Consider the following 56,326-nt stretch of genomic DNA (forward strand, 5'->3'; position numbering starts at 1 on the left):
CCGCACTGCCATCAAGCAGCGTCGGTGCAACGGCCCAACGTCGGACGATCCGCCCGGCGCGGTCAACCCGGCCACAAGCCAGGTCACACACTACAAAACAGCTACACAGGAGGAGTCCTCAGTGAAACGCATCACTCTTACGCTCGCCGCCGCAGGCCTGGGCCTGGCCGCGGGCGCCGCATCGGCGGAAACCAGCGTCACCCTGTACGGCATCGCCGACGTCAGCATCCGCTACCTGAGCACCAGCGCCGGCAGCGTGGGCGAAGACGGCAGCCGTGTGTCGATGGAAAACGGCGCCATCTCGAACAGCCGCTGGGGCCTGCGCGGCTCGGAAGACCTGGGCAACGGTAACCGTGCCTTCTTCCGCCTGGAAAACGGCTTCAACATGCAGAATGGCAATTCGTCGGCTACGGGCAAGACGTTCGGCCGCCTGGCCTACGTGGGCCTGGACGGCGGCAACATCGGCCAGCTGACGCTGGGTCTGCAAAACACGCCGATGTTCGATCTGCTGGCCGACTACTTCGATCCGCTGACCGTGGGTAACTACGATCAGAACGCCTGGTTGCCCGCCGCGATGTCGCGCGTGCGCACCAACAACATGACCAAGTATTCCAACACCATCGGCGACCTGTCGTTGGCGTTGTCGTGGGCCAACGGCGAAAGCTGGGAAGACCACAAGGCCGGCCAGCAATACGGCGCCAGCCTGCGCTACATGATCGGCAAGCTGGGTCTGGGCGCGGCCTACCAGCAGACCTACGACGGCCTGGATTCCGACCTGCGCCAGCGCGTGTGGAACCTGAACGCGTCCTACCAGTTTGAAACCACCAAGGTGTTCGCCGGCTACTTCAATGGCCGCGACGAAACGGGCTGGGTCAACGCCGTCATGGGCGGCACCACCACCGCCAGTCTGGACCGCAAGGACAACGGCTATTTCGTGGGCGCCACGTGGCAAGCCACGCCGCGCTGGGCCATTACCGGCGCGGGCTACTACGACCAAAGCAAGAACGTGGTCGAAGACGGCGACAAGGGCAAGCGTTACGCCCTGGTCGCGGTGGCCGAATATTCGCTGTCCAAGCGCTCGCAGGTGTACGGCACGGTGGACTGGAACAAGGTCAGCAGCGCCGCCAGCGACGAAATCGCCGGCAAGAACCACCAGATCGGCGCCGCCGTGGGCTTCCGCCACATTTTCTAAGCGGCACGCAGGTCGGGCGTTTTCGAAACGCCCGATGCACAAATCAGACCACAAACCCAAAAACCCCATCGCAGCACACAGGCTGCGATGGGGTTTTTGTTTACAGCATCGCCATCCGGCTGTTGACCAGATCGGTCACCAGCATGTGCCCCGGCGCGTGCGTGATGCAGAACTCCGGACGCACCGACGACACCACCGATTGCGGCGTGACGCCGCAGGCCCAGAACACGGGCATTTCGCCCGGCCGGATTTCGACCGCGTCGCCGTAGTCGGGCTGGTCGATGTCGGCAATGCCGATCAGCGCCGGGTCGCCAATATGCACGGGTGCGCCGTGCACCGACGGAAAGCGCGAGGTGACCTGGATGGCGCGGATGGCATCCGCCGCCTTCAAGGGGCGCATGGACACCACCAGCGGCCCGCTGAAGGCGCCAGCCGGATGCGTCGGGATGTTGGTGCGGTACATCGGCACGTTGCAGCCTTGCTCGATATGACGCACCGGCAAGCCGTTATCCAGCATGGCCTCTTCGAACGAAAACGAGCATCCAATCAGGAACGACACCAGATCGTCGCGCCAGATATCGCGCACGTCGGTGGGTTCGGCCACCAGCTCGCCGTTCTTCCAGACGCGGTAGCGCGGGATGTCGGTGCGGATATCGATGTCTGCACCCAGTTCCGGCAGCGCCGGGTTACCGGGTTCGGACATGGCCAGCAACGGGCAAGGCTTGGGGTTGCGTTGGCAGAAATGCAGGAAGTCCGCTGCCAGCGCGCGCGGCAGGATGGCCAGGTTGGCCTGGACGTGGCCCGGCGCCAGATTGGCCGTGGGGCCGGTCAGGCGCCCGCTGCGCGCGTCCAGACGCGCCTGGCGGGCCAGTTGGACACTATTGCGTACGACGTCGACGGGCGACATGAAAAATCCTCTTGATGCAGTTGTGAAGCACCGGGCGATCAGTGCCCGGCAAGCAGCGCCTCGATGGCCAGGCCGACGGCCAGGATGCGGCGGTCGGCACCGTTGCTGCCGGCGATCATCAAGCCCACGGGGGCCGTATCCGGCCCATGGCAAGGCAGCGACAGCGCGCAGCCATCCAGGAAGTTGATCAGCGTGGGGTTGCGCAGAATCAGGCCATTGGCCGCGTAATAGGCTTCGTCGGAAGCGACCAGGTCGGCCACCGCCGGCGCCACGATGGGCGTGGTCGGCATGATGAGCGCGTCGTAGCCGGCAATGCGGTGATCCACCGCCGCCACCCACGCTTCGCGCGCATCCAGCAAATCGATGTAATCCGCGGCGCTCATGTCCTGGCCACGCATGATGCGCGAGACCACGCGCGGGTCGTAGCGCTTGCCGGCGCGCGCGATCAGGTCGCGGTGCCAGGCCCAGGCTTCGGCCGCCGTGAAGCCGCCCTTGCTGTTGATGCCGCCAACTTCGGCGAACTCGGGAATGGCGATTTCGTCGACCAGCGCGCCGGCTTCCTTCAGCCGGGCCACGGCCGCGGCGAAACTGTCCGCCACGTGCTTGTCCATGGCGTCCAGCGCCAGCGTGGTGGGCACGGCCAGGCGCAGGCCGCGCAGCGCCATGGCCTCGGGCACGGGGCCGCCGTCGCCTGACAGAATGGCGTCCAGCTCGGCGCAGCAACGCACGCTGGCGGCGATGGGGCCGATGGAATCCAGGTTGGCCGACAAGGGCAGCACGCCCTGCATCGACACGCGCCAGGCGCTGGGCTTGAAGCCCGTCAGGCCGCACAGCGCGGCCGGAATGCGCACCGAGCCGCCGGTGTCGGAACCAATGCCGGCCACGGCCATGCCGTCGGCCACGGACACCGCCGCGCCCGAGGACGAGCCGCCCGGAATGCGGCCGGTGGCGCGGTCGTACGGGTTCAGCGGCGTGCCGTAGTGCGGGTTGATGCCCAGGCCCGAATACGCGAATTCGGTCATGTTGGTGCGGCCGATGATGACGGCGCCGGCCGCGATCAGGCGCTGCACGACGTCGGCGTTGGCGTCAGCCGCCGGCTCGCCTTCGCGCGCGACCGAGCCGGCCATGGTGGTTTCGCCTTCGATGTCGAACAGGTCCTTGATGCTGATCGGCAGCCCTTCCACCGCCGAACGAACGATGCCCGCCGCCCGCAGGGTGTCAGAGGCGCGCGCCTGCGCCAATGCCGACTCGGCATACAGCTTGGTGAAAACACGGGCGCCCTCGCCCGCCGCATCCTGCGCGCGCGCCAGCGCCAGTTCGGTCAGCGCGACCGAGCTGGTACGGCCCTCGTTCAGGGCCAAGGTCAGATCATTCAAGGTCGAAACCATCATTGTCCTCGTGCCGCCTAGCGGCGTAAAAGTGCCGACAGGCGCAGCCTGAATAGGCGCGCCCGGCGTTCAATGCCATGCAGAAACAGGAATCAGGCCACCACGGGCAGCGATTCGACATGATAGCGATGGCTGATCGTGCGTTGGCGGCGCGGATCGAACAATTCCATGGTGAAGTCCGCCGCGGCGCGGATGCCGCCGATGGCGCCCACGGTGCCGCAGGTCATGCCCGCGCCTTGCGGCAGCACGGCGGCGCCGCCGGTGTAGCCGGCAATCAGGTCCTGCGGCGTGCGCAGCGTGGACAGCGGGCCTTCCTGGTACAGCACCTTTTCACCGTTTTCGACGATGTACGAGCGGATGACCAATTCGTCCCAGTAGTCGGCCACGTCCGCCAGGCGCCAGGCTTCGCTTGCCACGGGCTTTACGCAGACCTGCTTGGACATGGCGACGCTGACGGTTTCCAGCTTGCGGTCGGTATGGTCCGACGCGATGCTGACGTACATCTCGCCGTCCACGGCGAACACGAACGTTTCCACTTCGCCCGACGAATCCTCGCCCACGGCCTGCACTTGCGTGGCCTGGGTCAGCTGGTTGTCGGCAATGCGGTAGTACAGCGGCACGCTGGTCGGGCGCGGCACGCCGATGGCGGCGAGCTCTTCGATGTGGTGCTCGATGGCGGCCATGTCGCGTCCGGCCCAGCCGGCCACGATCAGGGTGTTGAAGTCCACTTCCACCTGGCGGGGATTGGCGTCGTCGATCTTGAATACGGCTTTCATATCAGTCCTGCGGAAATAACGGGTGGGAAACGGTGCGGCCGCGGTGGGCCGCACCCGGTTCAAACAAAAAGTCTTTTCAATCAATCAATCAATCAATCAATCAATTGATCAATCCATCGATCAATTGATCAATCCATCAACCAAACGCGCGCGGCAACCACAGCGCGATGTCGGGCCAGAACGCCAGCAACCCCAGCATCACGAACATGGCGGCCACGAACGGCAGGCTGCCGATGATGACGGCGCTCATCGAGCCGCTCTTGCGCAGGCTTTGCACTACGAAAAGGTTCAGGCCCACGGGCGGCGTGATCAACGCGGCTTCAACCAGGATGATGATGACGATGCCCAGCCAGATCGGGTCGTAGCCCAGCGCGATCATGATGGGCGCCACGATGGGAATCGTCGTGATCATCATGGACAGCGTTTCCATGAAGCAGCCCAGCACCAGGTAGAAGATCACCACGATCAGCAGCATCCACCCCGGCGACAAGCCCAGGCCGGTGATCGACTTGGTCAGCGCATCCGTCAGGCCGGTGGCCGACATGATGAAGTTCAGGAAGCTGGCCGCGATGACGATCAGCATGATCATCGCCGTGGACCGCATCGTGCCTTCCATCACTTCGCGCAGCATCTTCCAGGACAGCCGGCGGAACCAGGCGGCCAGGATGAAGGCGCCCAGCACGCCCAGCGCGGCGGCTTCCGTCGGCGTGGCAAGGCCGGCGTAGATGGAACCGACCACCAGGAAGAAGATGCCCATGGGCGGCGCCAGGTGCACCAGGCTGGCAAGACGCTGGCCCCAGGTTGCATGGATCTTCTTGCCGCCCCAGGACGGCTTGGCCACGCAAGCCACGACCACCGTCAGCATGAACAACGCGGCCATCGCGAAGCCGGGGATGATGCCGGCCAGGTACAGCTTGGGCACGGACGAATTGGTCAGCACGCCATAGATGACCAGGTTGATGGACGGCGGAATCAAGATGCCCAACGTGCCGCCCGCGGCCAGGCTGCCCAGGAACAGCGGCTCGTTGTAGCCATACTTGCGGATCTGCGGAATGGCCACGGTGCCGACGGTGGCGGCGGTTGCCACGCTGGATCCCGAGGTTGCCGAGAACAAGGTGGACGCGCCGATGTTCGCGTGCATCAAGCCGCCCGGCAACCACGACAGCCACAGGCTCATCGCGCTGTACATGCGTTCGGCAAAGCCCGCGCGCAGCAGCACTTCGCCCAGCATGATGAACAGCGGAATCGCCACCAGCAGGAACTCGTTGTTCGAGCTCCAGGAAATTTCACCGATGGCGCGCGACAGCGGCAACATCGAAAAGAGCGGGTCCAGGATCAGACCCAACACGCCAAGCGCGGCGCCCACGGGAATGGACAGCCCGATCAGCACCAGCAACAACGTCAATGCGGTGGAAATCATGCTGCGTCTCCCTTGACCATGCGCTCGCCGGCGGCGGCTTCTTCTTCAGCTTCTTCTTGCGCGGAACGCACGCCGCAGATCTGCTTGACCAGTTCGATGTCGCCCGTGACCAGCGCGGCGGAGGCGCGCGCCAGCATCAAGGCCACCGTGATGCACATCCAGGCCAGGCCCAACAGCCACAAACCTTGGGGCACCCACAGCGGCGTGGCCAGCGGGGTGTTGGCGGCGGACTTCTGGGCCCATGAGGTCTGCACCACGTCGTAGGCGTAGTACGTCAGGAACACCATGAAGACGGCCAGCGACACCATGGAAATCCAGTCGAGCACGGCCGACAGGCGCACCGGCAGGTATTGATAAAGCACGTCGACACGCACGTTGGCGCGTTGCAACGTGGCGAACGCCAGCGCCCAGGACGTGCTGATGGCAAATGCGTAGCTGGACAACTCGTCGGCGCCACCGGTGGTGAAACCCAGGAATTTGCGGGCCAGCACGTCGAACGAGATCAGCAGCACGCTGGCCACCGTCAACGCGCCGCCGGCCCATACGGCCACGCGCGAAAAACTCTCGGCGCGCCGCAACAGGCCGCCCAGCAGGCGGAAGTGTTCGGTTTGGGTCATGGATAGAACCTCTGCGGGCTAGCGCCCGGTATGACTTGCGGAAAAGCGCGCCGCCGCGCGATGCGGCGGCGCTGTCCAGCGCTTACTTGCTGGCGGTCAGGCCCAGCGTCTTGCCGATGGTGGCGTTGAAGTCCTTCACGCACTGTGCCGAGCAACGGGCGGCCCACTTGGGCAACACGGCTTCTTGCGCAACCTTCTTGAGCAGCGCGCGGTCGGCATCCGACGGTTGCACCAGAACCATCTTGCCCTTGACCGGGAACGGGCAAGCGGCGGCGCCGGTGTTGCAGTCATAGCCTTCCTGCGTCTGGCGGGCAGCGGCTTCCCAGATGTTGTCCACCAGCGTCTTCACGTTGGCTTGCAGGAACGTGCGCACGGCGGGGTCCAGCTTGTCCCAGGCCTTTTGGTTGACGGCGTGAATCTGCTGGTTCCAGTTGATCGGCAGCGCCACCAGGTGGGTGGACACTTCGTACCACTTGGCCGAGTAGCCCGACAACGAACCGGTGATGGCGCAATCGACCACCTTGTTTTGCAGCGCCGGCACCACTTCACCGAAGGCCATCGTCACGCTGGAACCGCCCAGCGCTTCAACGAATTCGGCCGTGGTGCGGCTGCTGGTGCGAACCTTCTTGCCCTTGATGTCGGCCAGGCCCTTGATGTCCGCGTTGCAGAACAGCACCTGGGCGGGATAGGTCGAGATGCCCAGCAGCTTGACGTTGTTGCCTTCGCCGTAGAGCTTGGCGTAGACGGGCTCGAACGCGTCGGTCACGGCGCGCGCGGTCTTGACGTCGGGCGCCAGGCCGGCCAGGTCGATGGCTTCGTTGATGGGGTTATCGCTGGCGAAGTACGACAGCGTGGCGGTGCCGAATTCAATCACGCCTTGCGACATCAGGCGCAGCAACTCGGGGCCCTTCAGGCCCATTTCGTTGAAGCCCTTGATTTCCGCCGTGACCTGGCCCTTGGACAGCTCGGGAATGGTCTTCGTCCAGAACGGCTTTTCGTAGTCGTTATAGGCGGTCAGGTTGGACAGGCCTCCCACGACCTTCAACTGGGTTTTGGGCAGGTCCTGTGCGTGGACGGCGCCGGCAAGCATGCTGGCGGCGACGGCTGCAAAAACAAGAGACTTCTTCATGGACAAAACTCCTGGCTGGCGGGATGGTCTGTCGCGCGCGGGATCCCGTTACCCGTGTCGCGCGCGGTTTGGTTCAGGTAATCAGGCGCGAAGATCGCGTGCGAGGCGCGGCCGAGGGCTGGGCGCCAAGGTCCGGAATAGGCTCGAAAGATGGTTCATGCTTTTCCCCCGCACTGTGTATCCAGGCGTTGCATTTTTGCTGTTTCGCCATTGCATCGTCCGGGGCGGCAAGCGTCCAATCGTATGTTGCGATGTGGGGGTATAAATATTTCTTGGGTCTCGCCGAATCGTTGTCGGGCCGTTTACGCAAACGACGGCCTGGCGCGGCTTTTCAGGCGGTTGGGCAGGCGGGGACGGGTGTCCGGCTGCCCGGAACGCGGGATGGCTCCGTGCCCCCTCTGGGGGAAAACACCTAGGCGGGAATGCCGTCTCCGGCCTGCGCCGCGACCTTTTGCGCCATCTGCGCAATCACCCTGACCGCGTGGCTATCCGGCCCCTGCACCCAGGTTGCGGTAAAGCTCAGTTCAGGCAAGGGGTCGGCCTGCACACGCAGAATGCGCAGTTCGCCCCGCGCCAGTTCCTTGCCCAGGAACACCGGCGCGATCACGCTGGTGCCGATGCCGTCCTGCGTCATTCGGACCACCATGGACATGGACGCACTGCCATACATACGCGGCGAGGCCACGCCCGCGCGCGTCAGCATGTCGCGCACGACCCGGTACGGCGAGCTGTTGGACGGATACGTGATGATGGGCAGCTTGCCGATGCGTTCCAGCGTCAGCGGCTCGGGGCCGAGGTCCAGCGTGGGGCTGGCCACCCAGGCCAGCGGGTAGCTGCACAGCGGCAGGTTTTCGACACGGGCCTCAAGCACCGGCCCCATCAGGAACGCCAGGTCGATCTGGCGCGACATCAGGTGCGGGCGCAACACGTGGGTGGTATCCACCTCGATCTCGAGCACCAGCGCGGGATAGGTGGAATGGATCAGTTCGATCAGCGTGGGCAGCCACGTCTGCACGATGGTTTCCGCCACGCCGATACGCACCGTGCCGGTCATGACGTTCTGCTCGCGCGCCGCCTCGAACATATCGCGCCGCACTTGCAGCATGCGTTCGGCGTGCGACAGCAGTTCGTGCCCCTTGGCGGTCAGCTTGACGCCGCGCGCGTCACGCTCGAACAGCCGCACGCCCAGGTCTGCTTCCAGCGAGGCGATGCGCTGCGACACGGCAGGTTGCGTGGTGTTGAGCTTGTCGGACGCGGCGCGAAAGCTGCCCAGCGTGGCGACCCAAAAAAAAGTTTCGACGTTACGTAGTTCGATCATTGGCCTGTTCCCCCGGCGCGATGAGCGTATCATGGCAGCCGCCCATTTCCCCATCAGGAGCCCGTCCATGCCCCCGGCCGATCCAGGTCGCCCACAAGCCCCCGCGCCCGCCTCGCGCGGCCCGCTCGTCGGGATCTTGCTGCTGGTGCTATCGATGTGGACGCTGTCCTGTCTGGACGCCAGCGGAAAGTGGGTCATGAACGCGGGCGTGCCGCTGCTGGTGCTGTCGTGGTTCCGCTACGTGGTGCACCTGATCCTGGTGCTGGCGCTGGTGTTGCCGGCGCGCGGGCTGCGTGTGCTGCGCAGCAACAAGCCGCGCGAACAACTGATACGCGGCGGCTCCATGTTCCTGGCCACGCTGATGTTCTTCACGACGCTCAGCTACATTCCGCAGGCCGAGGCCACGGCCATCAACTTCCTGGCGCCCCTGCTGGTGCTGTCCCTGGCACCCTGGATTCTGAAAGAGCCCGCCCGCCTGTCGCGCTTCGTGGCGGCGGGCATCGCGTTTATCGGCGTCATCATCGTGATCCGCCCCGGCGGCGGGCTGCATCCCATCGGCACCATTTTTGGCCTGCTGACCGCGTGCTGCTTTGCCGCGCAGTTCATCGCCACGCGGCGCGTGGCGGGCGATGACCCGTTCACGTCCTTGATCTGGAGCGGCGCGGTGGGCACCGCCTGCCTCACGCTGACCCTGCCTTTCGTGTTGCCGGCTGCCCTGCCCGTTCTGCAATCACTATCCACATTCGATTGGTTCTTGCTGATCTCGACCGGCCTGACGGGCGGGGTTGGACATCTATTCCAGATCGCCGCCTACCGCCGCGCGCCGGCATCCACGCTTGCGCCCTTCATCTACCTGCAAATCATCAGCGCCACGTCGGTGGGTTGGCTGGTCTGGGGACACTTTCCCGACCCGCTTACGTGGTTGGGTATCGCGATCATCTGCGCCAGCGGCATCGGCATCGGCCTGATCGAATGGCGGCGCAGCATGGCGATCAGCGCCGCGGCGGCCCGCGCGGGCGCCCGCTAAGCGCGGGCCTTTCCTGCCCACCCGCCCCGCTCGCCAGCGCGCGCGAAGCCGCTCCCGTACAATGCTCGACGCTTTTTGCGCTTTGGCGCATCGGCTTTCCCGGCATCCGGCATTTCCCCGAACGAGGTCTTCATGATCATCAAGCCCCGCGTGCGCGGCTTTATCTGCGTTACCACCCACCCCGTTGGCTGCGAGGCCAACGTCAACAAGCAGATCGACTACGTCCGGGCGCAAGGACCCATCGCCGGGGGCCCCAAGCGCGTGCTGGTGCTGGGCGCGTCCACCGGCTATGGACTGGCGGCGCGCATCAGCGCGGCCTTCGGCTGTGGCGCGGAAACGCTGGGCGTTTTCTTCGAACGCCCGGCAGAGGCCGCCAAGGCTGGCACGCCGGGCTGGTACAACACCGCCGCATTCCACAAGGCGGCCCAGGCGCACGGCCTGGCGGCGCAAAGCATCAATGGCGACGCGTTCTCGGACGAGATCAAGCAAAAGACCATTGCCGCCATCAAGGCAGGCATGGGCCAGGTTGACCAGGTCATCTACAGCCTGGCCGCCCCGCGCCGCACGCACCCCAAGACGGGCCAGGTGTTCAACTCCACGCTCAAACCTATCGGCCACGCCGTGAACCTGCGCGGCCTGGACACCGACCGCGAAGTGGTCAAGGAGTCCGTGCTGGAGCCGGCCACGCAGGCCGAGATCGACGCCACCGTGGCCGTGATGGGCGGTGAAGACTGGCAGATGTGGATCGACGCACTGCTTGAAGCGGGCGCGCTGGCCGAAGGGGCCACGACCACCGCGTTCACCTACCTGGGCGAAAAGATCACCCACGACATCTATTGGAACGGCTCGATCGGCGCCGCCAAGAAAGACCTGGACGACAAGGTGCTGGATATCCGCGCCAAGCTGGCCGCGCGCGGCGGCGACGCCCGGGTGTCGGTGCTGAAAGCGGTGGTCACGCAGGCCAGCTCTGCCATCCCGATGATGCCGCTGTACCTGTCGCTGTTGTTCAAGACCATGAAAGAGCAAGACACGCACGAAGGCTGCATCGAACAGGTGTATGGCCTGTACCGCGACAGCCTGTGCAGCGACACGCCGATCCTGGACGCCCAGGGCCGCCTGCGCGCCGACTACAAGGAACTTGATCCGAAGGTTCAAGAAGCCGTGCAGGCGCTTTGGCACCAGGTCACCAGCGACAACATCTATCAGCTGACCGACTTTGCCGGCTACAAGCAGGAATTCCTGCGCCTGTTCGGTTTCGAGATCGATGGCGTGGACTACGAGGCCGACGTTGACCCCGCCGTGGAAATACGCGGCCTGATCTGATCAGGGGCGTTCAGTGCGCGCGCCGGCCGTGCTACGGCCGCGCGCATCGCATCACAGATACTCCAGCGTGACCAGCCGGTGCGGCACATCGCGCGCACCGCCCCTGCCAGGCAAGGGCTGCAATGCCTTCGTGCTGACCTTGACGACGCTGTCGGTCGCGGTGGCCGGGCGGCCGGCGGCAGCCGCACAGACGATGCGCGGCGTGGTCCGCGCAGCTTCGCGCGACGGGCTGGCCTGGCAACGGGTGGGTTCGACAATCATGCCGGAGAACCGGATGATGCCCCCCGCGGCGCTGACCGCCATGGGGGCAAGCATGGCGGCGACAAACACAACAAACGCTGAACAACGAATCATCATGGCGGCTCCAGGGCGTTGGCAACGTCTGGCAAGCGCGTTTGCCCGCCAGAGGGCACTCCCCAGACATCACCTTGGTATCCCCTTGGCATCGCGGCGCGTATCGCAATGCGCCGTTTTCAATTCCATGTCTCGGTTGTCAATCAGACTACTCTGAAGATTTTTTCGTATCAATTTGGATTAAGTCTAAAAACGCCGCTTACTTCGCCTTTTTCGTCAGGATCTCTAATAAGCGGTCCAATCCGCCCTCGTCGATGGCCACATTGACGACCTGGCGCAGGCGGCTTGGCCCGATAACCGACGGACAGCCCGGCGGTGCGCATCATCGGCGGGTCATTCGCGCCATCTCCCACCGCGATGGCGCGTTCCAGCCCTGCCCCGCGCTGCGCGCGCACGTCGTCCAACCCCAGCCGGGCGCGCAGCCGGTCGGTGAAACAGGTGAAGTCGCCGGTGACCGGGACCGCTGGGGCGCGTCAGTCGCCCTGCACCATCCGGCCGGCCGCCAACACCAGCTGGCGTGCGCAGCGCGCGGCCAATTGCGGGTCGTGCGTGACGAGCACCAGCGTGGTGCCGTGTTCGCGGTGCAGGTCAAACATCAAATCGATGACGGTGACGCCCGTGGCGGCGTCCAGGCTGCCGGTGGGCTCGTCGGCAAACAGCAGGTCGGGCTCGACCACGAAGGCGCGCGCCAGCGACACGCGCTGTTGTTCGCCGCCCGACAGCGTGCGCGGGTAATGGTGCAAGCGCGCACCCAGGCCCACGCGTTCCAGCATGGCCTGGGCCGGTTCGCGCGCGGGTTGGCCGGCCAACTCCAGCGGCAGCATCACGTTTTCCAGCGCCGTCAGGTTGGGCAACAGCTGGAATGACTGAAAGACAAAGCCCACATGGTTCGCCCGCAAGCGCGCGCGGCCGTCTTCGTCCAGCGCGAACAGGTCCTGGCCGGCCAGATGGACGCTGCCCACGCTGGGAACATCCAGCCCGGCCAACAGTCCCAGCAACGTAGACTTGCCCGAGCCGGAACTTCCGGTGATCGCCACGGCGCTGCCCGCCTGGACCGTAAAATCAATGCCTTCCAGGATAGAAAGCGTCCCGCCGGCATCGGCGACCCGCTTGCCCAGCCCTTTCACCTCGATCGAATTCTTGCTATCCATGCGCCTATTTTCCCTTCTGCGTCTTACGTCCGCCCTGAGTCTCGCCGTCATGGCGCTTCCCGCCCACGCTCAGACCGCCGTGTCGGCCCCGGGTTCCGCGCCTCGCACGGTACTGGTGGTGGGCGACAGCCTGGCTGCCGAATACGGTATCAAGCGCGGCACGGGCTGGGTGCCGCTGCTGGCGGCGCGGGTTTCCGAACAATACCCTAAGTACCAGGTCGTCAATGCCAGCATCAGCGGCGACACCACCAGCGGTGGCGTGGCGCGCTTGCCGGCACTGCTGCGCCAGCATGCGCCGGCCGTCGTGGTGCTGGAACTGGGGTCGAACGATGCGCTGCGTGGTTTGTCGCTGACGATGACTGAACAAAACCTGCGCACCATGGCGCAGGCTGCCAAGCAAGCCGAGGCCAAGGTCGTGATCGTGGGCATGCAGATCCCGCCGAACTACGGCCGGGACTACTCGCAACGCTTTGCGCAGTTGTTTTCCACGGTTGCCAAAAATGAAAACGCCCGGCTGGTGCCATTCCTGATGGAGGGAATGGCAACAAACCGGGCGATGTTCCAGGCTGACGGCATCCACCCTAACGAGGATGCCCAGGCCCAATTGCTGGACAACGTGTGGCCGACGTTACAGCCACTCTTGAACTAAAAACCTAAGGGCCGGGGCCTTACCGACAAGGCCCCGGGTGCTGACGGATCAGCCCGCTGCCTGCGGCTGATCGCCGCGAATGACGTCGGCGGCGCTGGGCAGCACCTGCACCTTGTACTGTTCGCGCAGCATCTTGAGCAGCGCTTCGATTTCGGCCTGACCCAGGCCGCCCGACAACTGCTGCGCCAGACGGTCCTTGGCGGTAGCGTCGACCGAACCGGCTTCAACCTTTTCCAGGCGAACCAGCGTGTAGTCAGCGCCCGATTGCACACCGGTGTAACCCGGCAGCGGCGTGGACGGCAGACGCATCGCGGCATCCACCACCGGCTGCGGCAAGTCCTTGGGGTCCTGACGCGAAATTGTCACGGCGGGCGAGAAGCCTTCCGGCGCGGCGGCCGGGTTGGCCTTGTCGGCCGCCAGCGCGGCTTCGCCGGCTTTCTTGGCGGCTTCGGCCGAACGCTCTTGCAGCAGGCGGGCGCGGATGGAATCGCTGACCTTGTCCAACACAGGCACGTGCGCCGGTTCGATGTTGGCCACGCGCACCGCCATCATGACGGCGGGCGACAGTTCGATCACACCCGAGTTCTGCTTTTCACGCAGCACTTCGGCCGAGAACAGCGCTTGGCGAACGCGCGGGTTGTCCAGCAGCTCGGCATCCGGGCTGTCCGCGGCGGAACCGGGGCCGGCCTTGTCGGCGGGCAGCAGGCCTTCGCGGGTGACGCCCGAGGCGGTGCGCAGCTTCAGGCCCACCGCGTCGGCGGCCGGTTGCAGGCTGTCGCGCTGGTCGTAGACCTGCTTGTTCAGCTGGCTGGCCATTTCCGAAAAGTGCACGGCGGCCAGTTGCTTGCGCACTTCGCCGGTGATCTGGTCCTTGACCTCGGCCAGCGGCTTGATGGCGGCGGGCTGGATCTCGGTGACCTTGACGATGTGCAGGCCGGCCGGGCTTTCAACCACGCCGGACACCTGGTCCTTGGTTTGGCTGAAAATGGCCTTTTCCAGCGGGCCGGACAACATGCCCGGCGCCAACCAGCCCAGGTCGCCGCCCTTGGCGGCAGAGCCCGCATCCTGCGAATTCTTGGTGGCCAGTTCGGCGAACTTGGCCGGATCGGCGGCGGCTTGCTTGGCCAGATCTTCGGCCTTGGCGCGCGCAGCCTTGCGAGCATCTTCCGAGGCGCCAGGAGCCAGCTCGATCATGATGTGGCTGGCGCGACGGCGTTCCGGCTGGCCGAAGCGGTTCTTGTTTTGCTCGTAATAGGCCGTCAGGTCTTCGTCCTTAACCTGGATGCCCTGCGTGGCGGCGGCTTCGTCCAGCACCAGATATTGCACCTGGACCTGTTCCGGAATTTGCAGCTGCTGCTTGTTGGCGTCGTACCAGGCCTGGATATCGGCCGGCGTCACGGTCACTTGCGAGCGATAGTCTTCGGCGGCGAAGCGGCGCAATTGCACGGTGCGCTGTTGCGTCAACGCCGATTCCAACGAGGCGACCACTTCGGCGGGAGCGCGGGCCGATTGGCCCACCGGGTCCAGCACGCGGCCCACGGCCAGATCGCGGCGCAGACCGGCTTCGAACGAGGTCGGCGACATGCCCTGCGCGGCCAGCACCTGGCGATAACGCTCGGGCGAGAAGCGGCCGTTGTCCTGGACTTCGGGAATCGCGGCGATGGTGTTGCGCAGCGTTTCGTCCGACACGTTAAAGCGGTTGTCCACGGCAACGTTGGCCAGCAAACGCTGATTGATCAGCTGGTTCAGCAGGCCTTCGCGCAAAGCGGGCGTGTCGGAGACGGCCGGGTCAAAGCGGGCGCCCTGACGCTGACGCATCTGCTCAAGCTGGTTGCGGTGCGCCTGATCAAACTCGGCGCGAGAAATCGGCTGGCCAGCGACCGTGGCAAGCTCCGGCTCTTTGCGCATGAAGCTGTCATAGCCTTGAATTCCGACCAGGAAGAAGGACGGCACAATCAGAAGCAGCAGGATGAGCTGCATCCAGCGCCGATGGCTGCGAATAAATTCGAACATGGAATCCCTGTTGCCGCGCTTCGGGGGTGTCCACCCAAAGCCGCACGAAAACGCAAAAGAAAACGCAAAAAAAAGGGCGAACTTGATTCGCCCTATTCCCATACCGGTTATTACCGGATCAGCGGGCGGATTTTAGCATTTCTCACTTGCATCGGGCCTTTAGATTCTCTTCAGGTTTATCCCGGCAGGGCGTGGACCGGCCGCTTCCCACCGAAGCGCCGCACCGTCAACCCGGGAAATTCCCGTTTCCGCCCCCCGTGGCCACCCGTATCTTGCCCCGTGGGGCCAGCCGATCACCGTGCCACGCCCCGACGCCGGCCGTTCGCCGACGCCCTTTCCTGTGCAACTTTATAAAGGGTTCCATCAATGCCGCTTACCTCTTTCCGCCAGCACGTCCTGCCCGCCTGCCTGGCTCTCGCCTTCCTGGGCGGGGCGCACGGGGCGCTGGCCGCGCCGGTGGCCGCCGTGCACGACGCTGCCAAAGCCCAGCAACAAGCCATGCTGGACACCATGCGCGACCTGGTCAACATTGAATCGGGCAGCAAAGACGTGGAAGGCGTCGAACGCATCGCCGAATTGATCCGCGACCGCCTGAAGGCGCTGGGCGGCACGGTAGAGATCATTCCCGCCACCGATGTGTTCCGCCTGGACGACACGCCGGAGAAGGTCGGCCCGATGGTGCATGCCGAGTTCAAGGGCAGCGGCACCAAGAAGATCATGCTGATCGCCCACATGGACACCGTCTACCGCAACGGCATGCTGAAAGACCAGCCGTTCCGCGTTGACGGCGACAAGGCCTACGGGCTGGGCATTGCCGACGACAAGCACGGCGTGGCGACGATCATCCACACGCTGACGATGCTGCAAAAGCTGGGATTTAAAGATTTCGGCACGCTGACCGTGCTGATCAACGGCGACGAAGAGATCAGCTCGCCTGGCGCGCGCAGCACCATCACGCGGCTGGGTGCGGACCAGGACGCGGTGTTTTCGTTTGAAGGCGGCGGCACCGAGCCCCGCCTGACCCTGGCCACCAGTGGTATCGGCGCGGCATACCTGACGGTGCAAGGCAAGACCTCGCACGCGGGCGCGCGGCCCGAGGGCGGCGTCAACGCGCTCTATGAATTGGCGCACCAACTGCTGCAACTGGACAAGCTGTCCAAACCCGAAGAAGGCTTGAAGCTGAATTGGACGGTGGCGCAGGCCGGCACCAATCGCAATGTGATCCCGGGCCAGGCCACCGCGCAGGCCGATGCGCGCGCCTTGCGCGTGTCCGACTTTGACGCCCTGGCGAAAACGCTGGAAGAACGCGTACAGAAAAAACTGCTGCCCGAATCGAAGGTCAGTGTGAAGTTCGAAGTACGCCGCCCGCCGCTGGAAGCCACCGACGCATCGCGCGCTTTGGCTCAGCATGGCGTCAAGGTCTACCAGGAACTGGACCTGCCTTTGAAGGTGGTGGACCGGGCCAGCGGCGGCGGCACGGACGCGGCGTTCGCGGCGTTGAAGGCGCGCGGCCCGGTCGTTGAAGGCATGGGCTTGAGCGGCTTCGGTGCGCACTCGAATGACGCGGAATACATTCAGATCAACAGCATCGTGCCGCGCCTGTACCTGGCCAGCCGGATGATCATGGATGTGTCCCAGGGCAAAGTGGCGTCCAAGTAAAACGGGGCCACCCCGCCGCAGCGCCTGGCTGGCGCCCAGCGGCGGGGCCCAGCGCCGAATCGCCCCCCAAGAAGGAGTATCCTTGCAACCCTGTCCCCAAGAACCCCAAGCATCACCAACATGACCGCAAATCTACCCTCCTGGCCCTATTCCCGTTACATCGCGCATCGCGGCGGCGGTCGTCTGGCGCCGGAGAACACCTTGGCCGCCATGCGCGTGGGCGCCGAGCACGGTTTCACGATGTTCGAATACGACGTCAAACTGAGCCGCGACAACGTGCTGGTGCTGATGCACGACGACGACGTCGACCGCACCTCGAACGGCACCGGCCCGGCCGCCGCCAAGACCTACAGCGAACTGGCGCAACTGGATTTCGGCAGCTGGCACTCGGCCGCTTACGCGGGCGAGCCCCTGCCCACCTTCGCCGCCGTGGCCCGCTACACCGTGGCCAACGGCATTGCCAGCAACGTTGAAATCAAACCGTGCCCGGGCCGCGAAGCCGAAACCGGCGCCGCCGTGGCACTGGCCTGCAAGCAGCTGTGGCAAGGCGCAAGCGTGCCCCCGCTGCTGTCTTCGTTCGCTGAAGAAGCACTGCAAGCGGCGCTGGAAGCCGCCCCCGAACTGCCGCGCGCCCTGCTGGTGGAAAAGGTGCCCGCCGACTGGCGCGAACGCCTTGCCAAATACAAGTGCGTTGCGCTGAACATCAACCAAAAAGACGCAACCCGCGAATTGATCGACGCCGTGCACGCCGCCGGCTATCGAATCGCGGCCTGGACCGTCAATGACCCCGAACGCGCCCGCTTGCTGCTGGACTGGGGCATCGACGGCATTTTCACCGACGAGCTGGCCGCGATCCGGCCGGCCGACTGAGGCAGAACGCCCCGTGTTCAGTTATCGCCACGCCTTTCACGCCGGCAACCACGCCGACGTGCTCAAGCACGCCATCCTGGTCCACACCCTGGACTACTTCAACAAAAAAGACGCGCCCTACTGGGTCGTGGACACCCACGCCGGCGCAGGCCTGTACAACCTGGAAAGCGACTGGGCAAACAAGACCTCGGAATTCGAGGAAGGCATTGGCCGCCTGTGGGAAGCCAAGGACCTGCCGCCGCTGCTGGCCGACTACGTCGCCCGCATTCGCGACTACAACACCAATGGCCGCTTGAAGCGCTATCCCGGCTCGCCGTGGCTGGCGCTGGATGTGATGCGCCCGTCCGACCGCCTGCGCCTGTTTGAAATGCACCCGACCGAAATCGACACGCTGGTCGTTAACCTGGAACACCAGGGCCGCACGGCGCAACGCCAGACCACGATTTATGGCGATGACGGCTTCGAAGGCGTAAAGGCCTTGCTGCCCCCGCCCACGCGGCGCGGCATGGTGCTGATCGACCCGTCGTACGAAGACAAGCACGACTATCGCCGCACCCTGATCACCGTGAAGGAATGCATCAAGCGCTTCGCCACCGGCACCATCGCTGTCTGGTACCCGCTGGTGCAGCGTCGCGAAGCCAGCGAGATGGCGCGCCACTTTGAAAACCTGAAGGTCAAGAGCTGGCTGCATGCCACGCTGACGGTCAAGAAGGCCACCATCGACGGCTATGGCCTGCATGGCAGCGGCATGTTCCTGATCAACCCGCCGTGGACGCTGCACGAAGGCCTGAAGCAAGCCATGCCCTACCTTGCCCGCGAACTGGGCCAGGACGAACGCGCGGGCTTCACCTTGCAGTACCGCGAAAACCCGTTCCCGGTGCCGAAGAAGCAATCGGACGACTAAGTCGACCAAGGCGACCAAGACCTAGTCGGCTACGTCGACCCGGTCTTTGGCGACCGGAAAAAAAAAAGGCCCGATCCTGATGGATCGGGCCTTTCTCATTCAGGGGCCGCCGCCCCTGCTTCGCACAGTCAAACCGTTTCTTGTTCCTGCGTTTCGCTGCACACGGACTCACGGGCGGCAGCCAGCTTGGCGGCCGCGTCGCGCAGCGCAGTGCGCAGGCCCTCTTCAATGACGGGGTGGTAGAACGGCATTTCCAGCATGCGCGCCACCGTCAATTCCTGCTGCACCGCCCAGGCAAGCAGGTGGCCAATGTGCTCGGCGCTGGGGCCGACCATTTCAGCGCCCAGGAAACGGCCCGTGGCGATGTCGGCGTACACGTGCAGCAGGCCCCTGTTCTTGAGCATGACGCGCGAACGGCCCTGGTCGCTGAAGTCCACCTCGCCGACCACGAACGTGCCGGGGATAAGACGGCCATAACCCTGCCCCGCCAACGCAATCTGCGGGTCCGAGAACACCACCGCCAGCGGCGCGCGGCGCAGCCCGTTTTGCAGATCGGGGAAGCGCGCGGCGTTTTCGCCAGCGATGCGGCCTTCGTCCGCGGCTTCGTGCAGCAACGGCGCGTCGGCGTTGGCGTCACCCGCGATGAAGATGGCGGAATCACCTGCCTGCATCGTTTCGCGGTTGAACACCGGCACGCCGTGCACGTTCAGTTCCAACGACGTGTTCTCCAGGCCCAGACCGTCCACGTTGGCGCGGCGGCCGGTAGCGACCAGCGCGTAGTCAAAGCGTTCGATGCGTTCGGCGTTATCCAGCGTGACGTAGCGCACTTCCACTTCGTCGCCCACCCGCGTGGTCTCCAGCACCCGGGCATCCGGGTCCAGATAGAACTCGCGTTGGAAGATCTTGCGGGCGCTTTGGCGGACCTGCGGATCGCTGATGCCACCCAGGCTGCCGCTGACACCGAACACGCGTACATCGACGCCCAGCCGCGCCAGCGCCTGGCCCAGTTCCAGCCCGATCACGCCGGGGCCAAACACCGCCACGCGGCGCGGCAGGTCGTCCCACGCAAAGACGTCGTCGTTCACCACCAGGCGGTCGCCCAGCGCGCGGAAAGGCGGCGGGACCGACGGCCGCGAACCCGTGGCGATCACCACGCGGGATGCATGCACCTCGGTGTGATCGTCGATCCGCAGCACGGTATCCGAGACAAAGCGGGCATAGCCACGCAGCTTGTCTTCAGCAGGAATGTTCTCGACGCCATCCAGCACAAAGCCCACGAAGCGGCCCCGTTCGCGTTTGACGCGATCCATGACTTCCGCGCCGTCCACCGTGATTTCACCGCCCACGTGCACGCCAAAGGCGTCGGTGTGCGCGGCGTTGTGCGCCGCTTCGGCGGCGGCGATCAACAGCTTGGAAGGCATGCAGCCCACGCGGGCGCAAGTCGTGCCGTAGGGGCCGCCTTCGATAAGCAGGGCGCGCTTGCCCGCCGCCTTTGCGGCGCGATAAGCGGCCAGACCAGCCGTGCCGGCCCCAATGATGGCGATATCGGTATGCAGAGTTTTCATGACTGTGGTTCCCTGTTGCGGGTAGCAAGGTTTCTAAAGGCGAGTTCCGCCTTGTTGCGCATCCTTGGGACGAACACCGTCCGGCGACGCCGCTTCGGGGTCGCAAAAGGAATGCAGTAAGGGTGCGTAAAAAGGGAAGCTCAGGCCGGTGCGGGCCAGGCGGTCTTTCGGCTACCGCCTGCCCTCACCGGCCGGGCACGGGGGGCTACCCCTGCCCGGCTGCTTTGGGCGGTTGCCCGAAGCCCTTAGGCGAAGTGCGCCTTCAGGTCTTCCAGGCCGCCGATCAGCGTGCCGTTGATGAACACCTGGGGCGCGGTGCCCTTGCCCGACACGGCGCCGATCACACGACCACGCACCTTGTTTTCCAGCGGGATTTCGATCGGGGCGTAGCCCTTTTCGTCCAGCAGTGCCTTGGCTTCCACGCAGAACGGGCAGCCCGGCTTGGAGAACACGACCACCTGGTCAGGCTTCTTGGCCGTCGGTGCAACGTGCGCCAGCATGGTGTCGGCGTCCGACACTTCAAACGGGTCGCCTTCCTTTTCCGGTTCGATGAACATCTTTTGCACGACGCCGTCCTTGACCAGCATCGAATAGCGCCAGCTGCGCTTGCCGAAGCCCAGGTCGCTCTTGTCGACCAGCATGCCCATGCCTTCGGTGAAAGCGCCGTTGCCGTCAGGCAGCAAGGTGATGTTGGCCGATTCCTGGTCCTTGGCCCATTCGTTCATCACGAAGGTGTCGTTGACCGACACGCACACAATACTGTCGACGCCGGCGTTGAAGAACGCGGGGGCCAGTTCGTTGTAGCGCGGCAAGTGGGTGGACGAGCAGGTCGGCGTGAAAGCGCCGGGAAGCGAGAAGACGACAACCGTCTTGTTCTTGAACAGATCGTCGGTCGTGACCTTCTTCCACGTGTTGTCCTCGCGGACGGGGAACGTTACGTTCGGGACACGTTGGCCTTCGCGGTTTTGCAGCATTCAAATCTCTCCTTGGGTAGCGGGTAGCGGGGTTTGTTTAACCACCATGGAAAGAATGATAAATGCCAGCTATCAATTAATCAAATTTAATAAACTTAATTGATCGATAGTTTTTTGCAATCAGACATTGAGAATCGAAAAGCGGTTTCTATCATAACCGCCCTTCGTTGGCTCAGTGGCTTAAACCCGGGCAGGCTCGTAGCCGGCGTCGCGGATGGCGGCTTCTACCTTGTCGGCCTCGTCCGTGCCGGACACCGTGACGCGGTGCGTCGGCAGGTCGACGGTAACGGTGGCCCCAGGTGCCGCTTGCGTCACCGCGCCGGTGATCGTCTTGACGCAGTGGCCGCAGCTCATATCCGGGACTTGGAATTCGATGCTCATGGTGGTTCTCCGTAAAGTCAGGGGCGGCGCGCAACAGATTTCGCACGCCATGCTTCGCAGCTTAAACATTCCCATCATGGCAAGGTCAAGCGTAAAATCCGCCTTGACCTTCCCACCATGGGAAGGATGAAACTGCAAGCTCCCCTCCCATCAGAGAACAGCCATGAGCGTTGCCAGCCCCTCCTCCACTCAGTTGGAACTTGCCATTGAAGGCATGACGTGCGCGTCGTGCGTCAAACGCGTGGAAAAGGCCCTGACCCAGGTGCCCGGCGTGGCCCAGGCGCAGGTCAACCTGGCCACCGAGCGCGCGCTGGTGTCGTTTGATGCCAATGCCGCGCAGCCGCAGGCGCTGGTGGATGCCGTTGTGAAGATGGGCTACGAAGCCCGGCCCATCGCCGCGCAGGACGACCATGCCGAACGCCAATCGCAAGCGCGCGATGCCGAAGCCCAGCGTCTGCAACGGGCATTCACCGTGGCGCTGGTGCTGACGTTGCCCGTCTTCCTGCTGGAAATGGGATCGCACCTGATTCCCGCCATGCACCATTGGGTGCTGGGCACGATCGGCCAGCAAAATAGCTGGCTGTTGCAGTTTGCGTTGACGACCGCCGTGCTGGTCTGGCCCGGCCGTCACTTCTTCACCAAGGGCTTTACGGCGCTGTGGCGGCGGGCGCCCGAGATGAATTCGCTGGTGGCGCTGGGCGCCGGCGCCGCGTGGGGCTATTCCGTGGTGGCAACGTTCGCGCCCGGCTGGCTGCCCGAGGCGGCACGCAACGTCTATTTCGAAGCGGCGGCGGTCATCGTCACGCTGATTCTGCTGGGCCGCATGCTGGAAGCGCGCGCCAAGGGCAAGACCGGCGCGGCCATCAAGCGCTTGATCGGCTTGCAGCCGCGCACGGCGCGTGTCATGCGTGACGGGCAGGCCTTTGATGTCGAGATCGAAAAGGTCAAGACGGGCGACGTCGTCATAGTGCGCCCCGGCGAAAAGATCCCGCTGGACGGCGACATCATCGAAGGCAATTCGTATGTGGATGAATCGATGCTGACGGGTGAGCCCGTCCCGGTCGAAAAGCAGCCAGGCATGCAAGCCACCGGCGGCACGTTGAACACGTCGGGCAGCTTCACGCTGCGCGTGACGCATACCGGCGCCGACACGATGCTGGCCCGCATCATCCGCATGGTTGAAGCCGCCCAGGGCGCGCGTCTGCCCATCCAGGCGTTGGTTGACCAGGTCACCGCGTGGTTCGTGCCGGCCGTGATGGCGGCCGCCCTGCTCACTTTCCTGACCTGGTTCTTCCTTGGCCCCACGCCCGCGCTGTCGCACGCGCTGGTCAACGCGGTGGCGGTGCTGATCATCGCCTGCCCCTGCGCGATGGGGCTGGCCACGCCCACGTCCATCATGGTGGGCACCGGGCGCGCGGCCGACATGGGCGTGCTGTTCCGCCAGGGCGACGCCTTGCAGACCCTGCGCGACGTCAACGTGGTGGCGTTTGACAAGACCGGCACGCTGACGCTGGGCAAGCCGACGATGACCGAATTGACGCCGGCCGCCGGATACGCCGAACACGACGTCCTGCAATGGGTGGCGTCGGTGCAGGCGCGTTCCGAGCATCCCATCGCGCTGGCCATTGTGGCGGCCGCCGAGGATCGCAAGATGGCGCTGCTGCCCGCCGATGGCTTTGCCGCCATTACCGGAGCAGGCGTGGAAGCTGCCGTGGCGGGCCACAAGATTTTGGCGGGCGCGGCGCGGCTGATGGCCGAACGCGGCGTGGATGTCAGCGTATTTGGCGCGCAGGCCGCCGATTGGGGTAACGAAGGCAAGACCCCGATCTACGTGGCGGTCGACGGCAAGGCCGCAGCCATGATGGCCGTGACCGACCCGATCAAGCCGTCCGCCGTGTCAGCCATTGCCGCGCTGCATGCGCAGGGCTTGAAGACCGCGATGATCACCGGCGACAACCGCTACACCGCGGCCGCCGTTGCGCGTCAACTGGGCATTGATGAGGTGCGCGCCGAAGTGCTGCCGGACGGCAAGGTGCAGGCGATTGAAACGCTGCGCGAAGGCGGCCGCAAGGTAGCCTTCGTGGGCGACGGCATCAACGACGCACCGGCCCTTGCCGCCGCCGATACCGGCATTGCCATCGGCACCGGCACGGACGTGGCCATCGAGGCGGCCTCGGTCGTGTTGATGGCCGACGACCTGCACGGCGTGCCCAACGCCATCGCGCTCAGCCGCGCCACGCTGGCCAATATCCGGCAGAACCTGTTCTGGGCGTTTGCGTACAACGCCGCGCTGATTCCGCTGGCTGCCGGCGCCTTGTACCCCGCCTTCGGCCTGTCGCTGTCGCCCATCTTTGCCGCCGGTGCCATGGCCCTGTCCAGCGTCTTCGTGCTGGGCAACGCGTTGCGCTTGAAGGCGTTCCGGCCGCGCACCGCTCACGTTTGATACCAGGAGCCTGACCATGAATATCGGCGAAGCCGCAAAAAGCTCGGGCATCTCGGCCAAGATGATCCGGTACTACGAAAGCATCGGGTTGATCGGGCCGGCGGTGCGCACGGATTCCGGCTACCGGGTCTACAGCGACCACGACCTGCACACGCTGCGCTTTGTGCGCCGCGCGCGTGACCTTGGCTTCTCTGTTGAGCAAATGAACGAGTTGCTGGCGCTATGGAAGGACCGCAGCCGCGCCAGCGCGGACGTCAAGCGCATTGCGCTGGAGCATGTGCAGGAGCTTGAGCGCAAGGCCGAAGCCCTGCACGACATGGCCGCCACGCTCAAGCATCTGGCGCAGAACTGCCACGGAGACGACCGGCCCGATTGCCCCATCCTGGAAACGCTAGGGCGCTCGCACTAGCAGCGCCGCCGCTACCCGCACTGGCGCCTATCAGTCTTTTACTGGCGCGACGGGTTCCGCGACGGTGTCGGCGTCGGCTTGCGCAACGTCGGCTTCGGAGGCTTGGCCGACAACGCCCGCTTCGGCAGCCTCGGCGGCAACGCGCGCGTGGTAGGCATCGGTTGCCGCTTGCTTGGCGGCCGCTTTTTCAGCGGCGGCAAGCGCCTTGGCCTCTTCTGCCGCGATGGCGTCGGCTTCGGCCTGGATGGCGCGCTGGCGTGCGCGTTCCTTGACCTCGGCCACGCCCTCGGCGTCCAACGATTCGAACACCGCAATCGATTCCACATGGCCCGTGTGCGGGAACATGTTGATGACGCCGGCGCTCTTCAATTCATAGCCCCCTTCGTGCACCAGAATGGCCGCGTCGCGCGCCAACGTGGCCGGGTTACAGGACACGTAGACGATGCGGCGCGGGCGCTCTTGCACGGACAATTCCGCCAGTGCCTGCGACACCGCGTGCGCGCCTTCGCGCGGCGGGTCGATCAGCATGCGGTCGAAATAGCCCAGGCTGCGCAGCCAGTGGGCGTCGACCTCGAACAGGTTCAAGGTGGCAAAGCTGGTGCGTTCGGCCAGGCCATGGCGCGCCGCCGCGTCAAATGCGCGGTCAGTCAGCGCCTTGCTGCCTTCCACGCCCACGGCTTCGCGGCCCTGGGTTGCCAGCGGCAAGGTGAAGTTGCCCAGGCCACAGAACAGGTCGGCGACGCGGTCGGTGGGCTGCACGTCCAGCAGCTTGAGCGCACGCGAGACCATCGCGCGGTTGATGGCGTGGTTGACCTGCGTGAAATCGGTGGGCCGATACGGCATGCGCAGCCCGAATTCGGGCATGGTGTACGACAGCGTGTCGGCATGCTCGCGCTCTAGCGGGTGCACCGTTTCCGGGCCCTTGGCCTGCAACCACCACTGCACGTCGTGCTTGGCGGCAAAGGCGCGCAGGATGGCGATATCGCCGTCGGTCAGGGGTAGCAGGTGGCGCAGCACCAGGGCCGTCACGCCTTCACCCAACGACACCTCGATTTGCGGCATGCGGTCAGGCGCCGACATTGAGCCGATCATCTCGCGCAGCGGCAACAGCAGGTCGCTGACGTGGCGCGGCAGCACATGGCATTCGCGCATGTCGGCCACATAGCTGCTTTTACGTTCGTGAAAGCCCACCAGCACCCCGCCCTTCTTGGGCACGACGCGCACCGACAGGCGCGCACGGTAGCGGTAGCCCCAGGTGGGGCCTTGCAGCGGCGGCAGGATAAGCGCGGGGCGCAGCTTGCCGACGTGCCAGAAGGTATCTTCCAGCGACCGTTGCTTGATGGCCACTTGCGTGCTGGGTTCCAGATGCTGCATGGCGCAGCCGCCACAGACCCCGAAGTGCGGGCAGCGCGGCTGGACGCGTTGCGACGACGGGCGCATGACCTCGTCCACGCGGGCGATTTCGTAGGATGGCTTGCGGCGCAGCGTTACGGTGGTGACCCGTTCACCCGGCAGCGCGCCTTCCACGAACACGACTTTGCCGTCGCGGCGGGCGATTCCCCTGGCTTCCAGATCCAGGGACTCAATACTCAAAACGTCTGACATCTCACGCAGTCCAGAATTACACGCAACCCATGATTGTAGAAGGACTGCGCCCATTCCCGGAAATGGTCTTTGACGGGGCCGGAAGGCCGGGGCGGAAGGCCGGAGCGGACGGCCCGGTGCACCAAGGTGCGCCGTCAAGCCGTCCGGGTGATGTCGGCGCATGTCGATTGCCACCACAACGCCGTCATGGCGGCCAATGCTGCCGCGGCTCCCGCCAGCGGCAACACGGGCAGTCCTGCCCAGGCGATGGTCAGGCTGCCCAGCCCGCCGCCCACAGCGGTGCCCAGGTTGAAAGAGGCGATGTTCAAGCCCGCAGCCACCGCCGTGAACGCCGGCACGTAATGCTGGGCCTGTTTGAGCAGTCGCAGCGTCAGCACGGTCACGATGCAAAAGAACACCAAGCCCAGCACCCCCGCCAGCGCCAGCACGGCCCAAGACGACGCGCGGAACTGGAACAGGGCCAGCATGGTTGCCACCAGGGCCGCCAACGCCAGCATGGCGGCGCGGTCGGGGTCCATGCGGTCCGCGAGATACCCGCCCAGCAGATTGCCGCCGATGGAAAACAGGCCGAACAGCAGCATGGCGGTGCTAAGTTGCCGCACACCGGCCCCGGTGACCTGCAACAGGTAGGGCGACACGTAGGTGAAAAAGCAGAACGTCGCCACGCTGACCAGCGCACCGACGCCGGCCGTCATCAACATGCGCGGGTGGGCAATGGCGCGCAAGCCTGCCGTCATGCCGGAGCCGGCTTGGGGTCGCGGCGGGACGCTGCCCCGTCGGCTTGGCCCCTGGCCTGCCAATTGCCCCGGCTGTGAGCCCGACTGTGCATCCGGCTGCGGCGGAGTCGACCGACCCGGCATGCAACACAGCAGCCCGCCCAGCCCAACCAAGGCCAACACACCAATCGCCAGGAACACCACGCGCCAGGACCACACGCTGCCCAGGAACGTGCCCAACGGCACGCCAAGCGCCAGCGCCACGGTCAGGCCGATCCACACGACGGCGACGGCGCGGCCCGCGCGTGCCGGCTCCACCAGCCGCGTCGCCGCGTCGGACGCCACGGCCATGAAGACGCCATGCGCCAAGCCGACGGCGAAACGCACGCCCAGCAAGACGGGCAGCGTCGCTGACACGCTCATCAAGCCGCTGCCCACTGCCAATGTCGCCATCGCGCAGGCCAGAATGCGGCGGTCTCGCCAGTGCGCCACCCACGCAGTCAGGAGCGGTGCGCCGATGGCAGCGCCAAAAGCGTAGGCCGCGATCGCCGTGCCCACAGCTTCAATGCGGGCGTGCAGGCTATCGGCCATCGCAGACACCAGGCCCGCGACAACAAACTCCGACAGGCCAAAAGCGAAGGTGCAAACAGAGAAGAGATAGACGGCGATGGGCATGAGGCTTCCGGGCTCGACAATGACAGTTGCCGAGCTTAGGGCGCCGCCCACTATTCGTAAAATATCTTATTCATGCACGAATAAGACTGTGTACGTCTTACCGATTTACTCGCGCTGCGCGTCTTGCGTAACTGAACGGACAACGTCCAGCAGGCGGTCCCGCACCGGAGAATCCCGCGCGGGATTCCACGCCATCAACAGTTCCACCTGCAACAAGGCAGCCGGCGCATCGGTCGCCAGTGGCCGAAACACCACGTCGGCGCGCCCCGCCTGAGCGACCGATGTGGGCAGCAACGCCACCCCGAAACCCGCCGCGACCAGCGCCGCCACGGTCTGCAACTGGCGCGCTTCCTGCGCCACCCGGGGAACAAAGCCGGCCGTCTGGCAAAGCTGGATCAACTGATCGTGAAACCCTTGGCCCAGCCGTCGGGGCGACGCCACAAAGTCCTCGTCTTTCAATGCAGCCAGCTCGACCACCGCGCGCGCTTGCAGGGGATGCCCGGCGGGCAAGGCCACTTGGATGGGTTCTTGCAGCAGCGATTCGAATCGCAGGCTGGGCGTCGTGGTACCGGGCGGCCGCATAAAGCCGATATCGGCGTGGCCGGCCTCAAGCGCCAGCACCTGCTCTTGCGTGGTGGCCTCTTGCAGCGTGAAGGCCACGGCGGGATGCGCGCCACGGAAGTCCCGCAACGCGCGCAATAACGCGGGATACGGCGCAATGTTGATGAACGTCAGCGTCAGGTGGCCGTCCATGCCTTGGGCGACGCGCCGCGCGTGGGCGACGCCGCCGTCCAGCGCGTCCAGAATGCTGCGTGCCGATTGCAGGAACGCCGCGCCGGCCGGGGTCAGCGCCACGCTGCGATTGGTACGTACAAACAGCGCCGCGCCGATCTCCGCTTCCAGCCTGCGGATAGCCTGACTGAGCGGCGGCTGCGCCATGTGCAGGCGCTGCGCCGCGCGATTGAAGTGCAGGGTTTCCGCCACGGCGACAAATTGCCGCAACAAACGGGTTTCGATCATCAAGACGCCCAGGATATTGTTCTGACGCCGTGAGTATATTTTTATCCTGGGCGCGGATCAGTCCAGCTCGGCGCGAGAAAACAGATCTTGAATCAGCTTTTTGTCTTCGCACGCAGCCTTGAACGCCAGGGCGAAGGCCTTAAGCGCTTCGCTATCGGACGAATAAGCGCAGAACGTATCGGCTTCCGGATCGAAATCGATCGACTCATCCAGGTCCGGCTGTTTCTCGGTCAGAAAAACGACCGCCAGCGAGGTCCAGTCGTAGCCCGTCCCCAGGAAACCCTCTACCCGTCTGCGGCGGAAAACTTCTTCCTTGTATTCCCCGACATTCAGGCTTACCGAGAAGTTGCCTTCGTATTCCATCCAGGAAAAAGGCTTGATTGCTTCTTCGAAATCGATAGTCACTGCGCTCAAAGCTCCTTGAATCGCCGGCCGCCAACAATAGCGGCCGGGCTGATGCGCGGAACGTGCCCGCCGCATCTTGTGCGCGCCCATTAGAGGCAATTATTGCGATGTGTGCAACGCGCCCGATTTTTGCCCCGACCTGGGGCGCGCGTGCCGGCCCGCCTGACAGCCCCGCTGCAACCGCTCAAAAGCGCGCAGGCCAATGATAAAAAAAGGGGGAATTGAAGGGGACTGCCCCATCAGGCAGTCTCCATCAATCCCCCCAAACGCCGGCGCCCATCAAAGCGCCGCCACGGATTACCGGTCAGAACGTACGTGCCACCGAGAACACCGCACCCAGTCGGCCGGACGGGTGGCCGTACTTGGTGGGCAGCCAGTTGTCCTTGGTGGCGCCCACGGCCGCCAGCCCCAGCACCCAACCCTTGATGTCCTTGGTGACGCCCAGCTTGTAGTCCACGTAGTGGCCGATGGAATCGCCATCCATGTTTGTTTGGTTCTTCAGCTTTTGATAGCCCAGGTGTCCCAGCAGGCCCCAGCCATCGCCAAGGTCGAACGTGGCGGTGCCGTCCAGGTACCACGTACCCTTGCTGTCGGGCGTGCTGAAAAAGTCGCTGGGCGTGTAGGAATACTTCAGCGAGTAGTTGCCGTAAGACGCGCCCAGGTAGAGGTCGGTGTTGTTGTAATTGCCGCCCTTGGGCGAGCTGGAGCCGGGGTAGTAGTAATGCAGCACGCCGGCGTCCACCGTGAAGCCGCCGCCCACGTCGCCCTTCCAGCCGCCGTAGAAATCCATTTCCAAGTTGCCGTCGGTAAACACGAAGTCGGAGACGTTGGAGTTCCAGTTGCCCAGGTAGAAGCCCGAACTATGGGTCAGATCGATGCCAACTTGCACGGCGGGCCGAAAGTCGGTCTGGGAATAGCCGCGGAAGCGATAGTCGCTGGCGATGGTGGCGTTACCGCTAAGAGAAAAACCGCCTCCAAGATCGGTGGGTTCGGCCTGGGCCGTCGAGGCGAAACAAGCGGCAAGCGCAAAAGGCAAGGCTAGCAACGTCTTCTTCATGGTGCGGAGTCCTGATCGGATTTAACGAGGAGGAGGACGGCCGTTGGCGCATCCGTCTGGCCGGCTTTGCTGCGGTAGGTGCCGGCTCTATTCCCTTCAAGCAATGTCCATGCCAGGTTTCATTCGGGTGACAAACCGCTGGCTGCAAGCTGATAGACAGGCTGGTGCGCCCGCCCGGGGCGTCCTGCACCGCCCGTCATGGTTCAAGATGGCGCGCTGCGTGCACTACAAGCGGGCAAGCGCCGACATGCCAACGGCGCGCCATGCATCAAGTTGGGGCGCGGGACGTAGCGTCGAAATCAAGCAGCGTCGAAATCAAGCAGCGTCGAAATCAAGCAGAGCCGATCCTGGCAGAGTCGAATCCAAGCCCAATAAAAAACCCCGGCACGCCGCGTGGCGTGTCGGGGTTGGTCTTGCCCGCGTCCACCCCACAAAGGCGGCGGACGGGACTGGCTTAGTTAGCCGAGGGCGCGGGCGGCGGAGGTGCATCCGCACCGGCCGCAGGAGGCGGCGGCATACCCGGCTTGCCCTTGCCGTGGCGCCCTTCCATCTTGGCGTGACGTTCCTGCATCTTGGCTTCGCGGTCCTTGACCATCTTGGTCACCTGGCCGCGCTGCGTGTCGTTCAGGCTGTCCCACACCGCCAGCCATTGGTCACGCACCTGCTTGGCTTGCGGGCCGAACGCGTCGTGCGACTGCTCGGACTGCGCCGCCAGCGCGCGCGGGTCCAGCTTGCCGCTGTCCAGTTGCGACTTCAGCAGGTCGTGGCGCTTGGCGCCGGCGGCGCGCATCGCCTCGTGCAGGCTGCGCTGGCCGTCCTGCGCGGTCTTGAACAGCGCTTGTTGCTTGTCGTCCAACTTCAGCTGGTCGACCTGCGCCTTGGAAACCGGACCCAGGCCCGGAATGAACAATCCGTCGCGCATGCCCTTGTGGAACTCGCCACCACGCGGGCCTTGGTGATGCATGGCGGCCGGGCCACCGTCGGCCGGCGCCGGGGGTGCAGCCATGGCGGAGCCAGCCACCAAACCGCCCGTCGCGGCGACAAAAGCAAGAGCGGCCAAATTGGAGCGAATAGCGAATCGGGACATGTGTGTCTCCTGAAAGTGAAGAAAGCGAGGCCATTGTGCTGTCGGCCCGGTTTCAACGGGGTTTCGCCGTCGCGTTCCATGTTTCAGTCGATTGCGTGCGTGCCAGACGTGAAAACGGAGCCTTGGAAGGCCCCGTTCTGATCCTGATCCACCACGCCGAAGCTCGCCTCGGGGCGGCGCCGGGTGGCGTCAGGTAGCGTCCCACGCCGCCATGTATTCCTTCCAGTGCGGTGCGTCGCTGGCGGACAGCGTATCGCGCACCAGGGCGATCTCGGCGTCATACGCCGTGCGGTCCAGCTCGCCACGCAGGAAGCGAAAGCGGCAGTACACCAGCCAGGTGTTGACGACGTCGGTTTCGCAATAGGCGCGGACCTCGTCGGCGCGGCCGGTGTGCCATGCTTCCCAGACCTTGCTGCCGTCCATGCCCAGCTTGCCGGGAAAGCCGCACAGCTTGGCCAGGTCGTCCAGCGGCGCGTTGGCGCGGCCGTTGTACTTGGCCAGCACGTCCATCAAATCCAGATGCCGCGTGTGATAACGGGCAATGTAGTTGTTGAACTTGAAATCGCGGTCTTCTTCGCCCATGTCCCAATAGCGGGGCGCGGGCACGCCCAGGATCAGGCTGCGGTAGTGCAGCACGGGCAGGTCGAAACCCGAGCCATTCCAGCTGATGAGCTTGGGCGTATAGCGTTCGATCGTCTTGAAGAAACCGGCCAGCAAGGCGGCTTCAGGGTCGTCCGCCTGGCCCAGCGTCTTGACGCGAAAGCCTTGGTCGTCGCGGAACACACAGCCCACCACCGCAACCTTGTGCAGATGCAGCGGCAGGAAATCGTGCCCGACGGCTTCGCGGCGCGCGGCCAGCGCGCGTTCCACCACTTCCAGGTCCGAGACCTCTTGGCCCCAGCCGTTGAGCTTGCGCAGCCCATCGGCATCGGGGATGGTTTCAAGGTCGAATACCAGGGTGGGCGTCATCGCGTGGGCAGGTACTGCATCGGGTCGACCGGCGTGCCTTGGCGACGGATTTCAAAGTGCAGGCGCGGCGACGTAGTGTCGCTTTGGCCAAGTTCGGCGATCTTGGCGCCGCGCTTGACGTTCTGGCCCGTCTTCACGAGCAGCGCGCGGTTGTGCGCGTAAGCGGTAATGAAGCCGTTCTGGTGTTCAACGATGATCAGGTTGCCCAAGCCGCGCACGCCGTTGCCGCTGTACTTAACCAGGCCATCCGCCGCGGCGGTGATCGGGTCGCCCAGCGCGCCGGAAATGTCGATGCCCTTGCTGCTGGCGTTGAAGGTCTGCACGATGGCGCCGCTGGCCGGCCATGCCCAGTTGATGACGCTGGCGTCCGCCGCGCGCGGGGCGGGCTTGACGTCGACCGGCGCGGGCGCGGGCGTTGCATCGGGCGGCGGCGTGGTCGTCGTGGCAGCGGGGGTTTCCGGCTGGTCAAGCGGACGCGGTTGCGGCTTGACGCTGGCGATCGGTGCGGGCTGCGCGCCCGTGCTGGAGCCGCCGGACATCTTCAGCACCTGGCCGACCGAGATCTGGTTGGGGTCGCTGAGGTTATTCCAGCGCTTGACGCTTTCGATATCCACGTTGTTGGCGCGGGCGATCTTGTAAAGCGTGTCGCCCGGCTTGACCACATAGCTGCCACCGGGCTGAGCCGTTGACGCTGGCTGTCCGGCGGTCATGTCGACCACCGGAGCGCGAGTTCCTTTTGATGCGCAGCCGGCCAAAATAGCCAGGCTGAGTGCCCCCACGATAAAGAGCGGGCGGCGCAGGCGCGTCATGGACGCGCCCATAGTCATATCGGTCAGTTGCGACTGCCCGTTGAGCATACGTTTCTCCTGTTTGCTCAAGATTGTATTCCGGCGCGTAGCGGCACAAAGCGCACGGCCTCTAATTCAGTGCGTTTCCAGCTGGCCGCGCCGGTGCGTTCGATCAGCACCAAGCGCTGGTTCGTGCCCCCTTCGGGAGCGATCAGGCGTCCGCCCGGCGCCAGCTGCGTAAGCAGCGCTTGCGGAATGGCCAGGCCAGCGGCAGCCACAACGATAGCATCGAACGGCGCCACGCCGGGCAGGCCCAGCGTGCCGTCGCCATAGATCAGGCGGATGCGCGTCGTCAGCCGCAAGGCGCGTAAATGCTCGCGCGCAAGCTCGTAAAGACCACGGATGCGTTCAATGGAATGGACCTCGCGCACGAACTGCGCAAGCACTGCCGCTTGATAGCCGCAACCCGCGCCCACTTCCAACACGCGGGTCGGCGCGCGGTCTTCGCAAGCCGCCGCGATCATGCGCGCGACCACCCACGGTTGCGAGATGGTTTGTGAATGGCCGATGGGCAACGCGGCGTCTTCGTACGCGCGGCTGGCCAGTGCTTCGTCGACAAACAGATGACGCGGCACGGCGGCCATGGCGTTCAAGACGCGCTCGTCGGTGATGCCCTGGCCCCGCAGGCGCTGCACCATCGCCTGGCGCAGTCGGTCCGAATTCAAGCCAAGATTGTTTCCCGCCGCAGGCGCCGGCGCCTGGGTCTGGCGGGGCAGCGTGGCGGCTGAAATACGGGTGTTGCTGTTGGTGGCCGTGACGCCGGGGCTGAGGCGACCCGAGTCGTAGCGGGCCGGGCTGGGCCGGCCGGGCACGGCCTGCGAGACATCGGGTTGGCTTACGCGTTTGCGCATAACGGCTCCGCCCAGGTTCTGATTTCGTCCAGCTGGCTGTGCTGGGTCAGGTCCAGCCGCAAGGGCGTGACCGATACCGTGCCCTGCTCCACCGCATGGAAATCGGTGCCGGGCGTGGCGTCGGCCGCCAGGCCGACCGGGCCGATCCAGTACACCGTGTCGCCATAAGGCGTGGTGGTGCGCACGACGGGCTGCGAGGGATGCCGCTTGCCCAAACGCGTAACCGCGAAGCCGTGCAGGTCTTCAAAGCGGCGGTTCGGGATATTGACGTTCAGCAGTACGGGCGCGGCCAGCGGTTGGGCCAGATGGCGTTCCACCACCTGGCGGGCCGCGCGCGCGGCTGACTCGATGTGTTCCCAGCCCTTTTCGGCCAACGAAAACGCAATGGCGGGAATGCCGAACAGATAGCCTTCGCTGGCGGCGGCCACCGTGCCGGAATACAAGGTGTCGTCGCCCATGTTGGCGCCGTTATTGATGCCGGACACGACCAGGTCGGGCCGGGTATCCATCAAGCCGGTCAGCGCCACGTGCACGCAATCGGACGGCGTGCCATTGACGGCGATGAAGCCGTTCGAGGCCGTGCGCACGGACAAGGGGCGGTTCAAGGTCAGGGAATTGGAAGCGCCGCTGTGGTTGGTCTCGGGCGCAACGACGGTGAGATCGCCCAGGCCTTGCAGCGCCGCTACCAGCGCTTCGAGCCCAGGGGCCGAATAACCATCATCGTTCGAAACCAGAATTCGCATTGTGCATCCGAAAGAAAATAAAACGCGGAAGGACGTGTCGGATTGTACCGTCCGCCGTCCCGCCCTGTATGACTGCGTGCAACCACGGGGCTTGGACGCCACGCTCGATAACCCGTAGCCAGGGGTGGCGCGCGGCGCGGTAGAATCCGCGCCATTGCGACAACAACGGACTCCCTTTCCATGGCGATTACCGAACCCTCCCTGGCGTTCACCGCCGCGCTCATCCTGCTGGCCTACCTGATCGGCTCCGTGCCGTTCGCCGTGGTCGTCAGCAAGCTGATGGGGCTGCAGGACCCTCGCAGCTACGGGTCCAAGAACCCGGGCGCGACCAATGTGCTGCGTACCGGCAACAAGACGGCCGCCGCGCTGACCTTGCTGGGCGACGCGGCCAAGGGTTGGTTCGCCATCTGGCTGGCCGAAAGACTGGCCCCCGGCATCGCGCCGGCCGGTCTGGCGCTGGTGGCGCTGGCCGCTTTCGTGGGCCACCTGTACCCGGTTTTTCTCGGTTTCAAGGGCGGCAAGGGCGTGGCTACGGCGCTGGGTGTGCTGGTCGCGATCCAGCCCTGGCTGGCCGTGGCCACCGCCGCCACCTGGCTGATCGTTGCCGTGTTCTTCCGGTATTCGTCGCTGGCTTCGCTGGTGGCGGCATTCTTCGCGCCGGTCTACTACGTGTTCGGCTCGGGCCTGGCCTGGTACGCGCAGCCGGCCATGGGCGTGGCGCTGGCGGTGATCGGCGTGCTGCTGTTCTATCGTCACCGCGCCAACATCACGCGCCTGGTCCAGGGCACCGAAAGCAAGATCGGCGGCAAGAAAAAGCCCGGTTGATCAGGCAATATCGGCAAGATCCCAGCGGGGTTTGACCGTGAAGCTGTGCGCATCGGCGTCCAGTTTCACCAGCCCGGCCTTGACCCTTTCAGCCGCCGCGAAGGCGATCATCGCGCCGTTATCGGTGCACAGCTCCAAGGGCGGAAAATACGCCTGGGCCCGCAAGGGCTTGAGCGCCGCGGCCAATTTGGCCCGCAGCAACTGGTTGGCACCCACGCCGCCGGCCACCACCAGACGGCGCAATCCCGTCTGCTTCAACGCCTTGATTGCCTTGGCGGCCAATACGTCCACGATCGCGCCTTGGGTAGCCGCCGCCAGGTCGGCCCGCGTCTGCTCGTCCAGCCCGCCCGCCTTTTCCGCCGCCTTCACGCGGGTCAGCACGGCGGTTTTCAAGCCGCTGAAACTGAAGTCCAGGTCACCGCTGTGCAACATGGGGCGCGGCAGGTCGAAACGGCTGGCATCGCCCTGCCCCGCCAGCTTTGCCAGCGCCGGGCCGCCGGGATAGCCCAGGCCCATCAGCTTGGCCGATTTGTCGAAGGCTTCGCCCGCGGCGTCGTCCAGCGTTTCGCCCAGCAGTTCGTAGCGTCCCACGCCGTCCACCCGCATCAGCTGCGTATGGCCGCCGGACACCAGCAACGCCACAAAAGGAAAGTCGGGGCGCGGGTCGGCCAACATGGGCGACAGCAGGTGGCCTTCCAGGTGATGGATGCCGATGGCCGGCAAATGCCGTGACCACGCGAAGGACTGCGCCACGCTGGCGCCTACCAGCAAGGCGCCGGCCAAGCCCGGCCCGGCCGTATAGGCCACCGCGCCGATATCCGACATTTGCAGGCCCGCGTCTTGCAGCACCTGGCGAGTCAAGGGAACCACGCGCCGGATATGGTCGCGCGAGGCAAGTTCGGGCACCACGCCACCATATTCCTGGTGCATGGCGATCTGGGTATGCAGCGCGTGCGCCAGCAGGCCGCGTTCCGTACAGACGGCTGCGACACCGGTTTCGTCGCAGGAGCTTTCAAAGCCGAGGATAATCATGGCGGCAGAGTTTACAACTGATGCGAAAATACGCGAGTTTTGAAATGGTGCGGCCCCTGTGGGGCGCCGCCTACAACAACCGACAAGCCTGCAAACACACTGGGGACTGGAATGCTGGAGAAGTTATTCAAGCTGCGTGAACACGGCACGAACGCGCGCACCGAGATCGTGGCCGGTCTGACGACGTTCCTGACGATGTCCTACATCATCTTCGTCAATCCGGACATCCTGTCGTCCACCGGCATGGACCGCGACGCTGTCTTCGTGGCCACCTGCCTGGCGGCCGCGCTGGGTTCGCTGGTGATGGCATTGATCGCCAACTGGCCGATCGGCATGGCGCCCGGCATGGGCCTGAACGCCTTCTTCGCGTTCACCGTCGTCAAAACCATGGGCTACACCTGGGAACAAGCGCTGGGCGCCGTGTTCATTTCGGGCGTGATCTTCTTGATCCTGACGATATCGGGCATCCGCGTCTGGCTGGTCAAAGGCATTCCGCATTCCCTGCGCAGCGCGATTGCGGCGGGCATCGGGCTGTTTTTGGCAATTATCGCGCTGTCCAGCGCCGGCATCGTGGTTGCCCACCCGGCCACCAAGGTTTCCCTGGGTAACTTGACCACGCACGGCCCGCTGTTCGCCATCCTGGGCTTTTTCATCATTGCGTCGCTGGATGCGTTGCGCGTGCGCGGCGCCATCCTGATCGGCATCATCGTAGTCACCGTGCTGTCGATGGCGCTGGGCTACAACGAATTCAAAGGCATCTTTTCGGCCCCGCCCAGCCTGGCACCCACCTTCCTGAAACTGGACGTCATGGGCGCGCTGCACAGCGGTTTCGTGCACGTAATCCTGGTGTTCGTGCTGGTTGAAGTGTTCGACGCCACCGGCACGCTGGTGGGCGTGGCCAAGCGCGCCGGCCTGGTCCCCGAAGGCCGGCCCAACCGCCTGGGCCGCGCTCTGTTCGCGGACAGCACCGCCATCGTCGCCGGCTCGGCCCTGGGCACCAGCAGCACCACGGCTTTCGTGGAAAGCGCATCGGGCGTGCAGGCAGGCGGCCGTACCGGCATGACCGCACTGGTCGTGGCGCTGCTGTTCCTGGCCGCCCTGTTCATCTCGCCGCTGGCCGGCGCCGTCCCCGCCTACGCCACCGCGCCCGCCCTGCTCTACGTGGCCGGCCTGATGATGCGCGAACTGATCGATATCGACTGGAACGAAGTCACCGAAGCGACCCCGGCCGCGCTGACCGCACTGGTCATGCCGTTCACGTACTCGATCGCCAACGGCATCGCCTTCGGCTTCATCAGCTATGTGGTCCTCAAAACCGCCACGGGCAAGGTCCGCGACGTGCACCCGGCCACGTGGCTGGTGGCCGTGCTGTTCGTGATCCGGTACGCGTTCTTTCCGGAATAGCGTGGTGCAATGGCGGGCATAGCGCCCGCCAATACAACCCGCCCGGCCGCAAGGTTGCTGCCTGCTTCGGTTGAATTCGTCGATACACTCCCCATGTATCTCGTATGGAGTTCACCTTGCGCCCTACCCGCTTTGTCCCCGTGTTGCCGTCCTGTCGTGCCGTTGCCTTGAACCAGGAGACGTCCGCATGAGCGCCCTTGCCCGCATCCCGTTTTCGGTCCTGGATTTGGCCCCGATAGTTCAGGGCCGCGATGCCGCGGACGCGTTTCGCAACACCGTGGCGGTGGCCCAGCACGTTGAGAAGCTGGGATACAACCGCTTCTGGCTGGCCGAGCACCACAACATCAACGGCATCGCTTCCAGCGCGACGGCCGTGCTGATCGGCCATGTGGCCGGTCACACGAGCACGCTGCGCGTTGGCTCCGGCGGCATCATGTTGCCCAACCACGCGCCCTTGATCATTGCCGAGCAGTTCGGCACCCTTGAAACGCTTTATCCCGGCCGCATTGACCTGGGCCTGGGTCGCGCGCCCGGTAGCGATGGCGCCACGCAGCACGCGCTGCGCCGTGGCCCCCGCAGCGGCCTGGAATTTCCGGCGCTGGTGGAAGAATTGCGCGGGTTCCTGGCGGCTTCCCGCCCTGGGCAGCCCGTGCGCGCCATTCCCGGCGAAGGGCTGGACATTCCGATCTGGCTGCTGGGTTCCAGCGATTTCAGCGCCCGCCTGGCTGCCGAATTGGGCTTGCCGTTTTCGTTTGCGGGGCATTTCTCGCCCGAAGGCATGGCGGCCATGCGCCTGTACCGGCACCTGTTCAAGCCGTCGGCCACGCTGTCGCGTCCGTACGCGATGATCGGCGTGCCGGTCGTGGCGGCTGAAACCGATGAAGCCGCCCGGCGCCAGGCGACCACGCAGCAGCTTAAATTCCTGTCTTTGGTACGCGGCCACCGCCTGCAATTGCAGCCGCCGGTCGACAACATGGATGGTTTGTGGAACGAATGGGAGCGTGAAGCGGTCAATCAAAGATTGGGCGCTTCCATCGTGGGCGGGCCGGACACCGTCAAGCGGCGGCTGGAGGCCCTGGTTGCCGAAACCGAAGCCGACGAGGTCATGATCGTGTCCGACTTCTTCGATATCGCGGATCGCCTGCGCTCTTTCGAGATCGTCGCGTCGTTGAAGAACGATGCCGGCGTCTCTACAAAAACCGCGGTCTAAGCACCGCTGACTGCGCTCTCCACAGCGCCAACCATTGCGACGCTGCCATCGCCGGCTCTACTATTACGCCAGAGCGCGTGGCACATAAAGCGTCGCCGAATCAGGCCGGGGCGGGCACACCCCGGATCTCGACACCGACTTTTTGCGCCGCGCTCCGCGGCAAGGATCCAAAATGAGTATTGTTGAACTCACCAAAGAAAGCTTCCAGGACGCCATCACGCCGGACGGTACCCTGATCGTCGACTTCTGGGCTCCGTGGTGCGGCCCGTGCCGTGGCTTTGCTCCCGTATTTGAGCAGGCCGCGACCGAGCACACCGATGTCACGTTCGCCAAGGTGAACACCGACGTCGAGCAGGAACTGGCTGGCGCCCTGGGAATCCGCTCGATTCCCACGCTGATGGTCTTCCGTGAGAAAGTTCTGCTGTTCTCGCAACCCGGCGCCTTGTCGGGCGGGCAGCTCAACGAGCTGCTGGCCAAGATCAAGGAGGTGGACATGGAAAAGGTCCACCAGGAAATCGCCGCGGCGCAAGACAGCCAGAACGCGTAAATGACAAAGGGGCCCCACAGCGGGCCCCTTTCCATTGTGGTGCGCGGTCTATTCGGCGGCTCAGGACACGAGCTCCCACGCCGAGCGTCCGCGCGTGATGTTGGCGACAGTGACTTCCAGGTCACCCAGCGCGCTGCGCGGCACGACGAAGCACAGCGACACGCCGTCCGGGTTGAAGTCTTCCTGTTGCACCACCGCCCCGGCTTGCGCCAGGCGCGACTTCAACAACGCCAATTCCGCGAAACCGCAGGTGCATGTCACCGTGGCAAGATCCACGATTTCGGTACGCTGCCCCAGGCGCAGGCAATTGGCGGCGCAACCGCCATAGGCCCGCACCAGCCCGCCCGCGCCCAGCTTGATGCCGCCATACCAGCGCACCACCAGCACCGCCACGCGGTCCATGTCCTGCCCTTCGATGGCTTGCAGGATGGGGCGGCCGGCCGTGCCGCCGGGCTCGCCATCGTCGTTGAACCGATATTCCTGCCCAATGCGATAGGCCCAGCAATTGTGGGTGGCCTCGGGATCACTGTGTTCGGCAAAGAAACGCATCGCCTCGTCCACGGAGGCAACCGGGGCGGCGTAGGCGACAAAGCGGCTTTTCTTGATGTCTTCCTGATACGAGCAGGAAGCGGTCAACGTGTGCGTCATGCCCGGCATTGTAAGTGCTGGGCCAAGGCCCGCCGCTAGCCGTGGCAGTCGGGCACTTCCTGGTCCAGATAGACGTCGAAGGCCACATCGCGCGCCCATTTCGCGGTCATCGCCTTCCAGGCGCCGGCCTGGCTCCAGGCGCGCATTTCGTTCGCCATCCAGGCCCGGCTGGCCGTGTCCGAGGCGGGCAGCAGCCACACCCGTTCACGGGTCTCGCCGTCGGCGGCCAGCGTTGACGAGAACTTCTTCCACTCTGGAAAGCGCACCAGCGGTTCCCAGACGGCGTCATCCACCAGCCCGACATCGCAAGCGCCTTCGCGCACCGCTACCAGCGCATCGGACGGCACGCGGTACGTGCGCACCGCCGCGCCCCAGCTTGCCGCCAGGGATCGCGCGTGGGTGTCCGCTTCGGCCATGCAGACGGTGTGCCCCTTTGCGTCGTCCGGCTTGCGCAGGCGGGTGTCGCTGCGTATCACCGCCTTGGGGCGCGCGCGGTAGCCCGTGGGTTGCACGGCGACGGTAGCCGGCGCGGGCTGGGCGTCGGCATCATCGGCCAGCACCACGTCCACTTTCCCGGCCGCCAGTGCCGCGTCGGCCTCATCCGCCTTCACCTGTTGCAAACGGACGGGCAGCTTCAGGCTGGCGCCCAGGCGTTCGGCCATGTTCGCGTCCAGCCCGTCGGGCGTGCGGATCTTGGCGCCGGCCACAGGCGGCGGCGCCAGATACGGCACGCCCACCACCAGTTCCCCGCGCGCATGGGCTGCGGTAAAGGGCGCCGGCTGGGCATGCGCCGCGCTTGTGCCGACCAGCAGCATGCATGCTGTGGTCAGGGCAAGGCGGCGCAAGAGTCGCGTGGGCTGGAACATGGGCTGGAACTTGAACTAAGACTGGGACTTTGGCTTTGGACTTGGGTTTGGACTTGGCTTTGGGCTTGGCTTTGGACTGGGGTTTGGACTGGGGTTTGGACTTGGGTTTGGACTGCCATGCTGGCTGATTGGCAACCTTGAATTCAGGCGCCAATACTCAGCCAATACCCAGCCAAAACTCAGTCAAACGTACTGATACCGAAGCAGACGGTGCTTCAGGTTTTCAAGCACAAACTGGTCGATCAGCGCGGCCAGGACGGCAATGACCAGGATGTTCGTCATCACGCCCGTCATGTCGGCGATTTCGCCCGAGTACGCCAGCGAACGTCCCAGGCCCTTGCCGAAACCGATCAGCATTTCAGCCGAGATCAGCGCGCGCCAGGCGTTGCCGAAGGCCAGCTGCGCGCCGGTGATCAGTTCGGGCATGACGGCGGGCAGGTACACCCGCTTGACCAGGCCCCAACGCGTCGCGCCCATCACGCGCGCGGCCGACACGTGCACACGCTGCACGGATTCGGTGGCGTTCATGACACTGAGCGCGGCGGGGAAAAACGCCGACAGCGCGACCACGACGATGATGGGCGTGTTGCCAAAGCCCATCACGATCAGGAACAGCGGCACCCAGGCGATAGACGGAATCGATTGCAGGATGACGATGGCGCTGCGCAGCACTTCGCGAAAGAAGAACAGCACGGCGGCCACCAGGCCGAAACCAATCCCTGCCACCAGCGCCAGTCCGTAGCCCGCGCCCAGCCGGCCCAGCGTGCCCATCAGGCTTTGATGGAACGACTGCTTGCCCAGATCCTCGAACAGGCGCTGGACCACGGCCGGCACGCCCGGCATCAGGAAATCAGGCAAGGCGAACGCCGCCAGCTGCCACAACAACAGAATGAACAGGACGCCCAAAACGCCCGCAAGATGCTTGCGGGCGCCGGTCACTCGGGTAGACGAGCTCAAAGTTTGCGCGCCTCTTGCCAGGACAGATCAACAATGCTGGACACGTCGTACGGTTTGCCGTCACGCGTTTTCAGCGACCCCTGGGCTTGCAGGATATCGGCGATTTCCTGCATGCGCGCCGTGTCCTTCTGCGTGAGCTTGGGCGTGAAGACCTGGGTGCTGATGGCCTCGGCGATCACCGTTTCGCGCGGCAGCTCGCCCCGCGACAGCGTCTTGAGCGTAGGCTCGGCAATGAAGTACGACGCGATCAGCTTGGACGCCTGCGCCGGCTCTTTCTGCAGCAGCGTAATGGCCTGGTTCTGCGCGTCCAGCGCCTTCCAGACATCGTCCTTGCGCTTGGCCAGCGTCTCACCGGAGGTGATCACCACCATGCACGGGAACGGCCAGGCCTGGCCCACTTCGTAGATCTGCTTGACCGGCGCCACCAGTTGCGCGATGCGGTCATAGGGCTCGAACAGGAAGGCCGCGTCCACGCGTTTGCCCACCAGCGACTGCACGGCAACGGCCGGGCTGACGCCCATGATGTTGACGTCGTCGGCGCTAAGGTTGCCCTGCTTGAGCACCACGCCCTTCAACACCACGTCGGCCGTGCTGCCTTCGGCTTGCGAGGCCAGCGTCTTGCCCTTCAGGCCGGCGATGTCCTTGATGCCGGAATCGTCGCGCACGATCAGCGAGTGATAGCCCTGCTGCGCGCCGCCCACCACTTTCAGGTCGGCGCCCTTGGAGGCCCACGCGACAGCGTTGGTGAAGCCCAGGACGCCGATATCCAGCTGACCGCCGACGATGGCCTTGATGAGATCGGTGCCGGACTTGAATTCGATCAGCTCGGAATCCAGCCCCGCGTTCTTATAAAAACCGCCCTCTTGCGCGACGATGGCTTGCGCGTCGTCCATGACGCGCAGATAGCCCACGCGGAATTTTTCGGCGGCCATCGCGGGGGCCGCGGCCAGCAGCGCGGCCGCTAGCGGCAGGGACAGCCATTGCTTCAATTTCATGGGTAAAGCTCCAGGGAATTCAAAGGTGGCGGCGCGAAAACGCCGCGACGGATAAGGGTGGGTTCAAGCCAGGATGGGGTCAGGCCAGGATGGGTCAGGCAGCCAGCGCCATGTCGGCATGGGCTTGCGAGCCGTCCACGGCGATGCCAAGCAGGCGCAGGATCTCGCGCTTTTCAGCGGCCAGGTCGGACAGGTCGTGCGTCTTGGCACGATGCGCCAGGTTGAATTCGCGCAACACACGCGCCGGACGCGGGCTGAAGACCACAATGCGGTCGGCCAGGAACAGCGCTTCGTCGACATCGTGCGTAACCAGCAGGACGGTAGGCTTTTCCTGGGCGATCAGCTGGCGCAGCACGTCTTGCAGGCTAAGGCGGGTCAGCGCGTCAAGCGCGCCGAACGGCTCGTCCATCAGCATGGTCTGGGGCTGGGCGATGAAGGCGCGCGCCAGTGCAGCGCGTTGCCGCATGCCGCCGGACACCTGATGCGGATAGTAGTGTTCGAAGCCGGCAAGGCTGACGCGCGCCAGCCATTGGCGAGCGCCTTCGCGGGCGCGCTTCTTGGGGATGTTTTGAAATTCCAACGCCAACGCCACGTTGTCTTCCAGCGTCAGCCACGGGTACAGCGCGTGTTCCTGGAATACCAGCGTGCGGCTGGGGTGCGGGCCGGACACGGGCTTGCCGTCGGCCAGGACGCGACCCTGCGTGGGCTGTTCCAGGCCCGCCGCCAGGTGCAGCAGCGTGGACTTGCCGCAGCCAGAGGGGCCGACCAGGGCGACGAGTTCACCGGGCTTGATGTCGCTGGTGAAGTCGTCCACCACGGGCAGGTCGCCGAAGTGCTTGTGGACGTGATCGAAGGTCAGGTTCATGGAACGAATCGTGGGCGCGCGTGAAGACGAAGCCTAAATCTAACAATTCGTTATATGAATTCAAACGATCAATATTGAATGTCTTTAAAGCTTCCCGTTATATGAATAAAGACCGGAAGGTCTAGCGGGTTGCGGTCTGGGCGACGGCTTGCCGGCTGGCGTGGCGTTGCAGCCCGTACGCAATCACAAATCCGATCACCACCGCCAGGGCGGCGGACAGGAAGATGGGCGGGTAGCCATAGCCGCTGGAGATATAGCCGGCGATGGGGCCAGTTACGCCCAGCGCCAGGTCCAGAAATGCCGAATAGGCGCCCAGCGCCGCGCCTCGGCTGCCCGCCGGCACGCGCGCCACGGCCTCGACGCCGATGGCAGGGAAAATCAACGCGAACCCGCATCCCGTCAACGCGGCGCCCAGCAGCGCGGCGGTGGGATTGGGCGCCAGCCACAGCAACAGCAGGCCCGCCGCTTCCACCAGGAAGGAAACCTGCGCCACGCGAAAACCGCCATAGCGCGTAATGGTGCCGGCGAACAGCAGCCGCACGCCGATGAACGCGCACCCGAAGGCGCTCAGCGCGTGCGCCGCGCCTTCCCAGGACATGCTGGTGTAGTAAAGCGCCACGAAGGCAGCCAGGGTGCCGAAGCCCACCGACCCTAGCCCCAGCGCCATGCCGTGCGGGAAGACGCGCAGCACCACGCTCTTGAAGGCCATCCGGTGGCCGCCGACGATAGACACCGCCGCGCGGCTGACGGCCAGCCCCAAGCCGGCCAGACCCAGCAGCAACACCGCCCCGCCCAGCGCGCCCATGCTCCATTCCCGCTCAAGCGTCACACCCAGCGGTGCGCCCAGCGCCAAGCCGCCATACGTGCAGATGCCGTTCCACGAGATGACGCGCGCCGTGTGCAGCGGCCCGACCCGCGCGATGGCCCACGTGGCCGACCCCGTGCCCACCCAGCTTTCCCCGAACCCCAACGCCAGCCGGCTGACGATGATTGCCGTCATGCTCAACCAGGCGCTACGTTCGAAGGCATAGGCCAGCAGCAGGAAAACGCCGCTTGCCGCGCAGGCAATCATGCCGATCACGACGGTTTGCTTCGGGCCCACCGTGTCCGCCATGCGCCCGGCGTGCGAGCGGCTAAGCAAGGTGGCCACGTACTGCACGCTGATCGCCAGCCCGGCCAGCACCGTGCCATAGCCCAGTTTGTCGTGCACATAGCCAGGCAACACCGCCAGCGGCAAGCCGATGGCCAGGTAGCAAATGAAGGTGAAGAAGGCGATAGCGACGATGCGAAACGTCAGCGCGTACGTGCTGATCGGCGCGCCGTCCGGCGTGCTGTGCGGTGTGGGGGACATTGGTCTGGGAAAAAAAATGCCTGGCCGAGCGGCTCAGGGTAAACCCGATGATAGCGCAATCAATATTGCAGCTTGCTGAACAGCGGCACGGCTGAAAACAACGCGGCGCGCCCCGAGAGGCGCGCCGTGATGGACGGGATGGGTGGCTGACACGTCGGCCACCGTCAGGCCGACATGCCTCCCAGCGGGCTCAGGCTTCGATGCCGCGCGATTCCAGATAGTCTTCGTAGCCGCCGCGGTAATCGATGATCTCGCCCGAGGGCAGGATTTCGATCACGCGGGTAGCCAGGCCGGATACGAATTCGCGGTCATGCGACACGAACACCAGCGTGCCCTCGTACTTTTCCAACGCGAACTGAAGCGATTCGATCGATTCCATGTCCAGGTGGTTGGTGGGCTCGTCCAGCAGCATGACGTTGTGCCGGCCCAGCATCAGGCGGCCGAAGGTCATGCGGTTCTTTTCGCCGCCGGACAGCACCTTGGGCGCCTTGGGCAGGTCGTCCGCCGAGAACAGCAGGCGGCCCAGCACCGAACGGATCGACTGGTCGTCGTCGCCCGGCTGGCGATGGTCACCCATCCAGTCCAGCAAATTGATGTCGGTTTGCAGGAATTGGTCGGAAACGTCCTGCGCCATGTAGCCCAGGTCGGCGTTATCGGACCATTTCACCGAGCCCGAATCCGGTTGCAGTTCCGTGGCCAGCAAGCGCAGCAAGGTGGTCTTGCCCACGCCGTTGGCGCCGATGATGGCGATTTTTTCGCCCGCGTCCACCATTGCCGAGAACTTGGTGATGACCGGCGCGTCGTAGGCCTTGGTCAGGTTTTCGACCGTGACCGCCAGGCGGTGCATGACCTTGTTCTGTTCAAAGCGAATGTACGGGTTCTGGCGCGACGACGGCTTGACCACGACCTGGTCCGCCTTGATGCGGTCGATCTGCTTCAAGCGCGAGGTGGCCTGGCGCGACTTGGACTTGTTGGCGGCAAAGCGGCGAACGAAGTCTTGCAATTCGGCAACGCGTTCCTTGGCCTTGGCGTTGTTGGACACCAGGCGCTCGCGGGCCTGCGTCGAAGCCAGCATGTAATCGTCGTAGTTGCCCGCGTAGATGCGGATTTCGCCATAGTCCACGTCGGCCATGTGCGTGCACACCTGGTTCAGGAAGTGGCGGTCGTGGCTGATGATGATCATCGTGCTCTGGTAACTGTTGAGCACGTTTTCCAACCAGCGGATGGTGTTGATATCCAGGTTGTTGGTGGGCTCGTCCAGCAGCAGGACGTCGGGGTTCGAGAACAGCGCCTGCGCCAGCAGCACGCGCAGCTTCCAGCCCGGGGCCACTTCGCGCATGGGCAGGTTGTGCTGGTCCACGGCGATTTCCAGGCCCAGCAGCAGTTCACCGGCGCGCGCTTCGGCGGTGTAGCCGTCGTACTCGGCGAACTTGGCTTCCAGGTCGGCCGCGCGCATGTAGTCGTCTTCGGTGGCTTCCGGGTTCGCGTAGATAGCGTCGCGCTCGGACATGGCGGCCCACATTTCGGTGTGGCCCATCATGACGACGTCCAGCACGCGCAGGTCTTCGAACGCGAACTGGTCCTGGCGCAGCTTGCCCAGGCGCACGCCCGGCTCCAGCGACACGTTGCCGCCGGACGCTTCGAGGTCGCCGCCGATGATCTTCATGAACGTCGACTTACCGGACCCATTGGCCCCGATCAGCCCGTACCGGTTGCCTTCCCCGAACTTGACGCTGACGTTCTCGAAAAGGGGCTTGGGACCGAACTGGATGGTGAGATTGGCTGTGGATATCACGGTATTTTGAGTCTGTAGGCGTCCGAAGACGCATGCGAGGAAACCCGATAGTGTAGCAAACGGGCGCTCGCCTGCCCGGATCAGTGGTGGTGTTCGTCCAGCACCAGATGGGCCAGGCCCTTCTCGGTGGCGATGCCGACCTTCTGGCCGATGGGCAGCGTGGCCTTGGTGGCCACATGGCCGTACGGCAGGCCCGTAATCACCGGCACCTTGACCGTCTTGCGCAGCCACGCCACCACTTCGTGCAGGTCGTAACCCTTGTCGTGCGGGGCCAGCTTGTAGTCGGTGAAACGGCCCAGCACGATGGCCTTTTGCTTGGCCAGCACACCGGCCTGCGCCAGCTGGATCAGCATGCGTTCAACGCGATACGGGTGTTCGGCCACGTCTTCCAGGAACAGGATGCCGCCGCGCACCTTCGGGAAATACGGGGTGCCGACCAAGGACGCCACCATGGCCAGGTTGCCGCCCCACAGGATGCCGCGGGCGTCCACCGGGTCGGCGTCCTGGGTTTCGAAGCTAAGGATTTCCAGCTCGCCTCGCATGACTTCGCCGAACAGGGCTTCGGTCAGGTCGTCCACCTTTTTGCCGCCAAAGTCCGCCACGGCGGTGGCGCCGCTGTAGCTGACGGCGCCCGTCTTGGCCAGCAGCGCCAGGTTGAAAGCCGTGAAGTCGCTCATCCCGACAAAGCGCTTGCCGCTGTCGGCCATGGCCGTCCAGTCGATCTGGTCCAGCAGGCGGCCCATGCCGTAGCCGCCGCGCGTGACCATGACGATGGGCAGCTTTTGCTTGGTGGCGCGCACCAGGCTGGCGGCGCGCTGCGCGTCGGTGCCCGCGAAACGCTGGTGCACGGCGTAGGCGCTGCGGTCCACCGCCGTCCTGAAGCCTTGCTGCTGCAAGCGTTCACGCGCCAATTCAACCGTGGCGGGGTCGCGCACGGCGGAGGACGGCGAGATCAGGTAGATGCCGCGGGCGTCCGGCAAGACTTGCCCGTCGGCATGATCGTGGCTGTGATCGTGACCGCAGTCCTCGCCGCAGGCGAGCCCATGGTCATGATCGTGGGCGGCGGCCGCCGAGGTAGCCGCCTTTTTGGAGGCGGATTTGGCGGGTTTGCGGGTGCTCATGCGATGGATTCCTTGGCGCGGCGTTCACGGAAAAACCGGCGCAGCAAATCGCCGCAAGGTTCCGCCAGCACGCCGCCGGTGACTGAAGTGTGATGGTTGAGTTTCGGCACGGCGCCCACGTCCAGCACGCTGCCGCAGGCGCCGGTCTTCGGGTCGTAGGCGCCGAAGACGACGCGAGCCAGTCGCGCGTGCAGCATGGCGCCGATGCACATGACGCACGGTTCCAGCGTGACGTAGACGGTGATGCCGGGCAAACGGTAATTTTCCAGGCGCCGCGCCGCGTTGCGCAGCGCCACGATTTCGGCGTGGGCGGTGGGGTCGTGGTCAATGATGGTGCGGTTATAGCCGCGCCCCAGGATCTCGCCTTGCGCGGAAACCACCAGCGCGCCCACGGGTACTTCGCCGATGTCATAGGCGGCCTGGGCTTCTTGCAGCGCCAGTTCGATGTAGCGCGCGTCTTCGGCCGTCCAGGCGGGCACTGCCGCCAGCGGGCCGGCCTCAACCACGGTACACCCGTGACTTCAGGGCGATGCGGCCGGCCAGGCTGGTCACGGCTTCTTCAAGCCATTGATACAGCTCGGCTTCTTCGTCGTAGCGGGCCTGGTTCAGGTTGGACACGCGGCCTTCTTCGATAAAGCCCCAGGCGCGGCTGCGTTTGTCGCGGTGCTTGGGGTCCCAGACGCCAAAGGCGAAGCCGCCCGCACGGCGGATCAGCGAAAAGCAAGGGATGTCGGTGTAGCCATCGCCCACGAACACCATCTGGTCGAACGGCACGCGCAGCCGGTCTTCGGGCACTTTGCGGTTGACCTCGAAGGGCTTGTTGCGAAAGTCGCGGCCGATGATGCCCTTCTGAATGTGGAACAGATAACGCGTCTTGTCGGTGAAGCTGACGATGCGGCGCGGGAAGGTGATGCCGCCATCGTCGCCGTAGACGAATTCGGAAGCCCAGATTTCGGTGAACTCGTGCGCGATGGGCGTCGAGCGGACCACGTCGCCGATGCCGCTTGAGATCAGGTAGAACTCCAGCTGAACCTGCGGCTGCTCGGCGCGCACCGCCGCGCGCAGCCTGGAAAACAAGGTGGGCACGCCATCATGCAGATCCAGCCTGGCGCCCCACTCTTTCAGGCGCTGCTGCGTGATCAGGCCGTGCTTGCCGGCCTGCGACAGCTGGATCATCTTGTAGAGATAGGCGGGCACCGGGTCCCAGTCTTGCTTGGACAGCAAGGGGTCGACCTCGTCCTTCCAGAACGAGGCCGTGTCCACGCCGATGCTTTCCAGGAAACCGGACGTGCTGTCCGAGGCCAGCGTGTCGTCGAAGTCGAAAATCAGGGCAATGACGTCGGACATGGGTGCGTGATGGGGGCAAGCGTAAAAGCGCGCAAGGCGCAACAGCCGCCATTTTGCCTGAATGTGGCGGCTGTTGCGCCTCGGCCGGGCCGATAGGCTTGCTGCGCGCGCTGATCAGCGCATCGGCGTACCCGGCGCCGCAGGCGGCGGCGCCATGCCGGGGGATGTAGCCGGCGGCATCGCACCGGTCGACGGCATGGTGCCGGCGGGCGGGACAGTGCTGGCGGGCGGGACCGTGCCGGCCGGCACCTGGATCACCGTTTCACGCAGGACGCCACCGCCCTGCACGCTGCCGCGCACGTTGGTGGGCGAAGTCATCTGGGTCAGGCAATCCTGGCGCGAGCCCGCGGGCAGGCGGTTGCAGCGATCCACCATGTTTTGCTGAAGCTGGTCGGACGAGCCGGCCTTCAGATTCTGGCGCAAGGCTTCATCCCGCGCCGCGCCGGCTTCGCGCATGCAGGTCGCGCGGTCCTGATTGGTATTGCCGTTTTTGCAGTTCGCCACGTCCTGCTCGTACTGGGACTGGATGGCAGCGCGGCCGATCGCATCTGCCGCGTGGACCGCCCCCGCAGCCAGCATCAAGCCTGCCGCGCAAAGGGATGCCGCAAGGCGTTTCGTATGCATGGGTCGTACGTTCATGGCCAGCTCCTTACTAGAATTGAACCGAGATTGAACCGAAAGCGGTGCCGTCTTCAGTACCGCTGCACCGCTTGTTGAAAACCACTATCCCACGACTGTGCGCCGGGCACATGACCAGCGACGTGATTTCGTAAGGTTACGTTTCAAGCGCGCTTCAAGCCCCCCCACTACCCCGCTGTTGCCGCACAAAGAAAAACAGGGGCGGTTGGCCCCTGTCAGTGATATTGCCGCGTTGCAGCACGATTTCCGGCGTTCACATGCCGTGTCGCTTGTTACAGCCTTAGCGCGCGTCCTGGTCCGCGTCGGCCTTCGTCAGGCGATGACGATAGGTGGCCGCACGCATCAGCAACATGGCGGTCACGGGCGACGAAACCACCAGCAGCAAGGTGATGATGACCTCGTGAAAAACCGGTCGCGCGGACCACGCCGAAAACACCAGGATGGAGGACAGCAGCACGCAGGCGCAGCCCAGCGTGTTGCCCAGCGTGGGCGCATGGATGCGCGCATAGAAGCTGCGAAAGCGCAGCAGCCCGGCCGAACCGGTCAGCGCCAACAGCCCGCCCAGCACCAGCAGCACGCAGGCGGGGATGCCGGCCCACAATGGAATGGCGGCGTTCATCATGGCTCGATGACCTCGCCGCGCAACAAGAAACGCGCCATCGCCGTGGACCCTACAAAACCGAACAGCGCAATCAGCAGCGCAATGTCGAAATAGAGCGAGGAGCCGGACCGGATGCCGAAGACCAGCATCATCAGCATGCCGTTGATATACAGGGTGTCCAGCGCCAGCACGCGGTCTTGCGCGGTGGGGCCGCGCAACAGGCGGATGGTGGCGCACACCATGCCCAGCGCAAAGCACACCAGGGCGAAGGATGCCGCCCAATACAGTGCGGTATTTATCGTCATTCAAACATCTCCATCAACGGGCGCTCGTAGCGCTGCTGCACCAGGTCGACCCAGTGCTGCTCGTTTTGCAGGTCCAGCACGTGTAGCTTCAGGCGGTGGTCGGCGGTCAGGTCCACCCAGACCGTGCCCGGCGTGTAGGTCACGATGCAAGCCAGCATCGCCAGCCCGTGCGGGTCGCGCATGGTCAGCGGAATCATGATGAAGCCGGGCGAAAATTCATTGCGCCGGGGGCTCAGGATCAGCTTGGCCACGGCGATGTTGGACCGGATGATGTCCGCCGTCACGTGCAGGAAAAGCGGCACGGCCTTCCACAGACGACGCGGGCGCGCGTGCAGCGGGCGCAGGCGCGAGGCCGCCCACGTGAACCACAAGGCCAGCGCGGCGCCCAGCGCAATCTGGCCGGCCGACAGGCTTTCATTCAGCACCAGCCACAAGACAAACAGGAAAACGGGCAGGAACAGGAAGTAAACGCGGCGCATCAGCTTCCCCCTTTCAGGCCGCGCACGGTTTGCGCGGACATGACGGCTTCGATGTAGGACTTGGGTTGGTCCAGCGAGCGCGCCGCGTCGTCAAGATAGGCCGACACCGGGCCCGCGCCCGCCGCCAGGCCCACGCACAACAGCAACAGCACGGCAACCGGCCCGGCTTCGATCAGGCGCAAGCGCGGCGTGCTGCGGTCGTCGCTGGCCCAGAAGACGCGAATGCCGGTGCGCCCCAGCCCCACCAGGCCCGCCAGCCCGGAGACGAGCACGGCGGCAACCAAAATCCATGCGTCCATCGGCGGCGCCGACTCCGTGGCGGCGGACACGGCGGCCGACAACAGCGAGAACTTGGCCACGAAGCCGGACAGGGGCGGCAGGCCGGTCACCAGCAAGGCGCAGCAGATGAACGCCAGCCCCAGAAAGGCCATGGCCGCCGGAATGGCCACGCCGACCACATCGTCGGACCGGTTGACCGACGTGGGGTCGTCCAGGTCGAACGCGTCCAGCGTCACGGCCAGCACGTTGGCGCCAAAGCTGCGGGTGCGTTCGATCAATTCGGCCAAGAGGAAGAACGCGCCGGTCGTCAGGACGGAACTAAGCAGGTAGAACAGCGCGGGGCCGGTCAGCGTGACGCCGGGCATGCCCAACGCGGTCAACAAGGTGCCGGCCGAGACGATCACGCAGTAACCCACGATCTTTTCCAGTTGCTGGGTCGCCAACAACCCCAGCGCGCCGAACAGCAGCGTGGCCAGACCGGCCGCGAACATCCAGTCCAGGCTGAACGCGGCGGGCGCGCCCGACGGTAGCAGCAGCGAGCCGATACGCAGCAGCGCATAGATGCCGACCTTGGTCATGATGGAGAACATGGCGGCAATGGGCGCGCTGGCCGACCCGTAACCCTTGACCAGCCAGAAGTTCAGCGGCCAGGCGCCGGCCTTGACCAGGAAAGCGATGCCCAGGATGGCCGCCCCGGCTTCGAACAGCATGCGTTCGGCGCCCGTCAGGTTGCCGGCGCGCAAGGCCAGGTCTGCCATGTTCAGCGTGCCGGTCACGCCATAGATCAGCGCAATGCTGATCAACAACAGGAACGACGCCACCAGGTTCACGGCAATGTATTGCAGGCCGGCGCTGACGCGCGCCACGCCCGAGCCGTGCAGCAGCAAGCCATAGGATGCCGCCAGCAGCACTTCGAAGAAGACGAACAGGTTGAACAGGTCGCCGGTCAGGAAGGCGCCGTTCAGGCCCATCAGCAGGAATTGGAACAGCGAATGGAAATGCACCCCGGCGCGGTCCCAGCGGGCCAGCGAATAGGTCAACGTGGCCAGGCCCAGCACGGCCGTCAGCGTCAGCATCACCGCCGCCAGCCGGTCCACGACCAGCACGATGCCGAAGGGCGCGGGCCAGTCGCCCACCAGATAAACGCCCACGCCTTGCGGCCAGACGCCCGGCACGCCGCCGCCCGCGACCACCAGCAAGGCGATGGCGGCTGCCAGCTGGGCCAACGTGGATGCCATGGAAATTGCCCCGCGCGCATAACGGCTGGTGTCGGCCAGCAGCAGCATGGCCGCGCCGGCAAACAGCGGCACGATGATGGGCAGGACAGGAAGATGTTGCAGCCAGAAACTCAAGATTGGGACTCCCGTCCATCGACGTGGTCGGTGCCGGTCAGGCCGCGCGAGGCCAACAGCACCACCAGGAACAGCGCGGTGGTGGCAAAGCCGATCACAATGGCCGTCAGAACCAGCGCCTGCGGCAGCGGGTCGGCGTACCAGGACGGGTCATGCGCCATGCCCGGGTCGATGACAGGCGGACGAGCCGACGTAAGACGGCCCATGCCGAAAATAAACAGGTTCACCGCGTAGGAAACCAGCGACAGGCCCATGATGAACTGGAAGGTACGCGGCCGCAGCAGCAGCCAGACTCCCGAGCCCGCCAACACGCCGATCGCGATGGCATAAATCAATTCCATCAGGCTTCCCCTGTTTGTATGGCGGCCGCCTGCATCTCGGCGGCGGCCTTGCGTTGCGCGCGCAGCGATTGGTGGGCCAGCGCCACCAGCACCAGCACCGTAGAGCCGACCACCAGCATGTACACGCCCAGATCGAACAGCAGCACGCTGGACAAATGCACATGGCCGATCAGCGGCAGCGCCACGTCCCAGGCCAGCGCGGCCAGGAACGGCTTGTAGGCCAGCCATGCGGTCACGGCGGCGATGCCGGCGGCCAGCAGGCCGATGCCGATCCAATTCTGCGGATTCAGGCGGCTGCGCGATTCCACCCAGTACACGCCGCCCACCATGTATTGCAGGATGACGGCGGTGGCGAAGATGAGGCCGCCCACGAATCCCCCGCCCGGCTGGTTATGGCCGCGCAGCAGGAAATACACGGAAATCAACGCGGCGGTGGGCAGCAGCAGGCGCACCAGCACGGTGGGCACCATCATCGAGCCGCTGGGCACCAGGGACTTGATGTCCGGCGCGGCCGGCACGCCGCCGTCCTGCTCTTGCTGCTGGCGCGGCAGGTCCGCGCTTTCGGCGGCGGGGCGGAAGCGGCGCAGCAGTGCGTAGACCGTCAGCGCCACGATGCCCAGCACCGTGATTTCGCCAAAGGTGTCAAAGCCGCGGAAGTCCACCAGGATGACGTTCACCACGTTGGTGCCGCCGCCGTCAGGCAGCGCGCGGTCAACGAAGAATGACGAAATCGTGTCGCCTTGCGGGCGCACCAGCACCGCATACGCCAGCGCGGCCATGCCGGTGCCGGCAGCGGTGGCCAGCAGCAGATCCCGCAGCCGACGGCCGCGAGCCAGCAGCGTGGCCTTCAGGGGCTCTTCGTCGTCCTTCGCGATCCGGCGCGGCAGCCAGCGCAGGCCCAGCAGCAACAGCACCACCGTCACCACCTCCACCGACAACTGGGTCAGCGCCAGGTCAGGCGCGGAAAACCAGACGAACGTCAGGCAGGTGATCAGCCCCGCGCCGCCCGCCAGCGCCAGGGACGCCAGACGGTGGTACTTGGCCTGATACGCCGCACCCAGCGCGCACGCGCCGCCCACCAGCCACAGCAAGGCAAACGCCGGGTCCACGGGCGTCATGCGGCCGGTGCCTTCCAGCCACCCGCCCGCGCGTAGCGGCAGCCAGGCCACGAACAACGAGCCCAGCACAATCAACAGCATCTGCACCTGCAAACGCGACGAGGCCACCCAGCGCAGCAGCCACGCGGCCGCCACGCTGGAGCCGTCCAGCAGCGCTTCGAACGTGCGCCGGCCGTCCAGCCGGTAGATGAAGGGAACGCGGCCGGGGTTGGCGCGCTGGTGCGCACGCAGAACCAGGTACAGCAGCACGCCCGCCGTCGTCGCTACCATGCTCATTACCAGCGGCAGATTCACGCCGTGCCAGACGGCCAGACTGTATTCGGGCATGTTTGCGCCCAGGATGCTCTGCGCGGCGGTCGCCAGGAAGGGGCCGACCGTCAGGCTGGGCACGATACCCACCAGCAGGCACATGAACACCAGCAAGGCGCTGGGGAACAACATCCAGCCGGGGGGCTCGTGCGGGGCGCGCGGCAGGTCCGTGGCCGGGGGGCCGAAGAACACCTGAAGGATGAAACGCAGCGAATACGCCACGCTGAACGCGCCGGCAATCGTGGCCAGCAACGGCAGGCCGACCTGGGTCCAGCGGTCGCCGCTGACAAAGGTGGTTTCCGCGAAGAACATTTCCTTGGACAGGAAACCGTTCAACAGGGGCACGCCGGCCATCGACGCGGCCGCCACCATGGCCAGCGTGGCGGTGATCGGCATGGCTTTGTACAGGCCGGATAGCCGGCTGAGGTCGCGCGTGCCGGTTTCGTGGTCCACCACCCCCGCCGCCATAAACAGCGACGCTTTGAACGTGGCGTGGTTGATCATGTGGAAAATGGCGGCCACCAGGGCCAATTCACTGTTCAGCCCCAGCAGCAACGTGATCAGGCCCAGGTGGCTGATGGTGGAATACGCCAGCACCCCCTTCATGTCCTGCTGGAAGATGGCCGCGTAGGCGCCCAGCACCAACGTGATCAGCCCTGCCCCGCCGATCACCCAGAACCATTGGTCGGTGCCGGCCAGCACCGGCCAGAAGCGCGCCAGCAGGAATACGCCAGCCTTCACCATGGTGGCCGAGTGCAGGTAGGCGGACACGGGGGTCGGCGCCGCCATTGCGTTGGGCAACCAGAAATGGAACGGGAACTGGGCGCTTTTGGTCAGCGCCCCCAGGGCCACCAGGACCAGCACGGCGGGATACCAGGGGTCGGCGCGCACCAGGTCGCCGGAGGCCAGCACGCGGTCCATGTCGTAACTGCCCACGATATGGCCCAGGATCAGTACGCCGGCCAACAGGCACAGGCCGCCCGCGCCCGTCACCGTCAACGCCATGCGCGCGCCGCGCCGGGCGTCCAGGCGGTGGTGCCAATAGGCGATCAGCATGAAGGAAGCCAGGCTGGTCATTTCCCAGAACATGACCAACTGGATCAGGTTGCCGGACAACACCACGCCCAGCATGGCGGCCATGAAGGCCAGGAAAAACGAGAAAAAGCGCGGGACCGGGTCTTCCGGCGACATGTAGTAGCGCGCATACAGCACAACCAGCGCGCCCATGCCGGAAACGATCAAGGCGAACAGCCAGGCGTAGCCGTCCATGCGCAATGTAAATTGCAGGCCCAGGGCAGGCGCCCAGGGCATGTCGGCGCGGATCACGCCGCCGTTGGCCACGTCGGGGTACAAGCTGGCTATCAAGATCACACAGGCCAGCGCGATAAGGCCGGCCAACCACGCCTCGGCATTGCGGGCGTTGGAAGGCAGCAGCGCGGCGCACAGGCTGCCGGCAAACGGCAGAGCGAGGATCAGGATCAGCGACATGGCGTTC

The 56,326-nt window shown here is 65.1% G+C and carries 54 protein-coding genes and 1 pseudogene; 13 read left to right on the top strand and 42 right to left on the bottom strand.

Annotated features, from left to right (window positions below):
* The first annotated feature begins 121 nt into the window (after positions 1 to 121).
* Positions 122 to 1,192 (top strand): porin, encoded by a 1,071-nt coding sequence (locus YH64_RS14600; protein ID WP_046804962.1) that lies wholly within the window; start codon positions 122 to 124, stop codon positions 1,190 to 1,192.
* Positions 1,193 to 1,292: 100 nt separating this feature from the next.
* Here YH64_RS14600 and YH64_RS14605 read toward each other — a convergent pair whose 3' ends face one another.
* The 7 genes from YH64_RS14605 to YH64_RS14635 form a co-directional block, all read right to left on the bottom strand.
* Positions 1,293 to 2,099 (bottom strand): putative hydro-lyase, encoded by an 807-nt coding sequence (locus tag YH64_RS14605; RefSeq protein WP_046804963.1) that lies wholly within the window; start codon positions 2,097 to 2,099, stop codon positions 1,293 to 1,295.
* Between the two features lie 38 nt (positions 2,100 to 2,137).
* Complete coding sequence (locus tag YH64_RS14610; RefSeq protein WP_046805035.1) at positions 2,138 to 3,487, bottom strand: amidase; 1,350 nt, start codon at positions 3,485 to 3,487, stop codon at positions 2,138 to 2,140.
* Positions 3,488 to 3,579: 92 nt separating this feature from the next.
* Positions 3,580 to 4,263 (bottom strand): DUF2848 domain-containing protein, encoded by a 684-nt coding sequence (locus tag YH64_RS14615; RefSeq protein ID WP_046804964.1) that lies wholly within the window; start codon positions 4,261 to 4,263, stop codon positions 3,580 to 3,582.
* Between the two features lie 136 nt (positions 4,264 to 4,399).
* Positions 4,400 to 5,683, bottom strand: a complete 1,284-nt coding sequence (locus tag YH64_RS14620; protein WP_046804965.1) for a TRAP transporter large permease — start codon at positions 5,681 to 5,683, stop codon at positions 4,400 to 4,402.
* Positions 5,680 to 6,300, bottom strand: a complete 621-nt coding sequence (locus tag YH64_RS14625; protein WP_046804966.1) for a TRAP transporter small permease subunit — start codon at positions 6,298 to 6,300, stop codon at positions 5,680 to 5,682. The genes YH64_RS14620 and YH64_RS14625 overlap by 4 nt, the downstream gene beginning before the upstream one ends.
* Positions 6,301 to 6,382: 82 nt before the next feature.
* A complete protein-coding gene (locus tag YH64_RS14630; RefSeq protein ID WP_046804967.1) occupies positions 6,383 to 7,429 on the bottom strand; it encodes a TRAP transporter substrate-binding protein in 1,047 nt (348 codons plus the stop codon).
* Positions 7,430 to 7,841: 412 nt separating this feature from the next.
* Entirely contained in the window at positions 7,842 to 8,747 is a 906-nt protein-coding gene (locus YH64_RS14635) for a LysR family transcriptional regulator (RefSeq protein ID WP_046804968.1), read from the bottom strand.
* A 67-nt stretch (positions 8,748 to 8,814) separates the two neighbouring features.
* On the opposite strand from YH64_RS14635, the gene YH64_RS14640 reads away from it, so the two are divergent.
* Entirely contained in the window at positions 8,815 to 9,774 is a 960-nt protein-coding gene (locus YH64_RS14640) for a DMT family transporter (RefSeq protein ID WP_120155425.1), read from the top strand.
* A gap of 132 nt (positions 9,775 to 9,906) precedes the next feature.
* A complete protein-coding gene (gene fabV, locus YH64_RS14645; RefSeq protein WP_046805036.1) occupies positions 9,907 to 11,097 on the top strand; it encodes an enoyl-ACP reductase FabV in 1,191 nt (396 codons plus the stop codon).
* A gap of 51 nt (positions 11,098 to 11,148) precedes the next feature.
* Here fabV and YH64_RS14650 read toward each other — a convergent pair whose 3' ends face one another.
* The 3 genes and pseudogenes from YH64_RS14650 to YH64_RS14660 form a co-directional block, all read right to left on the bottom strand.
* Positions 11,149 to 11,454: a hypothetical protein gene (locus tag YH64_RS14650; protein WP_046804970.1), complete on the bottom strand. Its 306-nt coding sequence runs from the start codon at positions 11,452 to 11,454 to the stop codon at positions 11,149 to 11,151.
* A gap of 196 nt (positions 11,455 to 11,650) precedes the next feature.
* Positions 11,651 to 11,906, bottom strand: a pseudogene (locus YH64_RS30555) (HAD hydrolase family protein); the annotation flags it as partial.
* 18 nt (positions 11,907 to 11,924) lie between these two features.
* Positions 11,925 to 12,602: an ABC transporter ATP-binding protein gene (locus tag YH64_RS14660; RefSeq protein ID WP_046804971.1), complete on the bottom strand. Its 678-nt coding sequence runs from the start codon at positions 12,600 to 12,602 to the stop codon at positions 11,925 to 11,927.
* Between YH64_RS14660 and YH64_RS14665 the strand changes: the two genes are divergently transcribed.
* Entirely contained in the window at positions 12,601 to 13,251 is a 651-nt protein-coding gene (locus YH64_RS14665) for an arylesterase (RefSeq protein WP_046804972.1), read from the top strand. The genes YH64_RS14660 and YH64_RS14665 overlap by 2 nt on opposite strands.
* A 48-nt stretch (positions 13,252 to 13,299) precedes the next feature.
* Here YH64_RS14665 and YH64_RS14670 read toward each other — a convergent pair whose 3' ends face one another.
* Positions 13,300 to 15,264 carry a SurA N-terminal domain-containing protein gene (locus tag YH64_RS14670; protein ID WP_046804973.1) on the bottom strand — a complete coding sequence of 655 codons (1,965 nt, stop codon included), beginning with the start codon at positions 15,262 to 15,264 and terminating at the stop codon, positions 13,300 to 13,302.
* Between the two features lie 366 nt (positions 15,265 to 15,630).
* Between YH64_RS14670 and YH64_RS14675 the strand changes: the two genes are divergently transcribed.
* The 3 genes from YH64_RS14675 to YH64_RS14685 all read left to right on the top strand — a co-directional run bounded on the left by YH64_RS14675 (position 15,631) and on the right by YH64_RS14685 (position 18,697).
* A complete protein-coding gene (locus tag YH64_RS14675; protein WP_046804974.1) occupies positions 15,631 to 16,923 on the top strand; it encodes a M20/M25/M40 family metallo-hydrolase in 1,293 nt (430 codons plus the stop codon).
* A 120-nt stretch (positions 16,924 to 17,043) separates the two neighbouring features.
* The gene (gene ugpQ, locus YH64_RS14680) at positions 17,044 to 17,793 is read left to right on the top strand and encodes a glycerophosphodiester phosphodiesterase (protein WP_046804975.1); all 750 of its coding nucleotides are present in this window, start codon (positions 17,044 to 17,046) and stop codon (positions 17,791 to 17,793) included.
* Between the two features lie 13 nt (positions 17,794 to 17,806).
* Positions 17,807 to 18,697, top strand: a complete 891-nt coding sequence (locus YH64_RS14685) for a 23S rRNA (adenine(2030)-N(6))-methyltransferase RlmJ (RefSeq protein ID WP_046804976.1) — start codon at positions 17,807 to 17,809, stop codon at positions 18,695 to 18,697.
* A gap of 128 nt (positions 18,698 to 18,825) precedes the next feature.
* On the opposite strand, the gene YH64_RS14690 is transcribed toward YH64_RS14685, so the two are convergent.
* The 3 genes from YH64_RS14690 to YH64_RS14700 all read right to left on the bottom strand — a co-directional run bounded on the left by YH64_RS14690 (position 18,826) and on the right by YH64_RS14700 (position 21,617).
* Positions 18,826 to 20,262, bottom strand: a complete 1,437-nt coding sequence (locus tag YH64_RS14690) for a dihydrolipoyl dehydrogenase (RefSeq protein WP_046804977.1) — start codon at positions 20,260 to 20,262, stop codon at positions 18,826 to 18,828.
* A 245-nt stretch (positions 20,263 to 20,507) separates the two neighbouring features.
* On the bottom strand, positions 20,508 to 21,236 hold the full coding sequence (locus YH64_RS14695; protein WP_046804978.1) for a glutathione peroxidase: 729 nt from the start codon (positions 21,234 to 21,236) through the stop codon (positions 20,508 to 20,510).
* A gap of 180 nt (positions 21,237 to 21,416) precedes the next feature.
* Positions 21,417 to 21,617 (bottom strand): heavy-metal-associated domain-containing protein, encoded by a 201-nt coding sequence (locus YH64_RS14700; protein WP_046804979.1) that lies wholly within the window; start codon positions 21,615 to 21,617, stop codon positions 21,417 to 21,419.
* A 163-nt stretch (positions 21,618 to 21,780) separates the two neighbouring features.
* Between YH64_RS14700 and YH64_RS14705 the strand changes: the two genes are divergently transcribed.
* Together YH64_RS14705 and cueR are read left to right on the top strand one after the other, a co-directional pair.
* On the top strand, positions 21,781 to 24,060 hold the full coding sequence (locus tag YH64_RS14705) for a heavy metal translocating P-type ATPase (protein ID WP_046804980.1): 2,280 nt from the start codon (positions 21,781 to 21,783) through the stop codon (positions 24,058 to 24,060).
* 16 nt (positions 24,061 to 24,076) lie between these two features.
* Positions 24,077 to 24,469, top strand: a complete 393-nt coding sequence (gene cueR, locus YH64_RS14710; RefSeq protein ID WP_046804981.1) for a Cu(I)-responsive transcriptional regulator — start codon at positions 24,077 to 24,079, stop codon at positions 24,467 to 24,469.
* Positions 24,470 to 24,499: 30 nt separating this feature from the next.
* Here the strand turns inward: cueR and rlmD are convergent, their stop codons facing one another.
* From rlmD to surE, 10 genes are all read right to left on the bottom strand, one after another.
* A complete protein-coding gene (gene rlmD / locus YH64_RS14715) occupies positions 24,500 to 26,074 on the bottom strand; it encodes a 23S rRNA (uracil(1939)-C(5))-methyltransferase RlmD (protein ID WP_046804982.1) in 1,575 nt (524 codons plus the stop codon).
* 134 nt (positions 26,075 to 26,208) lie between these two features.
* The gene (locus YH64_RS14720; RefSeq protein WP_046804983.1) at positions 26,209 to 27,465 is read right to left on the bottom strand and encodes an MFS transporter; all 1,257 of its coding nucleotides are present in this window, start codon (positions 27,463 to 27,465) and stop codon (positions 26,209 to 26,211) included.
* A 105-nt stretch (positions 27,466 to 27,570) separates the two neighbouring features.
* A complete protein-coding gene (locus tag YH64_RS14725; protein ID WP_046804984.1) occupies positions 27,571 to 28,485 on the bottom strand; it encodes a LysR substrate-binding domain-containing protein in 915 nt (304 codons plus the stop codon).
* Between the two features lie 57 nt (positions 28,486 to 28,542).
* Positions 28,543 to 28,890 (bottom strand): Imm51 family immunity protein, encoded by a 348-nt coding sequence (locus tag YH64_RS14730; RefSeq protein WP_240434101.1) that lies wholly within the window; start codon positions 28,888 to 28,890, stop codon positions 28,543 to 28,545.
* Between the two features lie 304 nt (positions 28,891 to 29,194).
* The gene (locus YH64_RS14735) at positions 29,195 to 29,947 is read right to left on the bottom strand and encodes a TorF family putative porin (protein ID WP_046804985.1); all 753 of its coding nucleotides are present in this window, start codon (positions 29,945 to 29,947) and stop codon (positions 29,195 to 29,197) included.
* 454 nt (positions 29,948 to 30,401) lie between these two features.
* Positions 30,402 to 31,034, bottom strand: coding sequence for a hypothetical protein (locus YH64_RS14740; RefSeq protein WP_046804986.1), 633 nt, complete (start codon positions 31,032 to 31,034; stop codon positions 30,402 to 30,404).
* Between the two features lie 189 nt (positions 31,035 to 31,223).
* Positions 31,224 to 32,003, bottom strand: a complete 780-nt coding sequence (locus YH64_RS14745) for a 3'-5' exonuclease (protein ID WP_046804987.1) — start codon at positions 32,001 to 32,003, stop codon at positions 31,224 to 31,226.
* Positions 32,000 to 32,860, bottom strand: a complete 861-nt coding sequence (locus tag YH64_RS14750) for a peptidoglycan DD-metalloendopeptidase family protein (RefSeq protein WP_046804988.1) — start codon at positions 32,858 to 32,860, stop codon at positions 32,000 to 32,002. The genes YH64_RS14745 and YH64_RS14750 overlap by 4 nt, the downstream gene beginning before the upstream one ends.
* 17 nt (positions 32,861 to 32,877) lie before the next feature.
* Positions 32,878 to 33,702, bottom strand: a complete 825-nt coding sequence (locus YH64_RS14755) for a protein-L-isoaspartate(D-aspartate) O-methyltransferase (protein ID WP_046804989.1) — start codon at positions 33,700 to 33,702, stop codon at positions 32,878 to 32,880.
* Positions 33,687 to 34,445, bottom strand: a complete 759-nt coding sequence (gene surE / locus YH64_RS14760) for a 5'/3'-nucleotidase SurE (protein ID WP_046804990.1) — start codon at positions 34,443 to 34,445, stop codon at positions 33,687 to 33,689. The genes YH64_RS14755 and surE overlap by 16 nt, the downstream gene beginning before the upstream one ends.
* 180 nt (positions 34,446 to 34,625) lie before the next feature.
* Between surE and plsY the strand changes: the two genes are divergently transcribed.
* A complete protein-coding gene (gene plsY / locus YH64_RS14765; protein ID WP_046804991.1) occupies positions 34,626 to 35,270 on the top strand; it encodes a glycerol-3-phosphate 1-O-acyltransferase PlsY in 645 nt (214 codons plus the stop codon).
* On the opposite strand, the gene tsaD is transcribed toward plsY, so the two are convergent.
* Positions 35,271 to 36,302, bottom strand: a complete 1,032-nt coding sequence (gene tsaD / locus YH64_RS14770; protein ID WP_046804992.1) for a tRNA (adenosine(37)-N6)-threonylcarbamoyltransferase complex transferase subunit TsaD — start codon at positions 36,300 to 36,302, stop codon at positions 35,271 to 35,273.
* A gap of 111 nt (positions 36,303 to 36,413) precedes the next feature.
* On the opposite strand from tsaD, the gene YH64_RS14775 reads away from it, so the two are divergent.
* The 3 genes from YH64_RS14775 (at position 36,414) to YH64_RS14785 (ending at position 39,463) form a co-directional block, all read left to right on the top strand.
* Positions 36,414 to 37,706, top strand: coding sequence for an NCS2 family permease (locus YH64_RS14775; RefSeq protein WP_046804993.1), 1,293 nt, complete (start codon positions 36,414 to 36,416; stop codon positions 37,704 to 37,706).
* A gap of 187 nt (positions 37,707 to 37,893) precedes the next feature.
* Positions 37,894 to 38,916, top strand: coding sequence for an LLM class flavin-dependent oxidoreductase (locus YH64_RS14780; protein ID WP_046804994.1), 1,023 nt, complete (start codon positions 37,894 to 37,896; stop codon positions 38,914 to 38,916).
* A 172-nt stretch (positions 38,917 to 39,088) separates the two neighbouring features.
* Positions 39,089 to 39,463 (top strand): co-chaperone YbbN, encoded by a 375-nt coding sequence (locus YH64_RS14785; RefSeq protein ID WP_006219735.1) that lies wholly within the window; start codon positions 39,089 to 39,091, stop codon positions 39,461 to 39,463.
* Positions 39,464 to 39,523: 60 nt separating this feature from the next.
* Here the strand turns inward: YH64_RS14785 and YH64_RS14790 are convergent, their stop codons facing one another.
* The 17 genes from YH64_RS14790 to YH64_RS14870 form a co-directional block, all read right to left on the bottom strand.
* Positions 39,524 to 40,111, bottom strand: a complete 588-nt coding sequence (locus YH64_RS14790) for a YigZ family protein (protein WP_046805038.1) — start codon at positions 40,109 to 40,111, stop codon at positions 39,524 to 39,526.
* A 35-nt stretch (positions 40,112 to 40,146) separates the two neighbouring features.
* Positions 40,147 to 40,977: a transporter substrate-binding domain-containing protein gene (locus YH64_RS14795; RefSeq protein WP_082134488.1), complete on the bottom strand. Its 831-nt coding sequence runs from the start codon at positions 40,975 to 40,977 to the stop codon at positions 40,147 to 40,149.
* A gap of 183 nt (positions 40,978 to 41,160) precedes the next feature.
* Positions 41,161 to 41,934 carry an ABC transporter permease gene (locus YH64_RS14800; RefSeq protein WP_046804996.1) on the bottom strand — a complete coding sequence of 258 codons (774 nt, stop codon included), beginning with the start codon at positions 41,932 to 41,934 and terminating at the stop codon, positions 41,161 to 41,163.
* Entirely contained in the window at positions 41,931 to 42,929 is a 999-nt protein-coding gene (locus YH64_RS14805) for an ABC transporter substrate-binding protein (protein WP_046804997.1), read from the bottom strand. The genes YH64_RS14800 and YH64_RS14805 overlap by 4 nt, the downstream gene beginning before the upstream one ends.
* Positions 42,930 to 43,023: 94 nt before the next feature.
* Positions 43,024 to 43,794: an ABC transporter ATP-binding protein gene (locus YH64_RS14810; RefSeq protein ID WP_046804998.1), complete on the bottom strand. Its 771-nt coding sequence runs from the start codon at positions 43,792 to 43,794 to the stop codon at positions 43,024 to 43,026.
* A gap of 121 nt (positions 43,795 to 43,915) precedes the next feature.
* Positions 43,916 to 45,145, bottom strand: coding sequence for an MFS transporter (locus YH64_RS14815; protein WP_143215393.1), 1,230 nt, complete (start codon positions 45,143 to 45,145; stop codon positions 43,916 to 43,918).
* Between the two features lie 190 nt (positions 45,146 to 45,335).
* Positions 45,336 to 46,940, bottom strand: a complete 1,605-nt coding sequence (locus YH64_RS14820) for an ABC-F family ATPase (protein ID WP_046805000.1) — start codon at positions 46,938 to 46,940, stop codon at positions 45,336 to 45,338.
* A gap of 80 nt (positions 46,941 to 47,020) precedes the next feature.
* A complete protein-coding gene (locus tag YH64_RS14825; protein ID WP_046805001.1) occupies positions 47,021 to 48,061 on the bottom strand; it encodes an LD-carboxypeptidase in 1,041 nt (346 codons plus the stop codon).
* Positions 48,058 to 48,549, bottom strand: a complete 492-nt coding sequence (gene tadA / locus YH64_RS14830) for a tRNA adenosine(34) deaminase TadA (RefSeq protein ID WP_046805039.1) — start codon at positions 48,547 to 48,549, stop codon at positions 48,058 to 48,060. Before tadA ends, YH64_RS14825 begins: the two co-directional genes overlap by 4 nt.
* A gap of 10 nt (positions 48,550 to 48,559) precedes the next feature.
* A complete protein-coding gene (locus YH64_RS14835; RefSeq protein WP_046805002.1) occupies positions 48,560 to 49,408 on the bottom strand; it encodes an HAD family hydrolase in 849 nt (282 codons plus the stop codon).
* 114 nt (positions 49,409 to 49,522) lie between these two features.
* Entirely contained in the window at positions 49,523 to 50,047 is a 525-nt protein-coding gene (locus YH64_RS14840; RefSeq protein ID WP_255444470.1) for a hypothetical protein, read from the bottom strand.
* Positions 50,048 to 50,327: 280 nt separating this feature from the next.
* On the bottom strand, positions 50,328 to 50,669 hold the full coding sequence (gene mnhG / locus YH64_RS14845; protein ID WP_046805004.1) for a monovalent cation/H(+) antiporter subunit G: 342 nt from the start codon (positions 50,667 to 50,669) through the stop codon (positions 50,328 to 50,330).
* Positions 50,666 to 50,953, bottom strand: a complete 288-nt coding sequence (locus YH64_RS14850) for a K+/H+ antiporter subunit F (RefSeq protein WP_046805005.1) — start codon at positions 50,951 to 50,953, stop codon at positions 50,666 to 50,668. The genes mnhG and YH64_RS14850 overlap by 4 nt, the downstream gene beginning before the upstream one ends.
* Positions 50,950 to 51,432, bottom strand: a complete 483-nt coding sequence (locus tag YH64_RS14855; protein ID WP_046805006.1) for a Na+/H+ antiporter subunit E — start codon at positions 51,430 to 51,432, stop codon at positions 50,950 to 50,952. The genes YH64_RS14850 and YH64_RS14855 overlap by 4 nt, the downstream gene beginning before the upstream one ends.
* On the bottom strand, positions 51,432 to 53,063 hold the full coding sequence (locus YH64_RS14860) for a monovalent cation/H+ antiporter subunit D (RefSeq protein WP_046805007.1): 1,632 nt from the start codon (positions 53,061 to 53,063) through the stop codon (positions 51,432 to 51,434). The genes YH64_RS14855 and YH64_RS14860 overlap by 1 nt, the downstream gene beginning before the upstream one ends.
* Positions 53,060 to 53,404, bottom strand: a complete 345-nt coding sequence (locus tag YH64_RS14865; protein ID WP_046805008.1) for a Na+/H+ antiporter subunit C — start codon at positions 53,402 to 53,404, stop codon at positions 53,060 to 53,062. The genes YH64_RS14860 and YH64_RS14865 overlap by 4 nt, the downstream gene beginning before the upstream one ends.
* Positions 53,404 to 56,319, bottom strand: a complete 2,916-nt coding sequence (locus YH64_RS14870) for a monovalent cation/H+ antiporter subunit A (RefSeq protein WP_046805009.1) — start codon at positions 56,317 to 56,319, stop codon at positions 53,404 to 53,406. The genes YH64_RS14865 and YH64_RS14870 overlap by 1 nt, the downstream gene beginning before the upstream one ends.
* Between the last annotated feature and the right edge of the window lie 7 nt (positions 56,320 to 56,326).

This window comes from Achromobacter sp. LC458 (assembly GCF_001005835.2).
Lineage (GTDB): Bacteria > Pseudomonadota > Gammaproteobacteria > Burkholderiales > Burkholderiaceae_B > Achromobacter > Achromobacter spanius_B.

Coding starts and splice junctions, on each gene's coding strand:
- fabV (WP_046805036.1), top strand. CDS start 9,907: ATGATCATCAAGCCCCGCGTGCGCGGCTTTATCTGCGTTACCACCCAC.
- tsaD (WP_046804992.1), bottom strand. CDS start 36,302: ATGATTATCCTCGGCTTTGAAAGCTCCTGCGACGAAACCGGTGTCGCA.
- rlmD (WP_046804982.1), bottom strand. CDS start 26,074: ATGTCAGACGTTTTGAGTATTGAGTCCCTGGATCTGGAAGCCAGGGGA.
- YH64_RS14785 (WP_006219735.1), top strand. CDS start 39,089: ATGAGTATTGTTGAACTCACCAAAGAAAGCTTCCAGGACGCCATCACG.
- YH64_RS14810 (WP_046804998.1), bottom strand. CDS start 43,794: ATGAACCTGACCTTCGATCACGTCCACAAGCACTTCGGCGACCTGCCC.
- YH64_RS14605 (WP_046804963.1), bottom strand. CDS start 2,099: ATGTCGCCCGTCGACGTCGTACGCAATAGTGTCCAACTGGCCCGCCAG.
- YH64_RS14815 (WP_143215393.1), bottom strand. CDS start 45,145: ATGTCCCCCACACCGCACAGCACGCCGGACGGCGCGCCGATCAGCACG.
- YH64_RS14745 (WP_046804987.1), bottom strand. CDS start 32,003: ATGACGCCCACCCTGGTATTCGACCTTGAAACCATCCCCGATGCCGAT.
- YH64_RS14650 (WP_046804970.1), bottom strand. CDS start 11,454: ATGATGATTCGTTGTTCAGCGTTTGTTGTGTTTGTCGCCGCCATGCTT.
- YH64_RS14620 (WP_046804965.1), bottom strand. CDS start 5,683: ATGATTTCCACCGCATTGACGTTGTTGCTGGTGCTGATCGGGCTGTCC.
- YH64_RS14755 (WP_046804989.1), bottom strand. CDS start 33,702: ATGCGCAAACGCGTAAGCCAACCCGATGTCTCGCAGGCCGTGCCCGGC.
- YH64_RS14675 (WP_046804974.1), top strand. CDS start 15,631: ATGCCGCTTACCTCTTTCCGCCAGCACGTCCTGCCCGCCTGCCTGGCT.
- YH64_RS14615 (WP_046804964.1), bottom strand. CDS start 4,263: ATGAAAGCCGTATTCAAGATCGACGACGCCAATCCCCGCCAGGTGGAA.
- YH64_RS14695 (WP_046804978.1), bottom strand. CDS start 21,236: ATGCTGCAAAACCGCGAAGGCCAACGTGTCCCGAACGTAACGTTCCCC.
- YH64_RS14865 (WP_046805008.1), bottom strand. CDS start 53,404: ATGGAATTGATTTATGCCATCGCGATCGGCGTGTTGGCGGGCTCGGGA.
- cueR (WP_046804981.1), top strand. CDS start 24,077: ATGAATATCGGCGAAGCCGCAAAAAGCTCGGGCATCTCGGCCAAGATG.
- YH64_RS14725 (WP_046804984.1), bottom strand. CDS start 28,485: ATGATCGAAACCCGTTTGTTGCGGCAATTTGTCGCCGTGGCGGAAACC.
- YH64_RS14625 (WP_046804966.1), bottom strand. CDS start 6,300: ATGACCCAAACCGAACACTTCCGCCTGCTGGGCGGCCTGTTGCGGCGC.
- YH64_RS14705 (WP_046804980.1), top strand. CDS start 21,781: ATGAGCGTTGCCAGCCCCTCCTCCACTCAGTTGGAACTTGCCATTGAA.
- YH64_RS14635 (WP_046804968.1), bottom strand. CDS start 8,747: ATGATCGAACTACGTAACGTCGAAACTTTTTTTTGGGTCGCCACGCTG.
- YH64_RS14735 (WP_046804985.1), bottom strand. CDS start 29,947: ATGAAGAAGACGTTGCTAGCCTTGCCTTTTGCGCTTGCCGCTTGTTTC.
- YH64_RS14690 (WP_046804977.1), bottom strand. CDS start 20,262: ATGAAAACTCTGCATACCGATATCGCCATCATTGGGGCCGGCACGGCT.
- YH64_RS14855 (WP_046805006.1), bottom strand. CDS start 51,432: ATGCGCCGCGTTTACTTCCTGTTCCTGCCCGTTTTCCTGTTTGTCTTG.
- YH64_RS14700 (WP_046804979.1), bottom strand. CDS start 21,617: ATGAGCATCGAATTCCAAGTCCCGGATATGAGCTGCGGCCACTGCGTC.
- YH64_RS14775 (WP_046804993.1), top strand. CDS start 36,414: ATGCTGGAGAAGTTATTCAAGCTGCGTGAACACGGCACGAACGCGCGC.
- YH64_RS14610 (WP_046805035.1), bottom strand. CDS start 3,487: ATGGTTTCGACCTTGAATGATCTGACCTTGGCCCTGAACGAGGGCCGT.
- YH64_RS14805 (WP_046804997.1), bottom strand. CDS start 42,929: ATGAAATTGAAGCAATGGCTGTCCCTGCCGCTAGCGGCCGCGCTGCTG.
- YH64_RS14850 (WP_046805005.1), bottom strand. CDS start 50,953: ATGACGATAAATACCGCACTGTATTGGGCGGCATCCTTCGCCCTGGTG.
- YH64_RS14790 (WP_046805038.1), bottom strand. CDS start 40,111: ATGACGCACACGTTGACCGCTTCCTGCTCGTATCAGGAAGACATCAAG.
- mnhG (WP_046805004.1), bottom strand. CDS start 50,669: ATGATGAACGCCGCCATTCCATTGTGGGCCGGCATCCCCGCCTGCGTG.
- plsY (WP_046804991.1), top strand. CDS start 34,626: ATGGCGATTACCGAACCCTCCCTGGCGTTCACCGCCGCGCTCATCCTG.
- surE (WP_046804990.1), bottom strand. CDS start 34,445: ATGCGAATTCTGGTTTCGAACGATGATGGTTATTCGGCCCCTGGGCTC.
- YH64_RS14665 (WP_046804972.1), top strand. CDS start 12,601: ATGCGCCTATTTTCCCTTCTGCGTCTTACGTCCGCCCTGAGTCTCGCC.
- YH64_RS14660 (WP_046804971.1), bottom strand. CDS start 12,602: ATGGATAGCAAGAATTCGATCGAGGTGAAAGGGCTGGGCAAGCGGGTC.
- YH64_RS14825 (WP_046805001.1), bottom strand. CDS start 48,061: ATGAGCACCCGCAAACCCGCCAAATCCGCCTCCAAAAAGGCGGCTACC.
- YH64_RS14750 (WP_046804988.1), bottom strand. CDS start 32,860: ATGCTCAACGGGCAGTCGCAACTGACCGATATGACTATGGGCGCGTCC.
- YH64_RS14840 (WP_255444470.1), bottom strand. CDS start 50,047: ATGAACGTACGACCCATGCATACGAAACGCCTTGCGGCATCCCTTTGC.
- YH64_RS14740 (WP_046804986.1), bottom strand. CDS start 31,034: ATGTCCCGATTCGCTATTCGCTCCAATTTGGCCGCTCTTGCTTTTGTC.
- YH64_RS14670 (WP_046804973.1), bottom strand. CDS start 15,264: ATGTTCGAATTTATTCGCAGCCATCGGCGCTGGATGCAGCTCATCCTG.
- YH64_RS14835 (WP_046805002.1), bottom strand. CDS start 49,408: ATGTCCGACGTCATTGCCCTGATTTTCGACTTCGACGACACGCTGGCC.
- YH64_RS14795 (WP_082134488.1), bottom strand. CDS start 40,977: ATGTTCCAGCCCACGCGACTCTTGCGCCGCCTTGCCCTGACCACAGCA.
- ugpQ (WP_046804975.1), top strand. CDS start 17,044: ATGACCGCAAATCTACCCTCCTGGCCCTATTCCCGTTACATCGCGCAT.
- YH64_RS14780 (WP_046804994.1), top strand. CDS start 37,894: ATGAGCGCCCTTGCCCGCATCCCGTTTTCGGTCCTGGATTTGGCCCCG.
- YH64_RS14640 (WP_120155425.1), top strand. CDS start 8,815: ATGCCCCCGGCCGATCCAGGTCGCCCACAAGCCCCCGCGCCCGCCTCG.
- YH64_RS14720 (WP_046804983.1), bottom strand. CDS start 27,465: ATGCCCATCGCCGTCTATCTCTTCTCTGTTTGCACCTTCGCTTTTGGC.
- YH64_RS14870 (WP_046805009.1), bottom strand. CDS start 56,319: ATGTCGCTGATCCTGATCCTCGCTCTGCCGTTTGCCGGCAGCCTGTGC.
- YH64_RS14630 (WP_046804967.1), bottom strand. CDS start 7,429: ATGAAGAAGTCTCTTGTTTTTGCAGCCGTCGCCGCCAGCATGCTTGCC.